This is a genomic window from Streptomyces sp. BV286 (assembly GCF_019090165.1).
Taxonomy (GTDB): Bacteria; Actinomycetota; Actinomycetes; order Streptomycetales; family Streptomycetaceae; genus Streptomyces.
Genome location: NZ_JAHRIB010000023.1, coordinates 1 through 57,671 on the forward strand (window position 1 = coordinate 1; position 57,671 = coordinate 57,671).

Genomic DNA, 57,671 nt, shown 5'->3' on the forward strand with positions numbered 1-57,671 from the left:
CCGTCACCGGCCCCGGACGGCACGTGCGCGTGGTCCTCGTCGACGACCACCGCATGTTCCGTACGGGAGTCCAGGCGGAGATCGGGCAGACCGAGCGGACCGGCGTCGAAGTGGTCGGCGAGGCCGCGGACGTCGACCAGGCGGTCACGGTCATCACCGCGACCCGCCCCGAGGTCGTCCTCCTCGACGTGCACCTCCCGGGCGGCGGCGGGGTCGAAGTCCTGCGCCGCTGCTCGCCGTTGATGGCCGACGCCGAGCAGCCGGTCCGGTTCCTCGCGCTGTCCGTGTCCGACGCCGCGGAGGACGTCATCGGCGTGATCCGCGGCGGCGCCCGTGGCTACGTCACGAAGACGATCACCGGCACCGACCTCGTCGACTCCGTCTTCCGCGTCCAGGACGGCGACGCCGTCTTCTCGCCCCGCCTGGCCGGCTTCGTCCTCGACGCGTTCGCCTCCACCGACGCCCCGCCCGTCGACGAGGACCTCGACCGCCTCACCCAGCGCGAGCGGGAGGTCCTGCGCCTCATCGCCCGCGGCTACGCGTACAAGGAGATCGCCAAGCAGCTGTTCATCTCGGTGAAGACCGTCGAGTCCCACGTGTCGGCGGTGCTGAGGAAGCTGCAGCTGTCGAACCGGCACGAGCTGACGCGCTGGGCGACAGCGCGACGGCTGGTCTGACGTCAGGGCTTCACCGCCACGGTCCGGAAGTCCGCGCGGTCGACGTGCCGTCCTGCTCCGCGTGCCGTCCTGCTCCGCCGTGCGACGCAGGTCGGCCGGACCGCGGTCCCGGTCTGCGGGGACCGCGACGCCCGCGGCGGGGCAGGCTCGCTCACGCCACGCGAGTGGCCCCCGCGAACGGCATCTCGTCGATCGGCGCCACCCGCACCGGCGCCGACGGGTTGGGCGCGTGCACCATCTGCCCGTTGCCCACGTACAGCCCCACATGGCTGATGCCCGAGTAGAAGAACACCAGGTCCCCGGGCCGCAGTTCGGACCGGGACACGCGTTGGCCCGCGTTGATCTGCGCGTACGTCGTCCGGGGCAGCGAGAGGCCCGCGGCGCGGTACGCGGCCTGCATCAGACCCGAGCAGTCGAAGGCGTCGGGGCCCGTCGCGCCCCACACGTACGGGCTGCCGAGCTTCCCGTAGGCGTAGGAGATCGCCGCCGCCGTACGGGAGTTGGGCGCCTGTGCGGAGCTGCCCGCGCCGAGGTCGCGCGGCGCCGGGGCGGAGCGCGAGGCGCGGGCGGTGTCCGCGTCGTCCGCACCGATCCGCGCCCGGTCCTCGTCCGACAGCCCCGACAGGAGCCGGCGCGCCTCACCCAGCTTCCCGGTGACCGTCTTCTTGTGCCGCTTCAGTTCCGCCTGCTGCGCCTTCAGTGACGTGAGCTCGACGTGCGCGGCCCCGCGCAGCTGCTCGATCTCGCGCAGCTGGGTCCGTACACGCGAGACCGTCGAGGCCTGCCTGCTGCCCGCACGCTCGGCGAACGCGGCGCCCTCCAGGTACTGGTCGGGGTCCGAGGAGAGCATCAGCGCCAGAGAGGGATCGACGCCCCCGTCCCGGTACTGGGCGGTGGCCAGCGAACCGAGCGCGTCCCGCTCGGAGTTGAGCCGCTCCGTCTTGCGCGCGGCCTCGTCCTGCAGGGTGCCGAGCCGCCCCGCCGCCTTCCCGGACTTCTCCCTCGCCCCGTTGTACTTCTCAGTGGCGACCTCCGCCTCCTGGTACAACTTGTCGACCTTGGCCTTCACCTGAGCCGGCGTCAGCTCGGGCGAGGCGACCCCGGTCCCGTCGAACCCGGTCGCGCTCGCCGCCCCCGCGAGGGCGATGGTGAAGGCGGTACGGGCCGTACCACCGCCGAGTGAGCGCTGTCTGGGCTTACGGTGCGCTGCCACGTGCGATCCACGTTCCTTCCGTACGGCCGCCGGGACACGGTGTGTCCCGGGCGGCGGTTCTCAGGGGCCGGTTGCACGTCCGGCGGCGGCCCGCACAGGGGGAGGCGGGACGCCGCCGGACCTTTTCTCGGCGGTGGCGCCGGCAGCCGCCCCTGGCCCGGGCGGTTGTGGTGGGGAGCCGGTCGCCTGGGAAAGGACGCTAAACCTGGTGGTGTGCCGGGGGTAACGGCATGTACGGAAGTGGTGTCAGTCGGGCACGAGCTGACCGGATGCGACCGCGATCCGGGCCCGGCGCAACCGACTTGGCGCGGTGGGCTGACCGAAGCGCGGATTGCGGGGGAGCGGCACACGGGACGGTGCTATGGGCTCCGTCAGAGGGTGCCGAGCGCGCTGCCGCGGGGGTGTCCGGACCGGGGCGGTGCGAGGCGGTATCCGGACGTCCGGTTAAGGTCCGGGCTCATGGACGTACTCATTCATGTCTTCGTCGCCCTGCACATCATCGGCATCGCCTCCCTGCTGGGCGGATTCCTCACCCAGATGAAGGCGATGGGCGACGGCACGGCCCGCTTCACCCCCGCGATGCTCCACGGCGCGCTGACCATGCTGGTCACCGGCGTGGTCCTCGTCGGCCTGAACCAGGCCGACGACCAGACCGTCAACAACATCAAGATCGGCGTGAAACTGGCGCTGCTGGTCGTGATCCTCGGCCTCGTCTATGTGAAACGCGACGAGGAGAGGGTGGAGAAGGAACTGTTCGGCCTGGTCGGGGCACTGACCACGGCGAACATCTTCATCGCGGTTCTCTGGACCTGATCTCCGGCCGGGCTGGATCCGGGCCGGACCGGGTCACGCGCGCGTGCCGTGCCCCCAGTCGTGCCTCCCGCCCCGAGGGGCCGCGGGCCCCTGCCCCGAGCGGCGCCTCTACGCCGGCCGCACCACGCTGTGGATCGGCATGTAGTAGACCGACTCCTCGCGGACGTACGAGCCCGGCTTGGGGGCGTGGATCATCATGCCGTCACCGATGTAGACGCCGACGTGGCTGATGTCGTCGTAGAAGAAGACGAGGTCACCGGGCTGAGCGCTGTTCACGGAGACCGTCGTACCGGTCTTGACCTGGTCCCACGTCGTACGCGGGAGGGTGACGCCGGCGGCCTTCCAGGCGGCCTGGGTGAGGCCGGAGCAGTCGTACGAACCGGGGCCGCTCGCGCCCCAGACGTACGGCTTGCCGATCTGGGCACGGGCGAAGGCGAGCGCCTTGTCGGCCTTGGCGGTGGAGGCGGAGTCCGAGCCGGCGCCCGGCACGCCTCCCGTTCCCGTGGAGGTCCCCGTGCCCTGCTGGGTCTGTGCGGCCGCCTCCTGCCGCCGGCGGTCCGCGTCGGCCGCCTGCCGCCGGGCCAGTTCGTCGGCCTTGCGCCGGGCCTCCTCCTGCTTCTCCCGCTCGATCGCGGCGAGCCGGACCTTCTCCTCGGCGGTCAGCTTCGAGAGGAGCGCGCGGGCCTCGGCGAGCTTCCGCTGGACATCGGCCTTGGACGTCTTCAGCGTGCTCTGCGTCGTGGTGAGCGTCTCCAGCCCCTCGGACGCCTCCTGCCGCTTCTTCGTGGTGGCGGCCTGCTGCGTCGCGTAGTCGTCGACGGCCTGCTGCTGGCGGGCCGTCAGCCGGTTCATCAGCTGGGTCTGGTCGAAGTAGTCCTGCGGGTTGTCCGCGAGGAGGAGGGACGCCGAGTCGGGGGCGGAGGCTCCCGTGCGGTACTGCGCGGAGGCGAACGTCCCGAGGTCCTCGCGGGCGGCGTTGAGCTTCTCCGTGCGCTGCGCCACGTCGTCGAGCAGAGTGCCGACGCGCTTGCGCTGCTTGGTGGTCTTCTCCTTGGCCGCGTTGTACTTCTCGGTGGCCGTACCGGCCTGCTGGTAGAGGTCGTCGATCTTCTTCTGGACCTCCTCCGTGCTCGGCGTGGGCTCCGTGGCCGGCGAGGCGTCCGCCGTCTGGGAGAGCAGGGCCACCGAGGTCAGAGCCGCGGTGGCGAGGGCCGGGGTCCGTATGCCCATGGGACCGGGGGGCCGCGACTTGCGGTGTGGCGCCACGAGGGCGTCTCCTTCCGTGATCCGCCTACCGAGTTAGCTGTCGGGTTCGGGCGAGTGCTTCGGAAGGTTTGCCCTACGGTCCTTGTCCCGCGAGGGAGTCGGACCGATTCACCCCAAGATCGGTTGGGTCCCCGGTTCCGGCGGCCGCGAAGGCATGCCGGATTCGGCGGAGTCCGCTCGGCCCGGCGATGTTCGCCGGTGCGGGTCGAGCGGCCTACAGGAAAGTTAGCCAATTCGTGTGGCTCCTGTGAAGTTTGATGTGCGATATGCCCGATACATTTTCGTGACCTCGCATTCTGATCTTGCCCTCCGGTGCCAATTGGCGCTGATCTGCGCCGAGTTGTCCGGAGTAATGGATTCCGATCGGCGAGTGCGTTGGCTTCCAATCAGCCAGAGTTGGGCGGCAGTACCGAACCGTGGGGGCGCGAGCCGGCAGGTGGCTCCAGGTCGACGCGCAGGCCGGCTCGGCCCACTCGGTGACCGGGCGCGACCCGGCGAGTGGGTACGACTCGGCGAGTGGGTACGACTCGGTGACGGAGTGCGACGAGTTCGACGGGGAGAGTGAGGGGCCGGGAGTGCCCGGTACCTGTGGGACTCCGGCGTCCGGGCGGGCGTCGCCGGGTGAGCGCGGCCGCCGCGTCCGGATTCCGCCGAGTTTCCGGGGTGGCGGCGGGGTGTCAGTGCGGGCGCCTAGACTCGGAGAGCGATGAGCAGCCTCTTTGACGACAGCTTCCTGGCGGACCTCAAGCCCTCGCAGGCCCATGAGGAGGAGCCCCCGCCGCCGCCCGAGGACCAGGCGCCGGATCCCGTGCCGGACGACTTGTTCGGCGGTCGCTTCGACGTGCCGCCGAGCAGGGACGGGTACTACCGGGACGGCGCCTCCCGGCCGCTCGTGGACCCGGCCGCCCTCCTGGACGGGCTGAACGAGAACCAGCGCGCGGCGGTGGTCCACCACGGCTCCCCGCTGCTCATCGTGGCCGGCGCGGGCTCCGGCAAGACGCGGGTGCTCACGCACCGGATCGCCCACCTGCTGGGCGAGCGCAGGGTGCACCCGGGCGAGATCCTCGCGATCACCTTCACGAACAAGGCCGCGGGCGAGATGAAGGAGCGCGTCGAGCAGCTCGTCGGCCCGCGGGCCAACGCGATGTGGGTGATGACCTTCCACAGCGCCTGCGTCCGCATCCTGCGCAGGGAGTCGAAGCAGCTCGGCTTCACGTCGTCCTTCTCGATCTACGACGCCGCCGACAGCAAGCGCCTCATGGCCCTGGTCTGCCGCGACCTGGATCTCGACCCCAAGCGCTTCCCGCCGAAGTCCTTCAGCGCCAAGATCTCGAACCTGAAGAACGAGCTGATCGACGAGGAGGACTTCGCCGCCCAGGCCACCGACGGCTTCGAGAAGACCCTCGCCCAGGCCTACGCCATGTACCAGTCGCGGCTGCGCGAGGCGAACGCGCTGGACTTCGACGACCTGATCATGACGACGGTCAACCTCCTGCGTGCCTTCCCCGACGTCGCCGAGCACTACCGCCGCCGCTTCCGCCACGTCCTCGTCGACGAGTACCAGGACACGAACCACGCGCAGTACGCCCTGGTGCGGGAGCTCGTCGGCACCTCCGAGCACCCGGTCGACGTACCGCCCCGCGAGGACGACCTCCAGCCGGCCGAGCTGTGCGTCGTCGGTGACGCCGACCAGTCGATCTACGCCTTCCGCGGTGCGACCATCCGCAACATCCTCCAGTTCGAGGAGGACTACCCGAACGCGACGACGATCCTGCTGGAGCAGAACTACCGCTCCACCCAGACGATCCTCACCGCGGCCAACGCGGTCATCGAGCGCAACGCATCGCGCCGCCCCAAGAACCTGTGGACCAACGCGGGCGCGGGCGCCAGGATCACCGGCTACGTCGCCGACACGGAGCACGACGAGGCCCAGTTCGTCGCCGACGAGATCGACCGTCTCACCGACTCGGGCGACGCGAAGGCGGGCGACGTCGCCGTCTTCTACCGTACGAACGCCCAGTCCCGTGTCTTCGAAGAGGTCTTCATCCGTGTCGGCCTGCCCTACAAGGTCGTCGGCGGCGTCCGCTTCTACGAGCGCAAGGAGGTCCGGGACGTCCTCGCGTACCTGCGTGTGCTCGCGAACCCCGAGGACTCCGTACCGCTGCGCCGCATCCTGAACGTGCCGAAGCGCGGCATCGGCGACCGCGCCGAGGCCATGATCGACGCGCTCTCCCAGCGCGAGAAGATCAGCTTCCCGCAGGCCCTGCGCCGCGTCGACGAGGCGTACGGCATGGCGGCCCGCTCGACCAACGCCGTCAAGCGGTTCAACACGCTGATGGAGGACCTCCGGACGATCGTCGAGTCGGGCGCGGGCCCGGCGACGGTCCTGGAAGCGGTACTCGAACGGACCGGCTACCTCGCCGAGTTGCAGGCCTCGACCGATCCGCAGGACGAGACCCGCATCGAGAACCTCCAGGAACTGGCCGCGGTGGCCCTGGAGTTCGAGCAGGAGGCCGGTGAGGGCGAGACGCCTGCCGGGCTCTCCGCGTTCCTGGAGCGGGTCGCGCTCGTCGCCGACTCCGACCAGATCCCGGACGAGGACGACGACGGGTCCGGAGTGATAACGCTCATGACCCTCCACACCGCCAAGGGCCTCGAATTCCCCGTGGTGTTCCTGACCGGTCTGGAGGACGGCGTCTTCCCGCACATGCGCGCGCTCGGCCAGACCAAGGAACTGGAGGAGGAGCGGCGCCTCGCGTACGTCGGCATCACGCGCGCGCGGGAGCGGCTGTACCTGACGCGGGCGTCCATGCGCAGCGCCTGGGGGCAGCCCTCGTACAACCCGCCGTCCCGCTTCCTGGAGGAGATCCCGGACACGCATCTGGACTGGAAGCGCACCGGCTCCATGGGCGCGGTGCCCTCCGGTCCGGCCGGTGGCGTGGCGGCTTCCCTGTCCTCCTCCCGCTCACGCTCGGCCGCCTCCGGCGCGTCCGGCTTCGCGACGCGGCGGGGTGCCGCGGAGAAGCCGGTGGTGTCGCTGGCCGTCGGGGACCGCGTCACACACGACCAGTTCGGCCTCGGCACGGTGGTCGGAGTGAAGGGCACGGGGGCGAACGCGGAGGCGACGGTCGACTTCGGCGCGGAGAAGCCGAAGCGTCTGCTGCTGCGCTACGCGCCGGTGGAGAAGCTGTAGCCCGCCGGGCCCTCGGAGCGGCCCGCGGGGCTTGGGCTGCCTGACGGTCCGGGGTGCTGCCTGCGGACTTCGACCGCCAGGGCCGCGAGGACTGCCAGGACTGCCAGAAGCGCTGGACCTCCTGCCTGATGGCGGTCCTGCGTCGCCCGGCGGTCAAGGGCTGTTCGCGGGCGGGATCGCGAGCCCGCGGCCCGCCCGGGGTTCGAGGACGAGTTTCGAGTGCGAGGCCGTTCAGACCACTGGGTGGGTTCGACCCGGCCCTGACGGTCGCCTCGGCGGTCCTGCCGGAGGTCGGCTCAGGTCGGGTTGAGTCCGTGGCTGCGCAGCCACGGGAGCGGGTCGATCGCCGAACCGCCGGCGGGGCGCACCTCGAAGTGCAGATGCGGCCCGGTGGAGTTGCCGGAGTTGCCGGAGTACGCGATCGGGTCGCCGGCCTTCACGACGGTCCCCGAGGCAACCTTGTACGTGGAGAGGTGGCAGTACCAGGTCTCCGTACCGTCCTTGGCCGTCACGATGATCATGTTCCCGTACGCGCTGTTCCACTGCGTGCGGACGGTGCCGTCCGTCGCGGCCATCACCGTCGTGCCGTACGAGACGGGGAAGTCGATGCCGGTGTGCACGGACATCCAGTTGATGCCGGCCTGGCCGTAGTAGGCGCTGAGCCCGTGCCGCGCGACCGGCAGCGCGAACTTCGGACGCAGCCGCTCCTTACGGGCCGCCTCCGCCGCCGCCTTCTGCTTCTCGGCGACCTGCTGGGCCTTCAGGTCGATACGTTCCTGCGTCCGACTCGCCCGGTCGGCGAAGTCGTCCGCGTCCGCGGAGAGGTTCTCGAGCTGGGTGTCCAGCTGGTTGTTCGCGGCCGCCGGCTGCACGGCGCTCACATCGGGCGCGGCGGCTGTCGTCTGGACCTCGTCCTCGCCGCCGCCACCGGTCACGGACGCGGCGGCGATCCCGGCGACACCCATCACGCACGCCGACGGCACGGCGATCGTCAGCAGCGCGGAACGCTTGGGCGGGGTGCGGCGGCGCGACCGGGAAGAGGCGGAACGGCCCGCCGCGCGGGACGCGGCACGGGAGCCCGGCGCGGCGGTGGCGGCGGGAGCGGTCTCCTCGACGCCGTCAAGAAGGGGGGACTCGTCATGAGCGTGGCCATCAGGGTCCGCGACGTCGTCGGCCCGGTCGGAGTGACCGAAGTCGTCCTGCGCGGTGGCCTGTTCCTCGTACGGAAGCTGCTCGAACGTGCTGGTGGCCTGCTGGTCGAACGGGACCTGACCGTCGTGCGGGTCCTGGTGGTCGTACGACTCGTGGTCCGTCTGTACCGGCTGGTGGACCTGGGTCCGGGTCTGGTGCTGCTCGCCGCCGTCCGAGTTCCAGGCCGTGGCGTCGTAGGTGCCCGTCTCGAAGGTCGGGGCGGTCCACTGCTGGGTGGGGTCGACCGGGTCGGCCTGCAGCCACGCGTTCGCGTCCCACTGCCCGGTGCCGTCCGGGTTCCCGGCCTGCGTGGGGATCTCGCCGAGCTGCTGGTAGCCGGCGTCCGGCCAGACACCGCTCGTGTCGTAGCTGCCGGTCTCGTAGGCGGCGTGGTGCTGGGCCGCGTACGGGTCGTAGTTCAGGGTCTGGTGGCCGCCGGTGGAATGCGCCCAGTCACCGCCGCCCGGCGAGGCTCCCGTCGCGGCGTCGTACGAACCCGTACCGCCGCTTCCGTCGGTTCCACTCCCGTTGCCGGGAAGGTCGCCGAAGAGGGGGTCGGTGTCGAACGTGGTCGTCGCGTAGGCGCCCGTCGTGTCGTAACCGCCCGTCGTTCCGTACGAGCCGGACGCGGAGGCATCAAAACCGGTGGCGGGGTACCCGTCGTACATGGTGAAGTCGCCGTACGGGACTCCCTGCTGGCCAGGGGACGCGTAATGCGCCGTGGCGGCCTCGGGAGCCGGAGCCGGGGGAGTTACGGTCCCCGACGGGTGACGGTCGTTCACCAACTTCTCTTTCGCCTCGACGACAGGGGCTGGCAGAGCAGTGCGGCGACTGTACCCGGCGGTATGAGGGCGCGACAATCTTCAGCAGGTTTCCTCTTCTCAGGAAAGGGGCATTCGGATGTCTTTCGGCGGAGGCCGGGCACAGCCTTGGCCTTGCGTTCGATGAACGTTCGAAGAAACGCCGTCTCCTGAGCCCGATACGGCTTCCGCTTACGGCACTTGCCCCCACGTACCCTTGCCCTGCTTCGGGGCGAGCTGTGCCCTGATGCCCGCTTCCGGTTACGCCACCGTCAGGCCGCCGGCGTGAGCGGCGGCGCGGGCGGCGGCGCCGGCGGTCGTCTCCTCGACGTCCAGGGCCTGTCGTATGCCGAGCGCGACCGCCGGGTGCACCGGCAGGGCGAGATGTCCGATTCCGGTCACTCGTACGTTCTGTGCGAGGAGGTCCGGGTGCTCGATACATGCCGTCTCCAGCGGGTCCATCAACTGGTCGAGGTCGCTCCAGAAGCTGACGAACCGCGTGCGGCAGTGCGGGGCCGGCTTGCTCAACTCGTCGAGCACGCCGGAGCCCGGGCGCATCTGGCGGACGATCGGGTGGGCGTTCATCAGCGGAACGACCCGCGTGCCCCCGTGCGGCGTGCCCAGCGTGACGAGGGTCCGGACGCGGACGTCACCCCCGAGGCACTGCACGTAGTAGCGCGCGATCAGTCCGCCCAGGCTGTGTCCGACGATGTCCACCTCGTCGCGGCCGGTGCGCTCGCAGATCTCCTCTATGTGCCGGCCGAGCAGCTCGGCCGCGGCCCGTATGTCGCAGGTCAGCGGAGAGTAGTTGAGCGACTCGATCTGCTGCCGGCCGTGCTGGGCCAGCGAGCGGCGCAGCAGCACGAAGACCGAGCGGTTGTCGATGAAACCGTGCAGCAGTACGACCGGGGGCTTCTCCGGGGTGGGGAGTCGGGTGGTGTCCGCTGCGGGGACCGCGCCGAGATCGGTGTCGGGCAGTTCGGGCAGCTCGGACAGGGGGCGGGGCGGGGCCGAGGACGGGCGGCGCTCCGGGGTGATGCCGGAGGGGTAGAGGAGGAGGTGGCCCGCGAGGATCGCGATCTCCAGGGCCGTCGCCTTCAGCAGGGTCAGTGAGAATCCGGCCAGGCTGTCGGGAAGCAGGCGCCGACACAGTGGAAGCAGGGGCAGTACTGCCCTGGTGACCTTCATGGCCGACCTCCCGTCGGCGCACGGCAGGACCCCTCTGTCCCCCGTGTGCCCTCGTGGGAAGCCGGTGGTGAGGACGGCGACAACGCACGTGCGGTGTGGGTGACACCGGTGGAGCGACGGGTGGCCCGTCGTCGTGCGATCACCGAAACGCCGCACCACCCCGTCGCGCGTGTGACGGCGCGGAGGTGCGGAGACCTCTTGGCGACTTCCCTTGCGCTCGTCCCGGGTGCGAACCGTTTGTCGCGGTGTGCGGACCGATGCGCGGCGAACTTGTCCCATCGTGTGATTTCCCCCTCGGTCTCCACCGCGAAACTGCCGGTTACGGGATGGTGGAGATAACGTTCGTTCACTTTCCCGGGCCGGCCGGCGCGGGGCGGCTGTGCCGGCGGGGTACTGACGGGGTACTTCGGAGGCGGCGCGGTGACGGCGAGCCGCCGTCGCGGTCGCCGGGTGCGGTGGTCGGTACGGGCGGCAGGTACGGGTGGCAGGAACGGACGGACAGCCGGTACGTGCGGCCGCGGTACGGGTAGTTTCTGTAGATCGGTGCAGTCGGTTCATGGAGGCAGTGATGGGTGTGGCAGCCGGTCCGATCCGCGTGGTGGTGGCCAAGCCGGGGCTCGACGGGCACGACCGCGGAGCGAAGGTCATCGCGCGGGCGCTGCGCGACGCCGGTATGGAGGTCATCTACACCGGTCTCCACCAGACGCCCGAGCAGATCGTGGACACGGCGATCCAGGAGGACGCCGACGCGATCGGTCTCTCCATCCTTTCCGGTGCGCACAACACCCTGTTCGCCGCGGTCATCGAGCTCCTCGAGGAGCACGAGGCCGAGGACATCAAGGTGTTCGGCGGCGGGATCATCCCCGAGGCGGACATCCCGCCGCTCAAGGAGAAGGGCGTCGCCGAGATCTTCACGCCCGGGGCCACGACGACGTCCATCGTGGACTGGGTGCGCGCCAACGTCCGGCAGCCTGCCGGCACGTAGGGCTCCGCCGGTTCGGCGGGATGTGCGGGGTGGGTCGGATTCGGTGTGCGTGCGGGCGTGCCGGCGTGCGGGCATGCGTGGGCGGGTGCGGGTCGCCTGTGGCTGGTCGCGCAGTTCCCCGCGCCCCTGGGCGGGGGCCGGTGCGGCAGGGGCTCGCCCGCGACGGGCGCGCGGACGCGGTAGGAACGGTCGCGTCCCGGGTCGGGCCCAGCCGCCATCCGCGCCTTGCGCACCCCGTACCCCGTGCCCCGTACCTGCATTCGGACCCCACGCTCACGCCCGCGTGAGTTCGCTCTGCATGGCCGCGCGCAGGCGCAGCGTGGTGACGAGGCGCTGGAAGGATTCGGCCCAGTAGCCTCCGGCGCCCGGAGCCGCGTCCTCCGGCTCGTCGGGGACGGCGGTCAGCGCTTCGAGGCGGACGGCCTCCGCCGGGTCGAGACAGCGCTCGGCCAGGCCCATCACCCCGCTGAAACTCCACGGGTAGCTCCCCGCGTCCCGCGCGATGTTGAGCGCGTCCACCACGGCCCGGCCCAAGGGGCCCGCCCAGGGCACCGTGCACACCCCGAGCAGCTGGAACGCCTCGGACAGCCCGTGCACGGCTATGAACCCCGCCACCCAGTCCGCCCGCTCCTCGGACCCCAGCGTGCCGAGCAGCTTCGCCCGCTCGGCGAGGGACACGGCACCAGGCCCGCCCGCCTCGGGTGCCGCGGGCGTCCCCAGCAGCGCTCTGGACCAGGAGGGGTCACGCTGCCGGACCGCCGCGCGGCACCACGCGGCATGCAGCTCGTCCTGCCAGTCGTCGGCCACGGGCAGCGCCACGATCTCCTCCGGTGTACGGTCCCCGAGCCGCCGTGACCACGCGCCGAGCGGTGCCGCCTCCACCAACTGCCCCAGCCACCAGGACCGTTCACCGCGGCCGGCCGGAGCCTTGGGAAGCACGCCGTCCCGCTCCATGCCGGGATCGCACTCGTGCGGCGCCTCCACCACGATCGCCGGTGTGCCCTGCGTGCGGTCGACCGCGACGCAGGACCCCGCTCGCTCCGCCATCCGGCCGGCGAGCGCCGAACCGGGCAGCGCGGACAACAACTCCGCCGCCGTGGCCCGCACATTGCGGCTCCGGTCGGCCAACGCCCGCTCCAGGAACGGCTCGTCGGCCGCGCCCAGCCCCGTCCGCAACGAGTCGAGGAACATCAACCGGTCCTCGGCCCGCTCCGTCGCCCAGGTGGTGGCGAGCAGGTCCCGGGCCGCCGCCGCGTCCCGCGCCCGTATCGCCGACAGGAGTGCGACCCGCTCGGCGAACAGCCCCTCCTCCCACAACTCGCGCATCCGCTCCGGCTCCTCGGGCCCGGGCAGGGCCGCACCGCCGCCCGGCGTCGACCGCAGCGCGAACCGCCAGTCCGTGTTCAGCCGGGCCAGCCACAGCGCGCGCGGTCCCGCGAACGCAAGCACCGCCGGCCGCAGATCCGTACGCCCCCGGGCCGCGTCCAGCAGCGCGGGCAGCGCCTGGGGAGGAGCCGCGAAGCCCTGACGGTTCGCCGTGGCGAGCCACTGCGGCAGCAGCTCCATGAGATCGGGGGCCGTCCCCCTGCGCCCGCCGCTCCCCGCTCCCGGCCGGTCGGCGAGGAGCATCGTCAGCCTGCGCGCCGCCGCCGGCGGCAGCGCGGGACGGGCATCCTCCGCCGCCGGCTCGACCCGGGCCGCCGCCCGCCCCGGCCGCATCCCGGCCCGTCGCCGCACGGTCTCCACCGCTGCCGCGTCCAGCAACGCCGCCGGTGCGTCGCGCCCGGCCGCCACCCCCGGCGGCGTACGCCGAGCCGTCCCCAGCAGCGCCACGGTAACGAGCTCCTCCCAGTGACTCCCCTCGGGTGCCTCAGGGAGAGCGGGCTTCCTGGTCATGCGCGTCCCTTCCGTAGGGGCCACGGGGGCCACAAGGTCTTCAGGGGGTCGAGAGGGCTGGAGGGCGGTGTCCGTCAGCACAGGGTCACCGCCTCGCCCGGGCCCTCGGGCCAGGCCGTGAGCGGGGAGAAGCCGCGGTGGCCGCACTCTCCGAAGACCGTCACCGGTGCACCGCCGGAGAGGGCGACCAGGCGCCACAGACCGGAGCGGGACCGGGCGGCCGGGGTCAGGGGCAGGGCGAGCTCCCCGTCGGCGTCCGCCAGCTGCCAGCCGTCGCCGTCCGGAATCGGTACGACACGGCCGAGCGTCACCGGGTGGGAGTCCAGCCACGGGTCGTCCCGGAGCGCCTCGCCGTACCGGGCCACGGCCCGCGCCACGTCCACGCCGGGCGGCCGGAACTCCGTGGGCGCCGCAGGAGCGAACCGCTCGCCCAGCGCCGCCCGCGACTGCCCCACGCCCGGATACGCGGACACCTCCGCGTCCAGGGCCAGCCCGACGGGCAACGCCAGCTCCGGCGCGCGCCCGGCCGCCCCGTACGACAGGACCAGCGCGGTGCGGCCCGACCCGGCGCCGTACAACCAGATCCGGCGGGTCGTGAGGTGGCTGTCCGAGGTGTCGTACTGGGCCAGGACCAGCCAGTGGTCGCGCACCGGCGGGCCGTCCGCCGAGCCGGGCAGCCCGATCCGGGAACGGACCGTCGCAGCCAGGCCGTCGGGCAGCCGCTCACGGCGCAGCCATCCCTGGTCGAGGAGGTGGAGCAGCGCACACTCCTCCAGCAGCCGCACCGGCCAGCCGGAGCCGGACGACGGTATCGCCCCCAACTCCCGTACGCGTGCGGCCAGTCCCGGTGCCTGCGCGTCGACCATGCGGGCCGCCGTCTCCTCCCACAGCCCGTACCCCGCCTGTTCCGCCGAGGCCAGGCCGCCCCGCAGCAGATCGGTCAGCCGCTGCTCCAGCTCCGCCGCCCCCGCGGTGATCCACTCGGCCCGGCGCTCCGCCCTGCGCCGCGCCGCCTCCGGATCACCCGAAGGCGGGGAACCGGCCGCGCCCGCCGCCCGCTTGTCGTCCGCGCGCTTCCTCCTGTCCTCGATCCACTCGCCCGCCCACTCCGGCACCTGCCCCCGCGGCACCGTGCCGTCCTCGCCGGCCCAGAGCAGCAGCAGCCCCAGCGCGTGCTTGCACGGGAACTTGCGGCTCGGGCAACTGCACTTGTACGCGGGCCCCGTGGAGTCCGCGATGTCGATCACCGTCCGGTACGGCCTGCTGCCGCTTCCCCTGCACAGCCCCCACACCGTCCCCTCGTCGGAACTGCCCGCCTCCGACCACGGCCCGGCCGCGCCGAGCTTGCTGCCCGCCTTGCGTGACGCGGTGTCAGGCGCCAGTGCCAGCACCTGATCCGCGGTCCAGCGCACCCCCTGCTGAGTCATGTCATCGAAGGTAGATCCCCCCACTGACAATTGACCGCGGTCAGTGTATTTCCGCAGGTCAGAGCCCATTGTCAGTGGCGTGGTGCACGGTGGAACCAGATCCGAACCGGCCGAGCCGCAAGGGGGACCGCTCCATGTCCGTGTCCGTCGATCCGACGTCCGTCGACCCGAGTCCGCACCAGTCCGAGCCCGCACCCACGAGTGGCGGCGCGGCGAGGGCGGCAGGCGTGCGTACGGCCACGGCCACCGCCCCGTCCGCGCCGGACGCGGGCGAGGAGTTGCGGCCGCACGCCGAGGACGCGTTCGCCGCCGAACTCGCCGCGCTGGCCGCACAGGACGACCGCCCGCGGCCGGCCCGCTGGCGGATGTCACCGTGGGCCGTGGCGACGTACCTGCTCGGCGGCACCCTCCCGGACGGCACGGTGATCACGCCGAAATACGTGGGACCGCGCCGCATCGTCGAAGTGGCGGTCACCACGCTCGCCACCGACCGGGCACTGCTCCTGCTCGGCGTGCCCGGCACGGCCAAGACCTGGGTCTCCGAGCACCTGGCCGCAGCGGTCAGCGGCGATTCCACCCTCCTCGTGCAGGGCACCGCCGGCACGCCGGAGGAGGCGATCCGGTACGGCTGGAACTACGCGCAGCTGCTCGCGCACGGCCCGAGCCGTGACGCCCTGGTGCCCAGCCCGGTCATGCGGGCGATGGCGGAGGGCATGACGGCCCGCGTCGAGGAACTGACGCGCATCCCCGCCGACGTACAGGACACGCTCATCACGATCCTGTCGGAGAAGAACCTGCCGATACCGGAGCTGGGTTCGGAGGTGCAGGCAGTGCGGGGCTTCAACCTGATCGCGACGGCCAACGACCGCGACCGCGGGGTGAACGACCTGTCGAGCGCCCTGCGCCGCCGCTTCAACACGGTGGTGCTGCCCCTGCCGGAGAGTGCCGACGCCGAGGTCGAGATCGTCTCGCGCCGGGTCGACCAGATCGGCCGCTCCCTGGACCTGCCCGCCGTGCCCGACGGCATCGACGAGATCCGCCGCGTCGTCACCGTCTTCCGCGAGCTGCGCGACGGCGTCACCGCCGACGGCCGTACGAAGCTCAAGTCGCCCAGCGGCACCCTGTCCACCGCGGAGGCGATCTCCGTCGTCACCAACGGCCTCGCACTGGCCGCCCACTTCGGGGACGGCGTCCTGCGAGCCGGTGACGTCGCCGCGGGCATCCTCGGTGCCGTCGTCCGCGATCCGGCGGCCGACCGCGTCATCTGGCAGGAGTACCTGGAAGCGGTCGTCCGTGAGCGCGACGGGTGGAAGGACTTCTACCGGGCGTGCCGGGAGGTGAGCGCGTGAGCGAGCCGGATACGGGACGCCAGGCGCGGCGGGCGCCCGGTCCCCTGCTGCTCGGGGTGCGCCACCACGGGCCGGGCTCGGCGCGGGCCGTCCGTGCGGCACTCGACGAGGCGAGCCCGCGCGCGGTGCTCCTCGAAGGGCCGCCGGAGGCGGACGCGTTGATCGCGCTCGCCGCCGACGAGGACATGCGGCCGCCCGTCGCCCTCCTCGCGCACGTCGTGGACGAGCCGGGTCGGTCGGCGTTCTGGCCGCTCGCCGAGTTCTCACCGGAGTGGGTGGCGATCCGCTGGGCCCTGGAGCACGAGGTGCCGGCCCGCTTCATCGACCTTCCCGCCACGCACACGCTGGCATGGGGAGGCGAGGAGGAGAAAGAGAAGGAGGCGACGAGGGAAGGAGAGGAGGAGAGCGGCGAGGAGAGCGACGAGGAGGGGCCGCCGGACGGACCTCGTCCGCAAGCCGCGGAAGCCGTGCGGATCGACCCGCTCGCCGTGCTCGCCGAGACCGCCGGGTACGACGACGCCGAGCGGTGGTGGGAGGACGTGATCGAGCACCGGGGGGCGCGGGGAGGCGACGCGTTCGCACCGTTCGAGGTGCTCGCCGAGGCCATGGGGGCGCTGCGGGAGGTCTACGGGGCGGGAGGACACGAGCGGGATCTCGTGCGCGAGGCCCACATGCGCCTTCAGATGCGGGCGGCACAGCGGGAGTTCGGGGACGACGTGGCCGTGGTGTGCGGTGCCTGGCACGTGCCCGCCCTGCGACAGCGGACGAGTGTCGCCGCCGACCGGGCCCTGCTCAGAGGGCTCCCCAAGGTGAAGACCGACATGACGTGGGTGCCCTGGACGCACCGGCGGCTCTCACGGGTGAGCGGTTACGGCGCGGGCATCGACTCGCCCGGCTGGTACGGGCACCTGTTCGCCGCGGCCGACCGCCCCATAGAGCGCTGGATGACGAAGGTGGCGGGGCTGCTGAGGGACGAGGACCGGCTGGTCTCGTCCGCGCACGTCATCGAGGCGGTGCGGCTCGCCGACACGCTCGCCGCGATGAGGGGCCGCCCCCTGCCCGGCCTCACCGAGACCACCGACGCCGTACGGGCCGTGATGTGCGAGGGCTCGGACGTACCGCTCGCACTCGTGCACGACCGGCTCGTGGTCGGCGACGTACTGGGCGAGGTCCCCGCGGCGGCACCCGCGGTCCCGCTGCAGCGCGACCTCGCCCGGCTCCAGCGACGGCTGCGGCTGAAACCGGAGGCGCAGCAGCGGGAGTTGGAGCTCGACCTGCGCAAGGAAACCGACGGCGGGCGCAGCAGGCTGCTGCACCGGCTGCGACTCCTGGGCGTCGGGTGGGGAGAAGCCGTCGCGTCACGCGGCAGCACCGGCACCTTCAGGGAGACCTGGCGACTGCACTGGGAGCCGGAGCTCGCGGTGCGCGTGGCCGAGGCAGGGGTGTGGGGGACGACCGTGGTCGCCGCCGCGACCGCGAAGGCCGAGGCGGACGCCGTCGGCGCCCGTTCCCTGGCCGACGTCACGGGCCTCGCCGAGCGCTGCCTCCTCGCCGAACTCCCGGACGCCCTCCCTGTGGTGATGCGGATCCTCGCCGACCGCGCCGCTCTGGACGCCGACGTGGGCCACCTCGCCCAGGCGCTGCCCGCCCTCGTCCGCTCCCTCCGCTACGGCGACGTACGCGGCACGGGTACGCAGGCCCTGGCCGAGGTCGCCGCAGGGCTGGCGGAGCGCGTCTTCGTCGGGCTGCCTCCCGCATGCGCGGCTCTCGACCCGGAGGCCGCGGAGGAGATGCGGGGGCATGTCGACGCGGTGCACGGCGCGGTGGGGCTGCTGGCCGAGGGCGGCGAGGACGACTCCCGGGCCGGCATCCGCGGCCGATGGCACGCCGTGCTGGGCACGCTGTGCGCGCGGGACACCGTGCCGGGCGTCGTCCGGGGACGGGCCGTCCGGCTGCTGCTCGACGATGGGGAGTTGGGGCAGGAGGAGGCGGCCCGGCTCATGGGTCTGGTCCTGTCGCCGGGGACCGCACCCGCGGACGCGGCGGCATGGATCGAGGGGTTCGTCGGCGGGGGGTCCGGGGGCGGGATGCTGCTCGTGCACGACGAGCGGCTGCTCTCGCTGGTCGACTCCTGGCTGACCGGGGTGCCGGGGGCCGCGTTCACCGACGTGCTGCCACTCCTGCGGCGCACCTTCTCGGCGTACGAGCCCGGAGTGCGCCGCACCCTTGGCGAACTGGTCCGGCGGGGGCCGACACCGCGCGGTGGCCTCGCGGCCACCACCTCCGGGACACCCGGCTTCGCGCCCGCCCTCGACACGGACCGCGCCGACGCCGTACTGCCGGTGCTGCGTCTGCTGCTCGGCCTGGACGAGGCGGACGGCCGCGCCGCCGACGACAACGACCTTGTGGGGGTGGGCCGGTGACCACGGGAACCGAGAGCACGGGAACCGAGAACACGGGAACCGAGAACACGGGAACGGCCGACCGGGTCGGCGCGTCCGGCCCGGCCGATGCCGTCGACGAACGGCTGCGGCGCTGGCGGCTCGTGCTCGGCGGGGACGACGCGGACGGCACCGGCCACACGCTCGCAGGACAGGACGCCGCGATGGATGGGGCGCTCGGCGCGCTGTACGGGAAGAAGGACGGGAAGGGAGGCAGGGCGCGGCCGGGACAGGACCGTTCGGCCGGGCTCGGGGCGTCCGCGCCGTCCGTCGCCCGGTGGCTCGGGGACATCCGGACGTACTTCCCGTCCTCCGTCGTCCAGGTCATGCAGCGGGACGCCATCGACCGCCTCGGCCTGTCCACCCTCCTGCTCGAACCGGAGATGCTGGAGGCCGTGGAGGCCGACGTGCACCTGGTCGGCACCCTGCTGTCGCTCAACAAGGCGATGCCCGAGACGACCAAGGAGACGGCACGGGCCGTCGTGCGCAAGGTGGTTCAGGACCTGGAGAAGCGGCTCGCGACACGCACCCGGGCCACCCTGACGGGCGCACTGGACCGCAGTGCTCGTATCAACCGGCCGCGCCACCACGACATCGACTGGAACCGCACCATCGCGGCCAACCTCAAGCACTACCTGCCCGAGTACCGCACGATCGTGCCCGAGCGGCTCATCGGCTACGGACGGGCCTCGCAGTCCGTGAAGAAGGAAGTCGTCCTGTGCATCGACCAGTCGGGCTCGATGGCGGCGTCGGTCGTGTACGCGTCGGTGTTCGGCGCGGTCCTGGCCTCGATGCGGTCCATCGACACCCGGCTCGTCGTCTTCGACACGGCCGTGGTCGACCTCACCGACCAGCTCGACGATCCGGTGGACGTCCTCTTCGGCACGCAGCTCGGCGGCGGCACGGACATCAACAGGGCGCTGGCCTACTGCCAGTCGCAGATCACCCGCCCCGCCGACACCGTGGTCGTGCTCATCAGCGACCTCTACGAAGGAGGCATCAGGGACGAGATGCTGAAGCGGGTCGCCGCGATGAAGGCGTCGGGGGTGCAGTTCGTGACGCTGCTCGCGCTGTCCGACGAGGGGGCACCCGCCTACGACCGTGAACACGCGGCGGCCCTCGCGGGCCTGGGAGCACCGGCGTTCGCCTGCACGCCCGACCTCTTCCCGGAGGTGATGGCGGCGGCGATCGAGAAGCGCCCGCTGCCGATACCGGACACCGGGAGCCCCGGGCGGTAGAGGCGCGGGCGAGGGAAAAAGCGGACATGCGTATCCATCGGTAACGGGGGACTTGCGCAACCTCGGGAGTCCCGTGCGAGGATCGGCGGGCTTTCGGGGGCGTGCAGCGCGTTCGGCCGCGCCCCCAACTCGCCCCACGCACGCCGTTTCACCTCCGCACCATCACCCGCAGCAGCTCTTGGGAGGCTCTCCCCGCCTTGGCCCTGTCCGCCGCACTTCCCGGTGCCGCTCCGCGCGCGTCGCGTACGGCGGTGGGGCGGCGTGCGCTGCACGTGGCACTGCTGGTGGGCGGGTTGTTCGTGCTGGGGCTTCTCTGCGGGGAGCAGGCACGCGCTGCGGACGGAGGCGTCGCGCAGGGCTCGACGACGGTGGGGCTGCTCCGGTCGGCGGTCCCGGACTCCGAGCCTCCGCCTGTCACGTCCCCGACGGTCACGTCCCCGAACGCCGACGAGGTTCAGCGGGTCGTACGGCCGGTCACCGAGCGGGTCGTACAGCCGGTGGCCGAGCATGTGGTGCGGCCGGTCGAAGACCTCGTGGACCGCATGACCGGAGGCATCGCCGAGCAGCCCGCCCCGCCGCAGTGGTGGCCGCCCGTGCCTCCGCTGCCCACGGTGCCTGGTACTCCAGGAGTTCCGGGAGTTCCGGGAGCACCGGGGTTGCCGGAGTCGCCGGGGCTCCCCGGTCTGCCCGAGGCCCCGGGGCAGAACTCGCCGGCCGATTCGGCGCCGCGACAGCCGGGCGGGGCGGCGGAGAAGCACGAGAGGGTTGAGAGGAAGGCGCGGGGCGTGACGGGGTGGGCGTACGGACCGCGGCTCCTCAGTGGCTCCGTGGCGGCGGTCACCGTCACGGAGGTGCGTCTGGGTGCCGACGCCCGCGAGGTCCACGGCGCCCGCGATGCCTACGACACGCCGGCCCCGCAGACGCCCACGCACGGGCCGCCCGACGGAGACGCCACGCCCACGGACGCGCTGGGGCGCCACTGCGCGGCCGACAAGGGATCGTCGCGGCACGGTGACGCGCAGGTCGTCGGGTCGCACGAGAGGGTCAGGCCGTTGCTGGCGCCCGGTCCCACCGCGGACGTCACCGTGTCCGGGACCCGGGACCGGTTCCGGGACGTCCCGGCGTCTCCCGGCTGAGGGGACCTCCCCGGCTGAGACCTGCCGCGCGGAGACGGAGCGGGCCTGCCCGCCGGGCCCGGACGCCTCCTGGACTCAGGACGCGATCGTCAGGCCCGAGCCCGAGCCCGAGCCCGAGCCCGAGCCCGAGCCCGAGCCCGAGCCCGAGCCCGAGCCGAGCCGAGCCCGGACCGAGCCCGAGCCTTGCCCAAGCCCGAGCCTTGCCCAAGCCCGATCCCGTACAAGCCCGATCCCGGACAAGCCGGGTCCAGGACAAGCCGGGTCCAGGCGCGGGATCCGGCCGAAATCGTCGAGTCCTTCGCGGTGCCACCGACCGGTGACCCCACCGGCGGGGGCTGGGCCGGTACCGACTCCGTCGCCCTCCCGAGCCGCCTGCCGCCCTCCGGCCACCTACTGCCCCTCCGAGCCACTGCCCCCTCCCGTGTCGCCTGTCGACCCCCGAGCCACCTGCCGCCCCTCCCGGGCGGCTCCACCCGCGGCGTCCGACGACGCCCGCCGTGCGACCGAGCCTGACGGCCGGTCGTACGGCACCCTCCGACCCCGCAGGGCGCAGGCCCCGTACGGCCGAAATCCTTCGGTCCGTGCGGCTGAAACCCCGCGGTCAGGGCAGAACGGTCCCCATTGGGGTGGGGACCGTTCGCCCGAGGCCCCTCAGGTCACTGTCAGGGGCTGTTCAAGGGACCTCACCAGGCAAACCCCAGCCTGGTGAGGTCCTTTACACCGGCAATCTGTGACCGTAATCACCGCCCAGGTGTGATCTGCGATTTACGACCCCACGGTGAGCGGGGATAACCTGCGAGGCGGACATGCCGCGTGCCGGCCACCGTGCTCACGCCCTCCTTGTGACCGCGCAGTCACGTTGCCCTCGCGGCACGCCCACGCAGACAACGAACCGCGAATTACCTGATAGGGACGGACGCGCGTGGACCTGTTCGAGTACCAGGCGAGGGACCTCTTCGCCAAGCACGGAGTACCGGTGCTGGCCGGTGAAGTCATCGACACGCCTGAGGCCGCGCGCGCCGCGACCGAGCGCCTCGGCGGCAAGTCCGTCGTCAAGGCCCAGGTGAAGGTCGGTGGCCGCGGCAAGGCCGGCGGCGTGAAGCTGGCGGCGGACGCGGACGAGGCCGTCGCCCGCGCGACGGACATCCTCGGGATGGACATCAAGGGCCACACGGTCCACAAGGTGATGATCGCCGAGCTGTCTCCCGAGATCGAGGCGGAGTACTACGTCTCCTACCTCCTCGACCGCACGAACCGCACCTTCCTCGCCATGGCGTCCGTACAGGGCGGCATGGACATCGAGGAGGTCGCGGAGAAGACCCCCGAGGCCCTCGCGAAGGTCCCGGTCAACGCCGTCGAGGGCGTGAACATCGAGAAGGCCCGCGAGATCGTGGCCCAGGCGAAGTTCCCGGCCGACGTGGCCGAGGGTGTCGCCGAGGCCATGGTGACCCTGTGGGACACCTTCGTCGCCGAGGACGCGCTCCTCGTCGAGGTCAACCCGCTGGTGAAGACCAAGGACGGCCGCATCCTGGCGCTGGACGGCAAGGTCTCCCTGGACGAGAACGCCGAGTTCCGCCAGGCGGACCACGCGGCGCTCGAGGACAAGGACGCGGCCAACCCGCTCGAGGCCGCCGCCAAGGAGAAGAACCTCAACTACGTCAAGCTCGACGGTGAGGTCGGCATCATCGGCAACGGCGCGGGTCTCGTGATGAGCACCCTCGACGTCGTCGCGTACGCCGGCGAGAACCACGGCGGCGTGAAGCCGGCGAACTTCCTCGACATCGGCGGCGGTGCCTCCGCCGCGGTCATGGCGAACGGCCTGGAGATCATCCTCGGCGACCCGGACGTCAAGTCCGTGTTCGTCAACGTCTTCGGTGGCATCACCGCCTGTGACGAGGTCGCCAACGGCATCGTGCAGGCGCTGCAGCTGCTCGCGGACAAGGGCGAGGAAGTCACCAAGCCCCTCGTCGTCCGTCTCGACGGCAACAACGCCGAGCTGGGTCGCAAGATCCTCTCCGACGCCAACCACCCGCTGGTGCAGCGCGTGGACACCATGGACGGCGCGGCCGACAAGGCCGCCGAGCTCGCGGCCGCGAAGTAAGGGACGAGGGAAAACCACAGCCATGGCTATCTTCCTCAACAAGGACAGCAAGGTCATCGTCCAGGGCATGACCGGTGCCACGGGCATGAAGCACACCAAGCTCATGCTCGCCGACGGCACGAACATCGTCGGCGGTGTGAACCCGCGCAAGGCCGGCACGTCGGTCGACTTCGACGGCACCGACATCCCCGTCTTCGGCACGGTCGCCGAGGCCATCGAGAAGACGGGCGCCAACGTGTCCGTCCTCTTCGTGCCGCCGGCCTTCTCCAAGGCCGCGGTCGTCGAGGCCATCGACGCCGAGATCCCCCTCGCGGTCGTCATCACCGAGGGCATCGCCGTCCACGACTCCGCCGCCTTCTGGGCGTACGCGAAGTCGAAGGGCAACAAGACCCGCATCATCGGCCCGAACTGTCCCGGACTCATCACCCCGGGCCAGTCCAACGCCGGCATCATCCCGGGCGACATCACGAAGCCGGGCCGCATCGGCCTGGTCTCGAAGTCCGGCACGCTGACGTACCAGATGATGTACGAGCTCCGTGACATCGGCTTCTCGTCGGCCGTCGGCATCGGTGGCGACCCGGTCATCGGCACGACGCACATCGACGCGCTCGCCGCGTTCGAGGCCGACCCCGACACCGACCTGATCGTCATGATCGGTGAGATCGGCGGCGACGCCGAGGAGCGTGCGGCGGACTACATCGCGAAGAACGTGACCAAGCCGGTCGTCGGCTACGTCGCGGGCTTCACCGCGCCCGAGGGCAAGACCATGGGCCACGCCGGCGCCATCGTGTCCGGCTCCTCCGGCACGGCTGCCGCGAAGAAGGAGGCCCTCGAGGCCGCCGGCGTCAAGGTCGGCAAGACGCCGACCGAGACGGCCAAGCTGGCGCGCGCCATCCTCGCCGGCTGAATCACCGGCTGATTGACCGGCTGAATCACTGGCCGACGTCCGCGGACGGGCCCGCACCCCCACCAGGGGTGCGGGCCCGTCCGCGTGTCCGGCGCCCTCAGCGGAGCTGCGGCAGCAGCCTCTCCGGGCCCTTCCCCCACATCGCGCGGAGCCTGGCGCGCAGTTCGACGTCCTTCCCCGAGAGAGGGCCGGGGCCGGAGCGCGGCGGAACCCCGGGTACCGCCGAGGCCGGCGCCTGCGGGGCCTCGTAGTGGTCCGGGGCCGTACGGAGCGTGAACGCGGTGGAGCCGATGATCAGGACCGTGAAGGCGATGGCCGCGCGGGTCCACCGGCGGGCCCGGCGCTCACTGCCCGAGCGCACGACGACGGGCTTCGCGGCGGCACGCAGCCGCTCCGTGCCGCCGAGCTCCGTGAGCCGCCGCCGCAGTTCCTCCTGCTCCGCCAGTTCCGGGAGGCGCGCGGTGACGGTCGCGCGCGCGTACAGCAGCCGGTTCGCCGCCGCGGGCGTGCTCGCCTCGGTCTCCGCCGCGGTCTCCGGCAGCCCGATCCCGAGCCCGTCGTAGAGGAGAAGGGTGCGCCGGTACGCGGGCGGCAGGCTCAGCAGCACGGACAGCAGCCGGCGGTCGTCCAGGGCGACGGGCGGCGACTCGGGGGCACGGTGGCGAAGCCGTAGCCGGCGCCAGGGGGACATCGCGTACTCGTACGCCGCCGCACGCACCCAGCCGGCCGGATCCCGGTCCACCGCGACCTCGGGCCAGCGCTGCCACGCCAGCTGGAAGGCCCGCTCCACCGACTCCCGCGCCAGCTCACGCCGCCCGGTGAGCAGATACGCCTGCCGTACGAGGTCGGGGGCGGCGAACGCGTACAGGGCATCGAACGCCTGAGCGGGCGTCAGGGCCGGTGCCGTGGTGGAGGTCGGAGCAGGGGCAGCGGTCTTCGTCACCGGGCGCCCCTTCGGACGTAAAAGTACATAAAACGTATATTGAGCGACACATCCGAGCTTCGCCTGTTACGACGGGAAAGCGCGTGTCGTTGGGAGCATGGCGGGCGTGACCCAGATGACCGACCGCAGCCCGGACCGCAGCCCGTCGTTGCCGCCTCCGCTCGCCCGGTTGCGCAAGCGGTCGCCCGCACTGGCCGCCGGCCTGGTGGGCGGCGCGCTCGCGGCGGGGCTGGGACTGGGGGCGTTCGCCGTCCTGGTGACGGTCCTGTGGATCAGTTCGCCCTATCCGGACAGTGGCCCCGACGGGGCGCTGCACGTCGCAGCCGCGCTGTGGCTGCTCGCCCACGGCACCGAACTCGTCCGCGCGGACACGCTGTCCGGAGCACCCGCACCCATCGGTGTGACGCCGCTGCTCCTGGTCACCCTGCCCGCATGGCTCCTGTACCGCGCGGCACGCGACGTGGCCGACGGCGACGAGGAGTCCGCGCCGCCCACGGTCCGTGCCGCATGGGGCGGGGTCGTGGTGGGCTACCTGGCCGTCGGCGCGGCCGCCGCGGTGTACGCCTCGGGCGGTGAGCCCGGCCCCTCGTGGGTGTCCGTCGCGGTGTGGCCGCCCCTGCTCGCGGTGACGGCCGCGGGGGCGGGCGTGTGGACGGCGTACGGGCGACCGCTCGGGCCCCTGCCGCCGTCCCTGCGCGGAGCTCTCGATGCCCTTCCCTTCGCCGAGGGGCTCCGGTTCCCGGCCGCCGCGCGCGCCGCGACCGCCGGCGCCGCGGTGCTCGTGGGCGGCGGCGCGGTACTCGTCGGAGCCTCGCTGGCCTGGCACGGAGGCCCGGCGCGGCAGTCGTTCCTCCAGCTGACGGAGAGCTGGTCGGGCCGGTTCGCGGTGCTGCTGCTGGCGCTGGCCCTCGTCCCGAACGCGGCGGTGTGGGGGGCCGCGTACGCACTCGGCCCCGGCTTCACGCTCGGGGCGGGGCACGCGGCGGGGCCGTTGCTGTCGTCCCCCGGCTCGCAGCTGCCCGCCTTCCCCCTGCTGGCGGCTGTTCCGGACGCCGGACCCGGAACGCCGCTGAACTGGGCGGCCGGTGCCGTGCCCCTGGTGGCCGGGGTGGTGGTCGCCTGGTTCACCGTCAGGGCCGGGGTGCCGGGGCGCAAGAGCGCGGGCGGGGCGGGTACGGGTCCGGCGGCGACCGGGGGAGCGGACGCCGCTCCGGCGGCCGCCCGGCGTGCCGCGGCCTGGTCGCGCGGCCGGACCGCCGGGACCGTCGCACTCGCGGCGGTGCTGTGCGGTCTGGCCCTCGCCCTGCTGGCCATCCTGGCGGGCGGGTCCCTCGGGGTGGCCGCGCTCGCCGACTTCGGCCCCGTCTGGTGGCAGACGGGACCGGCCGCGGCGGGCTGGATCGCGGCGGTGGGACTGCCGACGGCCCTGCTCCTGCGGGCCTGGCGCCTGCGCGAGCCACGGACGAGTGCGCCCCGCGCAGGTGCCTCCGAGGCACGCGCGCTCGGCGCCCCGACTCCCTGGGGCCGGCCGTCCGGACTTCGAGGGCTCGGCGCACGGGGGCTGGGCCTACGCGGACTGGGAGTACGCGGATTTTGGGCTCGGCGTGAACGAGGCGATGCAAGGTCGGCCGAAGGGGTGGTGCCCAAAGGGCCGGCGTCCGAGGGGCCGGAATCCGAGGGGGCAACGCCCCAGGAGCGGTCGGCACGGGAGCAGTCGATCCACGAGTTCCTGGTCCATGAGCCCCCGGCGCCGTGGTCCGCGGCCGCTTCGACCCACGATCCTTCGACCCACGATCCTTCGACCTCGTCGGGCGCGGCAGCTTCGTCGGGCCAGCCGGGCCTGTCGGGCCTGTCGGACCAGCCGGGCCTCTCGGGCCCGTCGGCACCGGTGGGGCCACCGGCCCACGACTCGTCGCTGCCGTCGGCCCCCGTCCCGTCCGCCCCCGTGAGCCCTCCGGAGCATGAGGTCCCGACCCCGGCCCCGGACCTTTCGTTCCCTGAGCCCTCGGCGTACGAGCGCGCGTCCTCGGAGCTTCGGTTTCCTCCGCCCGCGGTCCGTGAGACCCCGGCCCCGCGGCCTTCGTTCCGTGCATCCGAGGTCAGTGGGGCGGCCCCCGCCTCGGCGCCGGTTTCCTCCCGCGGGTCCCTCAAGGCCGGGGGAGCGGTGGCCGGCCCCGTGCCGCCTCTCGCCCCCGCGTCGGGGACGGCTCCTCGGAACTCCTGGTTCGCACGGTTCCGGTCAGGGAGGCGACCGCAGGGGGCACCCGGCGCGCCCGCCGACAGCCGTACGATCCCCGATCCCGACTTCGAGCCGTACGACTTCCTGCCATCAGCCGACTCCTACGGGTCCCTCTGGCACGACGACGTCTCGCGCGAGGCCCGCTGGGCCGCGCTGAAGCGGGCGTCCGCCCCCGTCGACCGGGTCGATCCCCCGGACTGACGGACCGGCCCTGCAGGCGGCCGCCGCTGCCCGGAGCAGTCCGGAGCAGTCCGGAGCAGTCCGGAGCCATTCCGGCGGTCCGAAGCGGTCCGAAGCGGTCCGGAGCCGGCCGTGGAGGGGCGGGCGGCTCCGCCCGCCCGTCAGTCGCGCAGGCCCAAGAACCCCTGGAGTGCGTCCGGGAGCAGCTTGTCGCAGGACTTCTCCGCCGTGTGGGTGAGCGAGTCGTTCACGCACGTGTAGTAGTCGCGGTACACGAGCTGTGCCGTGAACGTCGCCGCGACCAGGGCGAGCGCCAGGGACGCGGTGACGAGACCGCTGATCGCCGCGGTGGTCTGGGGTTTCGTCCCCTTGGCCGAGGCGGCCGGGGTGTCCGGGTCCGACGAGCGCGGCTTGGCGCGCAGGGCGCTGATCGCCCAGTACAGGGCCAGCGCGCCGAGCAGCAGGGCCATGTACGTCCAGCTGAAGAGGGCGAAGAAGAACGCCCACATGCCGGACAGTAGCGCGAACCTGGCACGCCGCTGCGCGGGGTCGGTCGGGTCCCAGCGGGTACCGCCTCCCGGGCCGCCGGACCCTTCCGGACCGCCCTGGCCGCCGCCGGAGCCGCCCGGGGAGCCGGGACCGGGCCGGTCACCGAAACGGCCGCCCTGAGCGGGCCCCGGCTGCCGGTCGCTCCACTGGCTGCCCCAGGGGGAGTTGTCGTCGCCCTGGCCGTCCTGGCCCTGGCCGCCGGCGGGCCGCCGGGGCTGCCACGGCCGGTCGGGGGTGCCCTCCGGAGGTGGGGCGAAGGGGTTGTCGTCCACGGGGGTTTCCGGCGTCCGGGACGGCTCGGGCCGCTGCCCGGAGGCCGGCGCGCCGGAGTCCTGGCCACCTGGGGAGCCCTGGCCGCCTGTCGAGTCCTGGCCGCCCTCGGGCACGTCGTCGCTCTCCCGCGGCGGAGTGGGAGAGGGGCGCCGCTCGCGCAGCAGGATCACAGGGCGTCGGAGACTTCGGTCCGGCATCAGGTGTGCGTCTTCCCCTTGGTGGTGTTCGGCGGGCAACGTGTCCACAGAGCTGGCTACGCGTCCGGGCTCGCGCCCGGGCGTTCGTACCCGTCCCTGGTCAACGTCCCGTACGCATAAGGCGTTCCCCTGCGCGGACTGTCTTCCCCGGGCGGATCCTTCCCAGACGCTACCTTCCGGCCGCGCCCCCGTCCCGTGGGGGCCGCCCGGTGTGCCGGTATCGTTGCTGACGGTCGGCCGCTTCGTAGACTTCCCCGTATCCGGGGGCACGAAGCATTCGTACGACCATACAAAGGCACTCCCCGAGAAAGGGCCCCGTCGTGGCCAAGGCCAAGCGCCTCGTCGTGCTGGTCTCCGGATCAGGTACGAATCTGCAGGCACTCCTCGACGCGATCGCGTCGCAGGGGGCGGCCGCCTACGGAGCCGAGATCGTCGCCGTCGGCGCGGACCGCGACGGCATCGCGGGCCTGGAGCGCGCCGAGCGTGCCGGACTGCCGACCTTCGTCCACCGGGTGAAGGACTACGCGAGCCGTGACGAGTGGGACGCGGCACTGGCCGAGGCCACCGCCGCCCACGCACCGGATCTCGTCGTCTCCGCCGGGTTCATGAAGATCGTCGGCAAGGAGTTCCTGGCCCGCTTCGGCGGCCGGTTCGTCAACACGCACCCCGCGCTGCTGCCCAGTTTCCCGGGGGCGCACGGCGTCCGTGACGCCCTCGCCTACGGCGCGAAGGTCACCGGGTGCACCGTCCACTTCGTCGACGACGGTGTCGACACCGGCCCGATCATCGCCCAGGGCGTGGTCGAGGTCCGGAACGAGGACTACGAAGACGATGGTTCCGCTCTCCATGAGCGCATCAAGGAAGTCGAGCGAAGGCTGCTCGTCGATGTCGTGGGGCGGCTCGCCCGCAACGGCTATCGCATTGAGGGACGAAAGGTAGTTATCCAGTGACCGCCGAGAGCACAGGCACGGCCGAGAGCACCAAGCGGGTCATCCGGCGCGCGCTCGTCAGCGTCTACGACAAGACCGGGCTCGAAGAGCTCGCCCGCGGCCTGCACGCGGCGGGTGTCGAGCTGGTCTCCACCGGCTCCACCGCCGCGCGGATCGCCGCCGCCGGGGTCCCGGTCACCAAGGTCGAGGAGCTCACCGGCTTCCCCGAGTGCCTGGACGGCCGGGTCAAGACCCTGCACCCGCGCGTGCACGCCGGCATCCTCGCCGACCTGCGGCTGGAGTCCCACCGGGAGCAGCTCGGTGAGCTGGGCGTCGAGCCGTTCCAGCTGGTCGTCGTGAACCTCTACCCGTTCCGGGAGACCGTCGCCTCGGGCGCCAGCCCCGACGAGTGCGTCGAGCAGATCGACATCGGCGGCCCCTCGATGGTCCGCGCCGCCGCCAAGAACCACCCGTCCGTCTCCGTGGTCACCAGCCCCGAGCGGTACGCCGACGTGCTGGCCGCCGTCCGTGACGGCGGTTTCGACCTGCACGCCCGCAAGCGCCTGGCGGCCGAGGCGTTCCAGCACACCGCCGCGTACGACGTGGCCGTGGCCTCCTGGTTCGCGAGCTCGTACGCGCCCGCCGACGAGTCGGGCTTCCCCGACTTCGTCGGTGCGACCTTCGAGAAGCGCAACACCCTGCGCTACGGCGAGAACCCGCACCAGGGCGCCGCCCTGTACGTGGACGGGACGGGCGGTCTGGCCGACGCCGAGCAGCTGCACGGCAAGGAGATGTCGTACAACAACTTCACGGACACGGACGCCGCGCGCCGTGCCGCGTACGACCACGACGACCCGTGCGTCGCGATCATCAAGCACGCGAACCCGTGCGGCATCGCGATCGGCGCGAACGTCGCCGAGGCGCACCGCAAGGCGCACGCCTGCGACCCGCTCTCCGCGTTCGGCGGTGTGATCGCCGTGAACCGGCCCGTGTCGAAGGAGATGGCGGAGCAGGTCGCCGAGATCTTCACCGAGGTCATCGTCGCGCCCGAGTACGAGGACGGCGCGCTGGAGGCCCTCACCAAGAAGAAGAACATCCGCGTCCTGCGCGCCCACCAGGGTCCGGCCGCGCAGGTCGAGGTCAGGCAGATCGACGGCGGCCGGCTCCTCCAGGCAGCCGACCGGCTCCAGGCCGACGGCGACAACCCGTCCTCCTGGACCCTGGCGACCGGCGATCCCCTCTCCCAGGGCGAACTGGACGAGCTGGCCTTCGCGTGGCGGGCCTGCCGGGCCGTCAAGTCCAACGCGATCCTCCTCGCCAAGGACGGCGCGTCCGTCGGCGTCGGCATGGGCCAGGTCAACCGCGTCGACTCCGCCAAGCTCGCGGTCGAGCGCGCGGGCGCCGAGCGGGCCCGGGGCTCCTTCGCCGCCTCGGACGCCTTCTTCCCGTTCCCCGACGGCCTGGAGATCCTGACCGCGGCCGGCGTCAAGGCCGTGGTCCAGCCCGGCGGTTCGGTCCGCGACGAACTGGTGGTCGAGGCGGCCAAGAAGGCCGGCGTCACCATGTACTTCACGGGGACGCGGCACTTCTTCCACTGAGACCCGTCCGCCCGACCGCTCAACTGCCCGCCTGAGGAAGCCCGGCCGGTGCGTTTCCGCGCACGGTCGGGCTCTCTCGTGCCGCCGTCATGTCGAACTGCGCAACGCCGTCCAGGTGTCGGGGCCGACCTTGCCGTCGGGGGCCAGTCCCTTGTCGCGCTGGAACGCCTTGACCGCGCTCGCCGTGTCCTTGCCGTACCGGCCGTCCACCCCGGCGGCCCCGGTGCTGTAGCCGCGCCGGGTGAGCATGCACTGCACCTGCGTCACCCGTTCGTTCTCGTCACCGCGGCGCGTGAGCTCGCTGCCGGAGTAGTACGTGCACTCGGAGATCCAGGCCGGTGTGGCCGGCCCGGCGGTGGTGTCGGCCGGGGAAGGGCTCGCGGTGGTGCCGCCGCTGCCGCCGGACTCCGTGGTCGCCGCGTCCGTGCCCGTCTCCCCGGCGTCACCCGTGCCACCGGCGGCCCCGGACACGGACCCGCCGGAACCTTTCGCCTCGGTCCCCTGCTCCCCCTCCTTCTTCTCGGTCCCGTTCTTCCCGCCGCGCGGAGAGGCGGAGGTTCCGTCGGCCGAGCCGGGCAGCGGAACCCGTTCCCCTTCATCGGCGGCGGTGGTCCCGGTGGCCGTCGGCGGCGAGGACGCTGTCCGGTCGGAGGGTGGACGGGTGAGCAGAAAGGCGCTCACGGCGACGGCGCACACGGCGAGACCCGCGACGACGGCGAAGTACGCCTTCTTTCTGTCGCGTCCGGCGGCCGGGATGCCGGGTCCGGCCGCCGGTGGACGACCGTCCGCGAGCGCGGGCGGGTCGTGCGGTACGGCGACCGCCGGCGGGGCGTACCGGCCCGGTGGCATCGGTGCATCGTGCGTGCCCGGTGCGGGCGGCCCGAGGGCCGGGCCCGCGGCGGGCGGGTCCACCCGCCGTGCGGGCGTGCGGAGGTGGGCGCTCTGCCCGGTGGAGGCGTCCCGCAGTACTTCGCAGGCCTGGCGCCGCGCGAGCAGCCGGGACTCCAGCGGTTCCTGCCACGACGGTGTACGAAGGTGTGCCGCGGCCGCCTCGACCAGTTGGTGCGGGGTGGGCCGCCCGGCGGGGTTCTTGGCCAGGCACGCGGAGAGCAACTCGGCCACCGGGGCGTCCGCCGCGGCGAGCTTCTCCATGAGTTCGGGCCTGGGTTCCTCGAACGCGACGCGGTGCATGACGTCCACGCCTGTGCCGTTGCCGAACGGCGCGGTGCCCGTGGCGGCGTAGATCAGCGTGCCCGCGAGGGAGAAGACGTCCGAGGCGCTGTCGCACCGGCCCTCCCTCAGGTACTCGGGGGCCATGAAGGCGGGAGTACCGACACGGTTGCCGGTCGTGGTGATCGAACTGCTGTCCAGGGCCTGCGAGATGCCGAAGTCGATCACGTGTGCGCCCTGTCCGGACAGGACCACGTTGGACGGCTTGAGGTCCCGGTGCACGATCCCGGTCGCGTCCAGCACGGACAGAGCCCGGCCGAGCTCCGCCACGAGGCGCCACAGTCCGGCCGGTTCGAGTACGCCGCACTCGCGCACCGCGTCCGTGAGGCTGAGCCCGGGTAAGTACTCGGTGGCCATCCACAGCAGCTCTTCCTGGAACCCCGCGTCCAGCAGTTCCGGCGCGTACGGGGTGCCGACCCGGGTGTGCATGGTGGCCTCGCGCTCGAACCGCCGCCGGAAGTCGGGGTCCTCCGCGTACTCGGGTCTGATCACCTTGACCGCGGCGAGCCCGGAGCCGCCGTCGACGGGACGTGCCAGATAGACCCGGCCCATCCCGCCGCTGCCGAGCCGTCCCAGCGGTGTGTACGGACCGATGACTGCCGGGTCCGCCGATCCCAGCGGGATGGCGCCGAGCTGCTTCAGCGGGGTGTCACCGGGCACGGGAGCCTCCGGTGGCGTGCGCTGCTCGTCCGACACGGATCCCCCGATGCGCTCTTCGTTCGCAGCCGTGTTTCCCAAACTGCTGTTCGGCCACCCCAGTTGGCATGAGGCTATCGCGGCCTCATGCGTCCCGCAGGTGTCTCGGACGTACGGCAACGGCGGTTGGCGCATGGGGACTTGCCGGGTGCATGTCGCGGCGGCGCGACGGGGCAGGCCCGGGCCGGCCGACGTACCCGGTCACGGGGTCGGGGCTACAGAAACGCGGCAGGGCCGTGTCCCCCTTGACGGGGTGAAACACGGCCCATGGCGTGAGCGGCGTGGACGCGCCGTCGCCCGAGGTCAGTACCGGGGGCGGTTGAACCAGGCGGTGGCGGCGCTGTTCACCATCGAGGCGAGGATGATGCCGGCGATGGCGAGGGAGATGAGCCCGCCGAAGGTGCCGGAACCGCCGCCGCCCTGAACGGTGTTGGCGAGACCGCCGAGGATCATCAGCGCCGCGTACACGATCGTCGTGATGCGGATGCCGCTGCCGCCGGTCTTGAACTTGACGCCCAGGAAGATCGACAGGGCGCCCAGGCCGACCAGGAACGCGGCGAGCACGAAGCCCAGGCCCGCGAGGGTGTCGGTGCTGTCACCACTGCCGATGCCGTTCGAGACGTCCTGCGCCGCGCCGACGGCGATGCCCGCGATGATGCCGAACAGGATCTGGAAGCCCGACAGGACGAACAGCAGGACGCGCGCGGTCTTCATCAGACCCGGCATCTCCACCGGCATGTGGTTCCCGCCCGGGTAGCCGGGATACGCCGGCTGCTGCGGGTAGCCGTAGCCGGGCTGCTGGGGCGGGGGGCCCTGCGGGTAGCCGTAGCCGGGCTGGCCCTGGGGAGGCTGGGGCGGATAGCCGGGCTGCTGCCCCTGCGGCGGCGGACCGTAGGGGTTGTTCGGATCGCCGAAACTCATGGCGTCTTTCCTCCGTCGTTGCGTAAGTGCGGGGACGACGCGGCACATTTCGGAGGAAAGTTCAACAGATGCGGTTCGTCCCCCCGGTACTGTCCGCGGCACTGTGTGTTCATCGTCCTTAACGCGCCACTTATTTGTCCAGCCGGATACCGCGTGTGTTGTGCAAGTGCAACATCGCCGATCAGGGCCGAAGCGGGACGGAGGGTCGCGGCGGGGCGTCGGGAGAAGGCCGCGGGGGGCCGGATTGGAACCGGGACCCCGTCATCCGCGAGGATGGGCACATGACCGCCCAGATTCTCGATGGCAAGGCCACCGCAGCCGCGATCAAGTCCGATCTGACCGTCCGCGTGGCGGCCCTGAGGGAGAAGGGCATCACGCCCGGCCTCGGCACCGTCCTCGTGGGCGACGATCCCGGCAGCCAGAAGTACGTCGCGGGCAAGCACCGCGACTGCGCGCAGGTGGGCATCGCCTCCATCCAGCGCGAACTGCCCGCGACCGCCACGCAGGAGGAGATCGAGGCGGTCGTCCGTGAACTCAACGAGGACCCGTCCTGCACCGGGTACATCGTCCAGCTGCCGCTCCCCAAGGGCATCGACGAGAACCGCATCCTCGAACTGATGGACCCGGACAAGGACGCGGACGGGCTCCACCCGATGAACCTCGGCCGCCTCGTCCTGAACGAGCCGGCCCCGCTGCCCTGCACTCCGAACGGCGTCCTCACCCTCCTGCGTCAGTACGGCGTGGAGATCAAGGGCGCGGAGGTCGTGGTCGTCGGCCGCGGTGTCACGATCGGCCGGCCGATGCCGCTGCTGCTCACGCGGCGCTCGGAGAACGCGACGGTGACGCAGTGCCACACCGGTACGCGTGACCTGGCCTCGCACCTGCGCCGGGCCGACATCATCGTCGCGGCGGCGGGCTCCGCGCACCTGATCCGCCCGGAGGACGTGAAGCCGGGGGCGGCCGTCCTCGACGTCGGTGTCTCCCGCAGCGCCGAGGGCAAGATCGTCGGCGACGTGCACCCCGGCGTGGCCGAGGTCGCCGCGTGGATCTCGCCGAACCCCGGCGGAGTGGGCCCGATGACCCGCGCCCAGCTCCTCGTCAACGTGGTCGAGGCGGCGGAACGCAGTGCCGGCTGAGCACGGGCCGGAGACCCCGGCACACCGGGCGGCCTCGGCCTCGGGCTCGACTTCGGTCTCGACCTCGACCGAGGGCGAGGCTTCGGACGAGGGCACGGCTTCCGGCGGGAGCGAGGCTTCCCGTGAAGGCGCTGCTTCCGGCGCGAGCGGGACGTCCGTGGCGAGTGAGGTCCGGGGCGAGGAAGGCACCGCACGTACGAGTGACTCGGAGCCCGGCGCCGTACAGCCGGAGAAGGAGCCGGAGCCGGAGCCGGACCCGGAGTCGGACCCGGAGCCGGAGGCCGGAGCCGAAGACCCTGCCGAGCCCCTCGTGCAGGACGGGGAGCTCACCGTCCGCGACGCCGTCAGCGCACCCGGCCCCGACGGGGAGCCCCGGCGTGTCACGCGGCGCTTCCCGCTGTTCACGCGGGACACCGCGCGGCCCGAGGGCGGCGGCAGGGCGGCCCCCCGTGACGCACCCGCGCCCGCACGTCAGTGGCCGATCCTGGCGGTGACCGGCCTGGTCGGACTCGGTCTGCTGCTGACCGCGCTCGACCAGTTCAAGGTCGGCACCCTGCTGATCGGTGTCGCCCTGCTCGTGGGCGCCGCGATGCGCTGGATGCTGCCCGACGTGGGCATGCTCGCCGTCCGCTCACGGTTCACGGACCTCGTCACGTACGGCGTCCTCGGTGTCACGATCGCGCTGCTCGCGATGATGGCGCAGCCCAACCCCTGGCTGGAGCTGCCGTTCCTGGACGACACGCTCCACTTCACGATCAGGACATAGCGGCGGGCGCACGGCCGGCTCCCGGCAGCGGCCCGGTCCATGAGAGCGGCGCCCGTCCTCTCCCCCGAGCGAGGGCGGGCGCCGCCTGGAACCCAGGTTCACGGACGTGCCGACAGCGGTTCAATACCTGTCAGTTCCCTGTGGCACGGAGGTGACGGTTCCGGTGCGTCCCGCACGAACCGGCGCGCGCCGTGGGGCGTGCGTCATGTCGCACGCGCCCCTGGGGACCAGGAGGCCGTGAGGGGCACGTGAGGTGGTACATGTGTTCCCTGCGCGTCGATGTGTTGACAAGTTCGGGGATGTACGGTGATCACCCCCGACACCACGGATAACGTGGGCAAACGGGACTCTCCGGGACGTCCCGTGCGTGGGCCGGGAGATCTCGTCGGCCGAGCGGGCAAGTCGGTGGGACACTGGACCGCAGACCGAGGGGCATGCGACGGTGCATGCCCACAGGCCCGAATGCTCCCGTGCGCCCCCATCCCGGGAACTGAGATCCTGCCTGGTCGCATCCCTGTGGGTAGCCAGAACGGGGACTCGGCAGAGGGCTTCACGCGCGGGAACAGCCAGCACGTACGGGGGAAAGAGGGGGGTAGCAATGCCTCGTTGGAGGGCCTTGCCGGATGAACTCGATCCGCAGGTCAGGGAGTTCGCCAGTCAGCTGCGCCGACTGGTCGACCGCAGCGGACTGAGTATCGCCGCCGTGGCCGACCGCACCGGATACAGCAAGACGTCCTGGGAGCGGTATCTGAACGGCCGGCTGCTCGCGCCCAAGGGCGCGATCGTGGCGTTGGCCGAGGTGACCGGTACCAATCCCGTCCATCTGACGACGATGTGGGAGCTGGCCGAGCGGGCCTGGAGCCGCTCGGAGATGCGCCACGACATGACCATGGAGGCGATCCGGATCTCCCAGGCGCGCGCCGCGCTCGGAGAGTTCGGGCCGACTCCCGCCAAGGGGGGACGGAACGGCAAGCAGGCGCGCGCCGGGGGGAGCACGACGGCCGCGCCCACGCCGGGTGTCGCGGGCCCCGCGGGCGTGGCGCCCACGGTGCCGCCGCAGAGCCCGGTGCAGGGGGACGAGCGCAGGTCGCCGTACGGGGCCGGGGCCGGCGGCGACGCGGGCTCGGGTGCCGGTACGGGTGTGCGCAGTGGCGGGTGGGGAGTCGTCGCCTCGCCTCCGGGATCGTCCGGGACCGCAGGGTCCTCGGGCGCCGGTGCCTCCGGCCGCGGACCGTCGGGAGCCTTCGGGCCGTCCGGTTCCGCGAGCCCTTCCGGTCCGGCCGGGGGTCCGCCTCAGGACGCGCGGCCGCGGTCGGGCGGTTCGCCCGACGGGCAGCGGCGCAAGCGCCGGCTCACCATGTTCCTCGCGGGGGTCGTGGGCGCACTCGTGGTGATAGCCGCGGCCGTGTTCCTCACGAACTCCGGCGGTGACGGCAAGGACGAGAACGAGGCCAGGCCGACGCCGAGCCCGACGGTGAGCAAGGAACTGCCGGCCGGCGTGGAGTGCAACGGGGCGGACTGCGCGGGCAAGGACCCGGAGGAGATGGGCTGCGGCGGGACGCTGGCGCAGACCGTCGAGAAGGCTGTCGTCGGCACCGCCCAGGTCGAGGTCCGCTACAGCGAGACGTGCGGCGCCGCCTGGGCCCGCATCACGGCGGCCGGCCCCGGTGACTCGGTCCGGATCTCGGCGGGCTCGGCTGCCGCCCAGACCGCCGAGGTCGACACGGACACCGACGCCTACACCCCGATGGTCGCGGTGAAGAACGCCACCCAGGCCAAGGCCTGCGGCACGCTCCAGGGCGGCCAGGAGGGGTGCACGAAGTAACCACGGGTCTCCGCGGCTGATCGCGGCTCCTGTGTCGGGCGCCCGGCTCCTCCGAGCCGGGCGCCTGCTTCATTGCCCCGACCCGTCGGCCCCGACCCGCTGGGGCGGGGCCGAACCTGCCGTCGGGCGCCCGCCCGCACGAATTCGGCCGTAACAGGAATGGCCGGCTCCTGCCGGGGCAGGCGGACCGTACCCCCACGGGAGTCCGGCGTTGACCGGCAGGGCGCACAGCCTGCCGACCGGCACCCCCACCTGGCGGCCGTCGGCCCTCTCTCCCGGATCGACGGCCGCCATTTCGTGCCCCGACGAGGCGGGATCGTGACCGGGGCCCGGCCTTGTGGGGTGGGCCACATCGGACCCGGCCGTCCGGGATCCCGGATGCGCGATAGCCTGACCGCTGGATCTCTCTTGACGCCAAGAGATCGATCATCGGTACCGGTGATCGATCATCGCGGCGACGGGCGGGAATCCCGTACCCCGGGGCAGGGACGCCCCACCGACAGCTGTCATACGGAGAACGCCATGACCCGCACTCCCGTGAACGTCACCGTCACCGGCGCGGCCGGCCAGATCGGTTACGCCCTGCTCTTCCGCATCGCCTCCGGCCAGCTGCTCGGCGCGGACGTGCCGGTCAAGCTGCGTCTCCTGGAGATCACGCCGGCGCTGAAGGCCGCCGAGGGCACCGCCATGGAGCTCGACGACTGCGCCTTCCCGCTCCTCCAGGGCATCGACATCACCGACGACCCGAACGTCGCCTTCGACGGCACGAACGTCGGTCTGCTCGTCGGCGCCCGCCCCCGTACCAAGGGCATGGAGCGCGGTGACCTTCTCGAGGCCAACGGCGGCATCTTCAAGCCCCAGGGCAAGGCCATCAACGACAACGCCGCGGACGACGTCAAGATCCTCGTCGTCGGCAACCCGGCCAACACCAACGCCCTCATCGCCCAGGCCGCCGCCCCGGACGTACCGGCGGAGCGCTTCACGGCGATGACGCGCCTGGACCACAACCGCGCGCTCACGCAGCTCGCGAAGAAGACGGGTTCGACGGTCGCGGACATCCAGCGCCTCACCATCTGGGGCAACCACTCCGCCACCCAGTACCCCGACATCTTCCACGCCACGGTCGCCGGCAAGAACGCCGCCGAGACCGTGAACGACGAGAAGTGGCTGGCCGAGGAGTTCATCCCCACCGTCGCCAAGCGCGGCGCGGCCATCATCGAGGCCCGTGGCGCCTCCTCCGCCGCCTCGGCCGCGAACGCCGCCATCGACCACGTCTTCACCTGGGTCAACGGCACGGCGGACGGCAACTGGACCTCCATGGGCATCCCGTCCGACGGCTCGTACGGTGTCCCGGAGGGCCTCATCTCCTCCTTCCCCGTCACCACGAAGGACGGGTCGTACGAGATCGTCCAGGGCCTGGACATCAACGAGTTCTCCCGCGCCCGCATCGACGCGTCGGTGAAGGAGCTGGAGGAGGAGCGCGAGGCGGTCCGCGCCCTCGGCCTCATCTGAGCACCGTTCGCCATCCGAACACCGTTCTGCCACTGATCCCCGGGCGCCTGCCCGGGGATCAGTGCGTTGCGTCCCCGACGACGAGGGCGGCCAGGTCGAGGAACGCGCGGGTGGTCGTCGCCCGCAGTCTGCCGAGATCCCGGAAGCCCGGGCTGCGCAGCGACAGGTCGAACGGGATCCGGACCACCTGGGCGGCGTCGACGCCCAGCCGCCGGGCGAAGCCGGCCGGCGGTGTCCACCCCGAGGGGCCCTCGATCTCACCGACCACCACGACCGCGTCGTCGGCGAGCTGCCGGTGGCCTGCGTCACGTACGCCGGCGAGCGCGTGCACCGTCGCGTCGAGGAACCAGTCGGAGCTGCCGCAGCACAGGATCAGCCGGTCGGTGAGCCCGAGCACGACCTCGGCCGTCCGGTCCAGACTCCGCGGCGACCAGTCGCTGAGTACGAAGGAGTAGTGCGGGGCGGTCCGGGCCAGTGTCCGTGTGTACTCCTGGGCGTGCGCGGGGTTGGGGCTGCGATGGCCCCTGCGGTGCGCGGCCACCTCCAGCCCCGACGGCAGCCGGGTCGTCAGGGCGCGGATGTCGGAGTACGGCGCGTCGGGCGGGAGGGCCGCGAGGGCTTGCACGGTCGCCGGGTTGCGGGCGGTCAGGAAGGCGTCGAGCGCGCCGTCGGCCGCCGCCCCGTCGAGTGCGAGGACGGGTTCCCCGCGGACGGTGGCGAGCAGCGAGCCGAGGACCATCGTCGTCGTGGCCCGGCCGCTGTAGTGGTACGCGCCGACGAGGGTGAGGCGCCGGCTCTGGCGCAGCGGCACGCGCAGCCGTTCCAGGCGGGCCTCGTCCTCCCGGCGGGCGGAACCGAACCGGGACAGCCGCAGCGGGCGGTCGGCCGGGCGGGGCCGTTCCTCCTCGGCAGGCAGGGCGAGCGGTACCCGCGTCGTGTCGGCCGTGCCCCCAGCCGGAGGGAGCGGCTCGGTGCCGTCCTGCGAGGCCCGGGTCAGGGCGATGTACTGCGCGAGGACGTCCGCGACCTTCCCCGCCGACGGCCGCTCGGCCGGGTCGGGGTCGAGGCAGCGCATGACGAGCAGCCGCAGCCGCTCCCAGGTGTCGCCCTGCCAGTAGTGCATGCCCTCCGGCAGACCCGGCATCACCGCACCGGCCCTGGTGCTGATCATCTGGAGGAGTTCGCCCAGGGCATGCAGGTTGTCCTCGACGGTCGGGACGGGGCCCGAGCCGAGGTACCGCCCGTCGACCACGCAGTCCGACAGGTCCGCCAGGACCACGGTGCGCCGCAGCACGAACACGCTGTCGGCGGTGAAGTCCCCGAGCACCAGGCCGCTGAGATGGCAGACGTTGAGGGCGCTCGCCAGATGCCAGGCGGCGAGCAGGCCGGCGAGTTTGTCGAAGGGGGTGGTGTTGTCCTGGTAGGCCCGGCCGGCGAGGTCGGAGAGGCGCGGCGGCTGTGCGTCGGGGGCGTCTGCGTCGGCGATCGGGGCCATCGCGAGCCAGGGCGGGCTGTCCTCGAGTCCGGCGCCGAGCAGGGCGGGCGCGTACCGTCCGTTCAGTCGGGAGAGGACCTCGGCCTCCACGCCGAGCAGCCGGGCGTTGACGGTGGGGAGATCGGGTCGCGGCACCCGCAGGACCGCGGTGCCTCCGCGGCCGGGGCTCAGGTCGACGGCCCGGTACACCACGGTCCGCCGTCCTCTGCGTCTGCCCAGCAGTTCGTAGGGGCCCAGCCGCCGGGGATCCTCGGCCGTCAGCGGTGCCCAGTCGTCGGTCTCCGAGGCCGGCCGTGCCCGCTCGACCCGCTCCGCGCCGCGCGTCGCCTCGACGGAGACCCCGAAACGCGTCAGCAGACGTCGTTCCACACTGGTGAACGGGCGGTGTGTGCCGGGCAGTTGGGCCAGACCGTCCGGATGGGCGAGCCAGGCGGGGAAGTCGGGTGAGTTGCCCGCCAGCTGTTCGAGGCGTCGCCCGATGTTGCGGCCCGTCCGCAGGAGTTCGGACTGCGGGACGGCGTCGAGGAGCACTGACTTGGTGGCGTCGGGGAAGTCGAACACCAGGTGCTTGGCGGGCAGCGGCCCCGGCACCGGGGCCGGATACGGCTGGATGAGGCCTCCGAGGAACACCTCTGCCAGATGCGAGGTGTGCGCCGTCCACGGCACCGCCGACTGCACGAGCCGCATCACCGGCACCGACAGCGGCGACACGGCCGCCAGATGCGCCGCGAGCCGGTACGCCTCAGGGGTGGCCGCGTCCCGGAAGTGCTGGGCGCTGTGCAGGTCGCGGGAGGAGGTGACGGCGGCGTACCGGCTGGGCAGGGCCAGGAGCGGCAGTTCCACGGTGGTGCCCGGGGAGGCGAGCAGACGGGACCAGTCCCGCAGCGCGGCGGCGGTGGGTTCCAGGACCGGCACCGGGATGCCGTCGAAGTCGGCGAGGCCGGGCGGCAGCACCCGGTCGGTGATCACCCACGAGGTGTTCGCCCCGCCGATGCGCCGGGTCGTGGCCTGCCAGCGCTCCGCGTGGACGCCGGACGCCTCCCACATCTGCGACGGCAGGGTGTGCAGCAGTGCCACGGGCCCGCGGGCGGCCCAGGTGGACAGCAACTCGTGCATCGTCCCGCGCCGCCACGCGGCGCCCATGCCGTCGCTGACGACCAGGACGAGGGTGCGGCCCGAGGGGTCGTTGACCGTGCTGGTCGGCAGCGGGGTGCTGTCCTGCTGGAACGGCCGCGCCCGCAGGCGCGGTTCCTGTGCGGTGCGGGTGTCGAGGCCGAGCACGCGGGTGGTCGCGAAGGCGCCGAGGCGTTCGAGCAGGGTGCGCAGTTCCGCGCCGAGCCGGTGCCAGAGCAGCATCGACAGACCGTCGTCGACGAGCAGTACGAGATGCAGCCAGCGTTCCTGGACGGGCCGCTGCACCACGTCCGGCAGTCTGCTCTCGGCGAGCTGGGCGGCCGTGCGGTCCTCGTCGATCTCCAGGTGGTGCCTGCTGGCGCGGCGCCGGCGCAACGGCCTGAGCGCGCGCCCCAGTTCGAGCTCGTCCCCGAGCGCCTTGTCCTCGGGGACACGGACGGGCAGGGCGGGCCGCGGTTCCGGGGCGGGCCGCCGCAGCAGCAGGTCGGGGGCCGGTGCCTGGCGGGCCGCCGCATACAGGGAGGGCGCGGTGAGGTCGGGCAGATCCTGGTCGCCCGGTTCCGGCGCGGGCCGTTGCGCGGATCCCCCGTCCGGTTCGGGATGGGCCGGCCGGGCCGGTTGGGGCTCGGTGGTGCGCAGGCCCTGGTGCAGCGGCGCGGTCGCCGAGGCGGGCAGCCGGCGGGCGAGCCAGAGCACGTCGAGCACCTGGTCCGCGTCCAGGTGCCGGCCGGACGCCCCCAGGATCCGTAACGCCTCGGCGAGCCGTTCACCGCCGCGCGTCGTGCTCACATCGCACCGGTGAGCTGGTGCATCACGGCGTCCAGGAGCCCCTCCGCGTCGAGGTCGACCCCGCCGGTGCGCAGGAAGACCGCGTTGAGCAGCTGGTCGGTGGCGAGTTCGCCCGGAGCGCGGCGGCGCAGGAACGCCTCCAGGAGGTCGTCCGCCTCTCGCAGCGCGTCCTCGCCGAGGTGCGCGGCGACGATCGCGCGCAGCCGGCCCTCGTCGGGCACGTCGAGGCCGAGGCGGACGCAGCGGCGCAGGAAGGCGGGCGGGAAGTCGCGTTCGCCGTTGCTGGTGATGACGACGACGGGGAACTCCGCGCACTGAACCCTTCCGTGGCGCACCCGGACGGCCCCGCGGTGGTCGGCGGTCTGCACCTCGACCTCGGCGAACTCCTCGGGCAGACGGCTGAGTTCGGGTATCTCGAAGACACCCTCCTCGAAGACGGTGAGCAGGTCGTTGGGGAGGTCGACGTCGCCCTTGTCCATCTCGTCGATGAGCAGCGCGCGGGGCACCACGGACGGCACGAGTGCCGTGCCGAGCGGGCCGAGCCGCACGAACGTGCCGATGGACGGCTCGCGTTCACCGCGGTCCCGGCTGAGGGTCGTCTCGCGGAGCCTGCCGATCGCGTCGTACTGGTAGAGGGCCTCGCGGACGGCGGAGCGGCTGTTGACGGGCCAGCGCAACAACTCGCCCAGGTTCAGCTCGTGCGCGACGGCCTTTGCGAGGGACGACTTGCCAGTACCGGCCGGCCCGGTGACGAGCAGCGGGCGGCGCAGATGGAGCGCGGCGTTGACCACGTCGGCGTGCTGTCGCTCGATCAGATACGGGAGTTCGGGACGCATGTCCCGGGCGGGGGTGAAGCGGCGCCACGGCGGAGCCGACGGAAGGGTGACGGCCCGTGGTGTGCCGTCACCGCGGAAGAGGCGCCAGTCGGCCTCGGGAGCGGGGTTCATGCGCTCTCCTGTGGTTCGGTCAGGTGCAGTCGGGGCACCGTGCGGTCGGCGTCGGCCCAGGCCAGGACGGGACGGCCGGGATAGTCCAGCGGATGCAGCATGGTGTTGGCACGGTAGGAACGCACCCCGTCCGGCAGTTCACGGGTGGCGACCTCGGCCATCTGCTTGACGACGTGCGAGTCCGTGTCCCGTCCGCGGTCCCACACCACCACCGGCACACCGACGGCCAGACACACCTGTACGACGGCGTCCCGGAGGCCCGCGGGCACGTCGACGGAGACGCGCACCGCGTCGAGCTTCCTCATGAGTTCGGCGTAGATCTCGTTCGTGCTGAGAGACGCGTCGGAGAACACCAGCGTTGCTCCGGAGTCCAGACGGCTCCAGCGGCGGCGCCAGTCGGGCAGGAAACGCTCGTGCCGGCGCAGGAGTTCGGGGCAGTGCACGACCAGCGGGAACTCCACGCCCAGGACGCCCGGGACGATCTCGTCCGGGGCGCTGCCCTCCCACTCGTCGACGGGCAGGTTGAGGCTGGTGCGGTCCACGAGGACCTCCACGAGCGGCCGCTGCTCGTCGACGGCGGCCGGGTCGAGGGTCTCCAGGACCCGCAGCAGCTCGCGTGCCGCCGCGGAGCCCGAGTACGAGACCGAGGTGTCGGTGGACACCTGCCGGGGGCCGGCGCCCTCGTCGCACCAGACACGCAGCCGGTGGAGTCCCGGTTCCGCCCGGGTGACCTGCACCAGGACTCTGACGCGGGTGGCCCGGGTGCGCATCACCCGGGCCCACTCCTGCGCGTCCGAACGTCGTTCCGCCAGCGCCGAGCGGGGAATGCCGAGCCGTACGGCGACCCCGTCGGACCACATCCGCAGCCCCGCGCGCTGCGGTCCGGGGCACAGCACACCCACGTACTCCATGACCCGCAGGAGCGCGGGGACCCTGGGCCCGCCGTCGTCCGAGCGGCCGTCCCCCGGGAGCGTCTCCAGGTGGTCGATCAGGGCGTCGAGCGTCTCGCCGCCGGGGAAGGCCGCGGCGAGCGGCAGAGCGGCGCGCACCGCCTCGGCGAACCGGCCGAGCACGGTCCGGTCGATGCCGCGCAGGAGCTGGTGGAGCCGTCCGTACTCCCTGGGGGAGAGCAGCCGGGGCACCCGGGAGAGCCGTCCCGCGGCCAGGACCCGGTCCGCCTCGTCCGGGTTCCCGCGCCGCAGGAGCTCGACGAGGGCCGCCAGAGCGCGCGGGTGGGTGAGGAGGAAGGCGGCGAACTCCTCGACCGTCGGCGGCAGGACCTCGCCGCCGTGGCCGACACCGCAGGCGCGGGCGAGTTTGCGGGCGCAGTCGCCGCGCCCGACCGCCGCGGGCAGCGCGTCCTCGATCGCCTCCGTGAGCAGCACGCAGGCCGGGTCCTCCGGATCGACGGGCCCGGACTCCTCGGCGCCGAGGACACCCAGGGCCCGCAGCTCCGCCTCAACGCGCTGCCAGGGAATGCCCCAGCTGCGACGGACCATGTGCTGGGGGCTGTGGGGCAGCGGCTTTCCCGTGTCCGGGTCGAGCGGCGGCATGAAGTGGGCGGCCATCAGGCCCACGACGGCGTTGTCCCGCCGGCACCAGAGGGGCCCGCCGCTGTATCCGGGGCCGACCGCCATGCCGGTGGCCGCCCCGTCGAGATAACCGACCTGTCCCTCCAGGGACTTGACCGTCAGGTCGGCGAAGGTGGCGCCGTTGCCGCTGCCGTGCCGGACGGTCACCTGCTGGTCGGCCGACATCGCGGTACGGCGGGGCGGCGGGAACGAGTTGCCGGGCGGTGCGTCGACCCGCAGGACCGCGAGATCGCCGAGCCACTCGCTGTCGCCCTCGCGTACCGCGCCGCCCGTCCTCGCCCGGGGTGCGATCCAGTGCGCCACGCGCGCGGGGTGGCGCTCGGTGCCGTGCGGGCCCCTGAGGACCACGAAGAGTTCCTCGGGACCCGGCGCCCGGCTCTCGAACAGAGCCCTGCCCAGGGCGTCGTTGACGACGTGCGCGCAGGTCAGAACGGTGTCGTCGTCGAGTACGAGGCCGCCGCCGGCCGTCCTGCCGTCCCGTGCGCGGGGTATGGACGCGGCGAACGGGCCCTGGTTCCCGTCCTTGCCGGGCTCCGGCCCCAAGGGCCTGAACCAGCCCACGGATCAGCCCGTGCCCGGCGCCGCACCGCCGTCGGCGCCCGCCACGGGCTGCCAGCTGGCGGTGACGGTGAGGTGGGCCTGCCCGTTCCCGCCGACGATCCCGAGCCGGAGGTCCTGCCCGACCTGGACGCCGAACGTCACGCTGATGTCGGACGGCGGTCGCGGCGCGGCCACCACCGCGTCGTGCACCTCCTGCAGCAGGGGGCCGAGCGGCCGCAGGGCCCGGCGCAGCGCCCCGACGGCGACGTCGGCGGCGAACCCGCCGCCGCGGCCCACGGGCACCGCCCTTCCCATGCCTTCGGGGAGGTCGTCGTCCGGGCCGGCCGGCCCCTGGTCCGGGGCGGCGGTGAGCAGGAACCTGACGGGCGTACCGTCCTCGAACTCCAGGTCTGCCGCGGTTGAGGTGGACACAGCGACATTGTGGCCCAGAGTGGGCCATGACAGGGGCATGTGTGCACAACTCGGTTGCGAGAGAGGTGCGTTCGGCACCGAAAGCGTACGATTCCGCCGAGGCCGGTCGGCCGGCCGCCGGCTCAGAAAGTGCTCAACTGCCTTGCTCCGCAGGGAGACGCCCGTCGAACATGGCTCCATGTTCGGACGATCCAGGGAACAAGACCTCCACGTCCTCGTCCTGCGGGACGCCGACGTCATCGCCGCGGCCGTTCGCCGTGCGCTCGAGGAAGCCCCACCGGAGGAGCGGCCCGGGCTGGAACGGGCGGTGGCGCTCGTCGAGCGGGCCGCCGCGACCGAGGACGGCGAACTGCGGGCCCGCTGGGTGCGGGAGCGAATGGAGGCGGCCGGGATCACGGACTCGTACGACTCCGTCCACGCGATCAAGGCGCTGCGCCGGGAGGCACCCGGGCTCTCGCTCCTCCAGGCCGTGCAGATGGCGAAGGAGGCGGAGGCGGTGCGCTCGGCCGAGTAAGCCGCCGGGCCGACGGCCTGACCGCCCGCCCGACCGGCTGCCCGACCGACCGCCCGGCGGGCGGCCCGGGTCAGCCGCGCAGTGGCTTCTCGAACCAGTACCCGGCGTGCGGGTTGTCGTCGTACGCGGGAATCTCGGTGTACCCGCTCGTGCGGTACATCGCCGCGGCCTCCGTGAGGACCTCGTGCGTGTCGAGGCGTACGACGTGATGCCCGCGCCCCGCGGCCGTGCGCTCCAGGTCGGTCAGGAGCCGGCGCCCGAGGCCGAGCCCCCGGGCGTCCGGATGGATCCAGAGGTGCCGGATCTCGGCCGTCCCGGCGTCGAGCGCGCACAGCGCCCCGCAGCCGACGGCACGCTCCTCCTCGTACGCGACGAGGAGGACGGCGATCTCCTCGGGCGGTACGAGGTCCGCCGTGTCGTATCCCTCCGGGAACCGCTCGTCGAGTTCGGCGGCGAACCCGGCCAGGCAGGCGCGGGCGTCCGCCGACCCTGCGTCCACGGCCCTGACCTCGACGGCGGCCAGCCGCAGCAGCCGCTCGGCCACCGCGACCGCCTCGGTCAGCCGCCCGCGCTGCTCCGTGCTCAGTCCGCGGAGCAGGCCCTCGGCCAGCCCGTCGGCCCGCCTGTTCTGCTCCGCGAGCTCCGCCCGCCCGGTCTCGGTGAGCTCCGCGAGCCGCAGTCTGCTGTCCGCCGGGTGCACGGTGACCCGTACGAGTTCCTGCCTCTGGAGCGCGCGCACCATCCGGCTCAGATAGCCGGCGTCCAGCCCGAGCCGGGTTCTGAGCTCCCTGAGCGACGCCCCTGCCCCGATCTCGAAGAGCAGCCGGGCCTCACCGAGTGGCCGGTCCTGCCCGAGGTAGTGATCGTCGAGCACGCCGATCCGGCGGGTGAAGTACCGGTTGAAGCGCCGCAGGGTCCTCACCTGCGCCGCGGACACCGACGCTGACTTTGGCCTCATGGTTCTTTGACTTTAGTCAAAGGAAAGTTCGGTGTCCATGGGACCGATTCGGAGCGGTCATCTGTCAGTTTTTAGTTGTGTTTCGACTGATTTTTCAGTGATCCCGCGCACTTCTCGTCACGGGGTGGGCATGCATTCCGGACTTGGGGGCATGTGCACACGGCCCCGGGAGTGACACGCGTGTGACGCAGGGGCACCGCTCAGGAACGGAAGGCAACACCGATCATGTCGGGACACCAGGCGCAGCAGACGATTCATGTGGGCGGAGAGTGGCGTGCGGCCGCCTCAGGAGCCACACGGGACATCCTCGACCCGGCGGACGCGAAGCCGTTCGCCACGGTCTCCGAAGGCGGAGTGCCGGACACCGACGCAGCCGTCGAGGCCGCCCGGCACGCCTTCGATCACGGAACGTGGCCACGGACGCCCGTCACGGAGCGGGCCGCCCTGCTGCGCCGTGTCGCCGACCTCCTCGTCCGTGACCGCGAGCGGCTCGGGCTCCTCGAGAGCCGGGACGCCGGCAAGACGCTGGAGGAGGGGCGCGTCGACATCGACTGCGTCGCCGACGCCTTCCGGTACTTCGCCGACCTCGTCGTCGGAGAGGGCGGCGGGCGGGTCGTCGACGCCGGTTCGGACGACATCCACAGCGTCGTCGTGCACGAGCCCCTCGGCGTCTGCGCGATGATCACCCCCTGGAACTACCCGCTGCTGCAGGCCAGTTGGAAGATCGCACCGGCGCTCGCAGCCGGGGACACCTTCGTCGTCAAGCCCAGCGAGATCACTCCGCTGACCACGGTCGCCCTGATCGAGCTGCTCGTCGAGGCCGGGCTGCCCGCCGGAGCCGCCAACATCGTCACCGGCCCCGGGCACAGCGTCGGCGCCCGCCTCGCCGAGCACCCGGACGTCGACCTCGTCTCCTTCACCGGCGGTCTCATCAGCGGCACGAAGGTCGCGCAGGCCGCCGCCCTCACCGTCAAGAAGGTCGCCCTCGAACTCGGCGGCAAGAACCCCAACGTCGTCTTCGCCGACTCCTGCGCCACGGAGGAGGGCTTCGACACCGCCGTCGACCAGGCCCTCAACGCCGCGTTCATCCACAGCGGCCAGGTCTGCTCGGCGGGCGCCCGCCTCATCATCGAGGAGTCGGTGCGCGACCGCTTCGTCACCGAACTGGTGCGGCGGGCCGAGCTCATCCGCCTCGGACGCGGCACCGAGGAGGGCGTCGAGTGCGGGCCGCTCGTCTCCGCCGAACAGCGCGAGAAGACCGAGGCCTACGTCGCCGCCGCCCTCGCGGAGGGAGCGGTCCTGCGGACCGGCGGCGCCCGTCCCGAGCCGTCCGCCGTCCGTCCCGCCACCGGCTACTTCTACGAGCCGACCGTCCTCGACCAGTGCCACCGCGACATGCGCGTCGTACGCGAAGAGGTGTTCGGGCCCGTCCTGACCGTGGAGACGTTCCGCACCGAGGACGAGGCCGTCGCGCTCGCCAACGACACGGAGTACGGACTCGCCGGAGGCGTCTGGACCGCCGACGCGGGCCGCGCCCGGCGCGTCGCCGGACGGCTGCGGCACGGCACCGTCTGGATCAACGACTTCCACCCCTACCTTCCGCAGGCGGAGTGGGGCGGTTTCGGCAAGAGCGGCGTCGGGCGCGAGCTCGGACCCGCCGGGCTTGCCGAGTACCGCGAGACGAAGCACGTGTACCAGAACCTCGCACCGAAGCCGGTCCGGTGGTTCGCGGGCTGACCCCCGGCCCCGCCCCCCTCCAACCCCCCACCGCACAAGGCACCTTGGAGCGCCACGCCATGCCCGAAAATGAGAACACGTACGACTACGTCGTCATCGGTGGCGGCACCGCCGGATCCGTCATAGCCTCCCGACTCACCGAGGACCCGGACGTCACCGTCGCCGTCATCGAGGGCGGGCCGAGCGACGTCGACCGCGACGACGTCCTGACCCTGCGCCGCTGGATGGGCCTCCTCGGCGGAGAACTGGACTACGACTACCCGACGACCGAGCAGCCACGCGGCAACTCGCACATCCGGCACAGCCGTGCCCGTGTCCTCGGCGGATGCTCCTCGCACAACACCCTCATCGCGTTCAAGCCGCTGCCGTCCGACTGGGACGAGTGGGAGGCGGCGGGCGCCGAGGGATGGGGCGCGGCCCCCATGGAGACCTACTTCCCGCGCCTGCTCAACAACATCGTCCCGGTCGACGAGAAGGACCGGAACGCCATCGCCCGCGACTTCGTGGACGCGGCGCAGGCGGCGCTCGGCGTACCGCGCGTGGAGGGGTTCAACAAGAAGCCGTTCACCGAGGGCGTCGGCTTCTTCGACCTCGCCTACCACCCCGAGAACAACAAGCGGTCGAGCGCGTCCGTCGCGTACCTGCACCCCGTCATGGACCGGCGGCCCAACCTCCACCTCCTCCTGGAGACCTGGGCCCACAAGCTGGAACTGGACGGGACCCGGGCCCGCGGTGTGCACGTCCGCACGAAGGACGGCGAGGAACTGCTCGTACGCGCCCGCAACGAGGTCCTGCTGTGCGCCGGCGCCGTCGACTCGCCCCGGCTGCTCATGCACTCCGGCATCGGACCGCGCGAGGACCTCGAAAAGCTCGGCATCCCCGTCGTCCACGACCTGCCGGGCGTCGGCGAGAACCTCCTCGACCACCCCGAGTCGGTCATCGTCTGGGAGACCGACGGACCGATCCCCGAGAACTCCGCGATGGACTCCGACGCGGGCCTCTTCGTGCGGCGGGACCCCGAACAGGCGGGCCCCGACCTGATGTTCCACTTCTACCAGATCCCGTTCACGGACAACCCGGAGCGCCTCGGCTACGAACGGCCCGCGCACGGCGTCTCGATGACCCCGAACATCCCCAAGCCGCGCAGCCGCGGCCGGCTGTACCTGACGAGCGCCGACCCGGCCGAGAAGCCCGCCCTCGACTTCCGCTACTTCACGGACGAGGACGACTACGACGGCCGCACTCTCGTCGACGGCATCAGGATCGCGCGCGAGATCGCGAAGTCCGAGCCCCTCGCGCACTGGCTCAAGCGCGAGGTGTGCCCCGGACCCGACGTCACCGGGGACGAGGAACTCGGCGAGTACGCGCGGAAGGTAGCCCACACCGTCTACCACCCGGCGGGCACCTGCCGCATGGGCGCACCGGACGACGAACTCGCCGTCGTCGACCCCGAGCTGCGCATCCGCGGGCTGGAGAACATCCGGATCGCCGACGCCTCCGTCTTCCCGACGATGCCCGCCGTGAACCCGATGATCGGGGTGCTCATGGTCGGCGAGAAGTGCGCGGACCTGCTGGGAGGTGGTGCGTGATGAGTACGTCCACCGCCCCCGCGCCCACCGCCGCCGAACGCACGGGCGACGAGCCCGTCTTCTCCGTCGACGGCCTGTGGAAGGTCTTCGGCCCCAAGGCCGACCGGATCCCCGGCGCCCCCGAGCTCGCCTCCCTCACCGCCGCCGAACTCCGCTCCCGTACCGGCTGCACCGCCGCCGTCCGGGACGTCAGCTTCGACGTGCGCAAGGGTGAGGTCTTCGTCGTCATGGGCCTGTCCGGCTCGGGCAAGTCCACCCTCGTACGCTGTCTGACCCGGCTCATCGAGCCGACCGCCGGCACGATCGTCATCGACGGCGAGGACGTGCGCGCCATGGACAAGGCCCGGCTGCGCGAACTGCGCCGCCACCGCGCCGCCATGGTCTTCCAGCACTTCGGCCTGCTGCCGCACCGCACCGTGCTCGACAACGTCGCGTACGGCCTGGAGGTCCAGGGCGTGCCGAGGCGCGAGCGCCGGGAGAAGGCTCAGGAAGTCGTCACGAAGGTCGGCCTGGAGGGCATGGAACAGCGGCGGCCCGGCCAGCTGTCCGGCGGCCAGCAGCAGCGCGTCGGACTCGCCCGGGCCCTGGCCGTGGACCCCGAGGTCCTGCTGTTCGACGAGCCGTTCAGCGCGCTCGACCCGCTCATCCGGCGCGACATGCAGGAGGAGGTGATCCGGCTGCACAGTGAGGAGGGCCGCACGATGGTCTTCATCACCCACGACCTGAACGAGGCCCTGCGCCTCGGCGACCGGATCGCCCTCATGCGCGACGGCCGCGTCGTCCAGCTCGGCACGCCCGAGGAGATCGTGGGCTCGCCCGCCGACGACTACGTACGCGAGTTCGTCCGGGACGTGCCGCGCGAGCAGGTCATGACGGTACGCAGGGCCATGCGGGCCGCGTCCGCGCAGGAGGCCGGCGAAGGCCCGGCCCTGTCGCCGGAGGCCACGGTCTCGCAGGCCATCGAGGCGGTCGCCCGCTCGGGCCAGACGGCCCGCGTGGTGGATCAGGGCCGCTGCCTCGGAGTCGTGGACTCCGACGCGCTCCTGGAGGTGGTGGCGGGCACGGACGGGCAGTCCACCCAACCGGCCGCCGAGCAGGACACCGAGCCGGTCTCCGCCACCGCCGGACCGGTCGGCCCCGCCCACCGCGGACCGGTCGGCCCCGCCCAGGACGGATCGGCCGGACCGGCCCGCGAGGGGGTGGCCTGATGGCCACCGTCACCGCACCCGCTCCCCGGACCCTCCTGCCCGGCCTCCTCAAGCACCCGGCCGCCGGCAAGCTCCTCCTGCTCGCCGTCGCGGCAGCCGTCCTCGTCCCGCTGGCCGACGCCCGCTGGGCGAGCGGCGCCTGGCCGAACGCCCTCACCGTCGACCTCTCCGAACCCCTCGGCCGGGCCAGCGACTGGATCATCGACAACCGCGACAGCCACCCGCTGTTCCTCTACTTCTTCGGACACGTCTCCAACGCGGTCGTCCTCTCCGTACGGGCCGTCTACCTCGTCCTGCTCGCCGCGGGCTGGGCGGGCGTCACGGCCGTGGCCGCGCTCGTGGCCTGGCGGGTGGCCGGAGTGCGACTGGCGCTCGGCACCGCCGTCGCGTTCCTGACCTGCGGACTGCTCGGCATGTGGGTCCCCACCATGCAGACGCTCGCACTCATGGTCGTCGCGGTCCTCGTGTCCGTCGCCCTCGGCGCGCTGCTCGGCCTCGCCGCCGGCCTCTCCGACCGCACGTACCGCGCGCTGCGCCCCGTGCTGGACACCATGCAGGTGCTCCCGGCCTTCGCGTACCTCCTGCCGGTCGTCCTCGTCTTCGGCATCGGCGTCCCGGCCGCGGTGCTCGCCACCGTCGTGTACGCCGCCCCGCCCATGGCCCGCCTCACGGCGCTCGGCCTGCGCGGCGCGGACGCCGGAGTGATGGAGGCCGTCGAGTCCCTGGGCACCACCGCCCGCCAGCGGCTCCTCACGGCCAGGCTCCCGCTCGCCCGCAAGGAACTCCTGCTCGGCCTCAACCAGACGATCATGATGGCCCTCTCGATGGCCGTCATCGCGTCCGTCATCGGCGCGGGCGGCCTCGGAGACCGCGTCTACCAGGCACTCGCCTCGGTCGACGTGGGCGCCGCCCTCGCCGCGGGCATCCCGATCGTGCTGCTCGCCGTGGTCCTCGACCGGGTGACGTGCGCGGCGGGGGAAGGGCTCGGCCAAGGCGGCTCCCGCTGGACCGGCTGGGCCTACGCGGCCGTCGCGGCACTGGCCGTCGCGGTCGCCGGACGCCTTGCCGGCCGGCTCGACTGGCCCGAGACCTGGGTCGTGGGCATCGCCGAGCCGGTGAACCGGGCCGTCGACTGGATGACCGACCACCTCTACTCCGGCGTCCCCTACGTGGGCGGCACCGCCGACTGGGCGGGCCACTTCACCACCTGGGTCCTGGACCCGCTGCGCGACGGTCTGCAGTGGCTGCCCTGGTGGTCGGTCCTGCTGATCGTCGCAGCGCTCGCCTGGCTGATCGGCACCTGGCGCACCGCCCTGACCGCGGTCCTCGCGATGGCCGCGATCGGCGTGCTCGGCGTGTGGGAACCCTCCCTCGACACCCTGTCGCAGGTCCTCGCGGCGGTCGCCGTCACGCTCGTCCTCGGCTTCGGCACCGCCGTCGCCGCGGCCAGGAGCGAACGCTGCGAGCGGCTCCTGCGTCCCGTCCTGGACGTCTTCCAGACGATGCCTCAGTTCGTGTACCTCATCCCCGTCGTGGCCCTCTTCGGCGTCGGCCGCGCCCCCGCGGTCGCCGCGGCCGTCGTCTACGCGCTGCCCGCCGTCGTCCGCATCACCACGCAGGGCCTGCGCCAGGTGGACCCGGCGGCCATGGAGTCCTCACGCTCCCTGGGCGCGACGAGCTGGCAGCAACTGCGCCAGGTCCAGCTGCCGTTGGCCCGCCCCGCCCTGCTGCTCGCCGTGAACCAGGGCGTCGTCCTGGTCCTCGCCGTCGTCATCATCGGCGGCCTGGTCGGCGGTGGCGCGCTCGGCTACGACGTCGTGTTCGGGCTCGCCCAGGGCGACCTGGCCACCGGCCTGGTGGCCGGCGCGGCGATCGTCTGCCTCGGCCTGATGCTCGACCGGGTGACCCAGCCGACGGACCGCCGTACGAAGAAGGGAGCCTGAGATGCGTACACGCACGACCGTTGGCACCCGCACGACCCGTGGTACGCGCCTGACGGGCGCTCTGGCCGTCGGCTGCTCCCTGCTGGTGCTGACCGGCTGCGGCGCCGCCGACATGACCAAGCAGGCCTCGCCCTTCGCCAACGCGCAGGGTTCGAAGACCGTGACCCTGTCGGTGCAGTCCTGGGTCGGCGCGCAGGCCAACGTGGCCGTCGCCCAGTACCTGCTGGAGCACGAACTCGGCTACCGCGTCGACACCGTCCAGGTCGACGAGGTTCCCGCGTGGGACGCGCTCAGCCAGGGCCGGGTCGACGCGATCCTGGAGGACTGGGGCCACCCCGAGCAGGAACAGCGGTACATCAAGGACAAGAAGACGATCGAGGACGGCGGCGGCCTCGGCGTCACCGGACACATCGGCTGGTTCGTCCCGACGTACTTCGCCAAGCAGCACCCCGACGTGACGAACTGGAAGAACCTCAACAAGTACGCCGACCAGTTGCGCACCGCCGAGAGCGGCGGCAAGGGGCAGCTGCTCGACGGCTCGCCCTCCTACGTCACGAACGACAAGGCCCTGGTGAAGAACCTGGACCTCGACTACCAGGTGGTGTTCGCCGGTTCGGAGGCGGCGCAGATCACCCAGATGCGGCAGTTCGCCAAGGAGAAGAAGCCCTTCCTCACCTACTGGTACTCGCCGCAGTGGCTGTTCAAGAAGGTGCCCATGACGGAGGTGAAGCTGCCCGCCTACAAGGAGGGCTGCGACGCGGATCCGGACGCGGTCGCCTGCGCCTATCCGCACACCCCGCTGCGCAAGTACCTCAACTCGGACTTCGCGAAGTCCGGTGGCGAGGCCGCCGCCTTCCTGAAGAAGTTCAAGTGGACGACCGAGGACCAGAACGAGGTCTCCCTCATGATCGCGGACCAGAAGCTGTCGCCGGAGGACGCGGCGAAGAAGTGGGTACGGGGCCATGAGTCGACGTGGAAGTCCTGGCTGGCCGGATAGCAGCCGCGACGGCCGCGCCCCACGTGCTGACCGGTGGGGGCGTGGGGACGCACCGGCCGCGCCGCTTCAGGGGCCCGAGGGACTGCGCGACAAGCCCCCACCGGCCGGCGGCCGACACCGTACGAGCAGGCCCGCCGCTCATGTCCGGGCCCTCACCGAGGGCCCGGACATCGGTGCGGTCACAGCCGTCCGGCGATCTCCTGGAGTGCCGCGGCCGCCGCGCGCTGGAGGCCGGGCCCGTAGGTGATGCGGCTTGCCCCCAGCTCGCCCCACTCGCGGGCGGAGAGCCCGTCCGGCGTCGCCGACGCGTTGACCGGGCCCTCGACGCCCGCCCGCAGCAACGGGAGCACGTCCGCCGGCACACCGATCGGGTACACGCAGTCGGCGCCGGCCGCGACGTACAGCCTGGCCCGCTCCACCGCCGGTCCCGGATCCGTGATCCCGCACGCGAACGTGTCGACGCGCGCGTTGACGAAGAGCCCGTCGCCCGCGGCCGCCCGCACCTCGGCGAGCCATTCAGCGTGCCGGGCGGGGTCCCGCAGGACACCGGCGCGGGAGTCCTCCAGGTTGCAGCCGACCGCGCCCGCCTCGAGGAGCCGTTCCACCAGCTCCTTCGGAGCGAGCCCGTAGCCGTCCTCGACGTCCGCGGACACCGGCACCTCTACGGCCCGTGCGATCCGCGCGACCGCCGCGAACATCTCGTCGGCGGGCGTGGCCCCGTCCTCGTACCCGAGCGACGCCGCGACCCCGGCACTGGGCGTGGCGAGCGCCGGGAAACCGGCGTCCACGAACACGCGGGCGCTGGCCGCGTCCCAGGGGCCGGGGAGGATCAGCGGGTCCCCGGGGAGGCGGTCGAGGTGCAGCGCGCGGAAGACCGCGGCCCTGCCCGCCGGCGCCGCTGTCACTTGTACTGCCCGGCCGTGTAGTGGCCCGGCGTGAGACGGCAGGTCACACCGAAGCGGTTCCAGGCGTTGATCACCGTGATCGCGGCGATCAGCTGGGACAGCTCGGCCTCGTCGAAGTGCCGGGCCGCCGTCTCGAACACCCCGTCCGGGACGAAGCCGTCCGTCAGGACCGTCACGGCCTCGGTCAGCGCGAGCGCCGCGAGCTCCTTCTCCGTGTAGAAGTGCCGGGACTCCTCCCACGCGCCGAGCTGGACGATCCGCTCGACGCTCTCGCCCGCCGCCAGCGCGTCCTTCGTGTGCATGTCGAGGCAGAACGCGCAGTGGTTGAGCTGCGAGGCACGGATCTTCACCAGCTCCAGCAGGACCGGGTCGAGCCCCGCCCGGGCCGCCGCGTCGAGCCGGACCATGGCCTTGTAGACCTCCGGCGCGAACTTGGCCCATTCGAGCCGGGGGGCCTCCTCGGAGGCATAGGGGGCGTCCTTGCGGGGGCCGTCGTGCGCGGTCCCGGCGGTTGTCTGCGTGGTCGTCTGCGGGGTCGTCATGAGATCGACCCTACGAGCGGAGTAGCCCAGGAGTATGGTCCATTTCCATGGCTGGATCTTGGGCCACTTTCGGTGTGGACCTGCATGTCGACCTGTCGCGTACCGGCTCCGGCCTGCGCAGAGGCCTCACGGACGCCTTGCGGGAGGCGGTGCGCGGCGGGCGGCTCGCGCCGGGCACCCGGCTGCCGTCGTCGCGCTCCCTCGCCGCCGACCTCGGCATCGCCCGCAACACGGTCGCCGACGCGTACGCCGACCTCGTCGCCGAGGGCTGGCTCACCGCGCGGCAGGGCTCGGGCACCCGCGTGGCGGAACGGCCGGTGCCGGTCCCGGCCTCCGCCGCCCGGCGGCCCCGCCGGTCCTGGGGGCCCGCGTACGACCTCGTCCCCGGCACCCCGGACCTCGCCTCGTTCCCACGCACCGAGTGGCTCAGGGCGTCCCGCCGGGCACTAACGGCGGCACCGAACGAGGCCCTCGGCTACGGGGATCCACGCGGCCGCGTCGAACTGCGCACCGCCCTCGCGGGCTATCTCGCCCGGGCCCGCGGCGTACGCGCCGACCCCGAACACATCCTCGTCTGCTCCGGGTTCGCCCACGGACTGATGCTGCTCGGAGCGGTGCTGCGGCAGCGGGGCGCGCGGGCGCTGGCGGTGGAGTCGTACGGGCTCGACGTGCACTGGGGCCTGATCGAACGGGCGGGGCTGGGTTCGGTGCCGCTGCCCTTCGACGAACTGGGCACGCGGACCGCCGAGTTGTCCGAGCTCGGCGCGAACGGCGGCGGCCCGGGCGGCACGGGAGGGGCGGGAGGGGCGGTGCTGCTGACACCCGCCCACCAGTTCCCCATGGGCGTCCCGCTGCACCCGGACCGCCGTGCCGCGGCGGTCGACTGGGCGCGCCGCACGGGCGGGCTGATCCTGGAGGACGACTACGACGGCGAGTTCCGCTACGACCGGCAGCCCGTCGGCGCACTCCAGGGCCTCGACCCGGACCACGTGGTGTACTTCGGCACCGCCAGCAAGTCCCTCGCCCCCGGTCTGCGCCTCGGCTGGCTGGTCCTGCCGCCGGGCCTGGCTTCCGAGGTCACGGCTGCGAAGGGCGGGGCCGACTGGTCGTGCGGCGTCCTGGACCAGCTGACGCTCGCGGAGTTCATCACGTCGGGCGCGTACGACCGTCATGTACGGGCCTCCCGCCTCCGCTACCGCCGTCGCCGCGACCAGCTCGTCGCGGCCCTGGCGGCCCGCGCCCCGTCGGTCACGGCCACCGGCATCGCGGCCGGATTCCACGCCGTGCTCCGGCTCCCGCCCGGCACCGAGCGGTCGGTGGTCCGCGCGGCCGCCTGGCACGGCCTGGCCGTCCACGGCCTCACCAGCTACCGCCACCCCACGGCCACGCCCCCACCACTGGACGCCCTGGTCGTCGGCTACGGCACCCCCTCGGACAGCAGCTGGCCAGGAGCCCTGGAGGCACTGTGCGGGGCACTGCCGTGACGGGGCGGGGTGCGGGTCGGCGCGTGCATGTGGACGGTCGGACCAGCCTG

39 protein-coding genes, 2 pseudogenes and 1 riboswitch are annotated in these 57,671 nt (G+C 72.7%); of the genes and pseudogenes, 24 read left to right on the forward strand and 17 right to left on the reverse strand.

Annotation, left to right across the window (positions count from 1 at the left end):
- Positions 1–23 precede the first annotated feature (23 nt).
- Positions 24–677, forward strand: a complete 654-nt coding sequence (locus KUF83_RS02035) for a response regulator transcription factor (RefSeq protein ID WP_143639346.1) — start codon at positions 24–26, stop codon at positions 675–677.
- 151 nt (positions 678–828) lie between these two features.
- On the opposite strand, the gene KUF83_RS02040 is transcribed toward KUF83_RS02035, so the two are convergent.
- On the reverse strand, positions 829–1,890 hold the full coding sequence (locus KUF83_RS02040; protein WP_217452752.1) for a C40 family peptidase: 1,062 nt from the start codon (positions 1,888–1,890) through the stop codon (positions 829–831).
- 459 nt (positions 1,891–2,349) lie between these two features.
- Here KUF83_RS02040 and KUF83_RS02045 point away from each other — a divergent pair, with 459 nt between their 5' ends.
- The gene (locus KUF83_RS02045; protein ID WP_217452753.1) at positions 2,350–2,703 is read left to right on the forward strand and encodes a hypothetical protein; all 354 of its coding nucleotides are present in this window, start codon (positions 2,350–2,352) and stop codon (positions 2,701–2,703) included.
- 108 nt (positions 2,704–2,811) lie between these two features.
- Here KUF83_RS02045 and KUF83_RS02050 read toward each other — a convergent pair whose 3' ends face one another.
- Positions 2,812–3,969: a C40 family peptidase gene (locus KUF83_RS02050; protein WP_217452754.1), complete on the reverse strand. Its 1,158-nt coding sequence runs from the start codon at positions 3,967–3,969 to the stop codon at positions 2,812–2,814.
- 6 nt (positions 3,970–3,975) lie between these two features.
- Positions 3,976–4,148: riboswitch (cyclic di-AMP (ydaO/yuaA leader) on the reverse strand.
- Between the two features lie 527 nt (positions 4,149–4,675).
- On the opposite strand from KUF83_RS02050, the gene pcrA reads away from it, so the two are divergent.
- On the forward strand, positions 4,676–7,162 hold the full coding sequence (gene pcrA, locus KUF83_RS02055) for a DNA helicase PcrA (RefSeq protein WP_217452755.1): 2,487 nt from the start codon (positions 4,676–4,678) through the stop codon (positions 7,160–7,162).
- Positions 7,163–7,458: 296 nt separating this feature from the next.
- On the opposite strand, the gene KUF83_RS02060 is transcribed toward pcrA, so the two are convergent.
- Together KUF83_RS02060 and KUF83_RS02065 are read right to left on the reverse strand one after the other, a co-directional pair.
- Positions 7,459–9,135, reverse strand: a complete 1,677-nt coding sequence (locus KUF83_RS02060; protein WP_217452756.1) for a M23 family metallopeptidase — start codon at positions 9,133–9,135, stop codon at positions 7,459–7,461.
- Positions 9,136–9,414: 279 nt separating this feature from the next.
- Positions 9,415–10,341 (reverse strand): triacylglycerol lipase, encoded by a 927-nt coding sequence (locus KUF83_RS02065; protein WP_217452757.1) that lies wholly within the window; start codon positions 10,339–10,341, stop codon positions 9,415–9,417.
- A 568-nt stretch (positions 10,342–10,909) separates the two neighbouring features.
- On the opposite strand from KUF83_RS02065, the gene KUF83_RS02070 reads away from it, so the two are divergent.
- Positions 10,910–11,326 carry a cobalamin B12-binding domain-containing protein gene (locus tag KUF83_RS02070; RefSeq protein WP_217452758.1) on the forward strand — a complete coding sequence of 139 codons (417 nt, stop codon included), beginning with the start codon at positions 10,910–10,912 and terminating at the stop codon, positions 11,324–11,326.
- Positions 11,327–11,599: 273 nt separating this feature from the next.
- Here KUF83_RS02070 and KUF83_RS02075 read toward each other — a convergent pair whose 3' ends face one another.
- Complete coding sequence (locus tag KUF83_RS02075; protein WP_217452759.1) at positions 11,600–13,222, reverse strand: DUF5691 domain-containing protein; 1,623 nt, start codon at positions 13,220–13,222, stop codon at positions 11,600–11,602.
- Positions 13,223–13,296: 74 nt separating this feature from the next.
- Complete coding sequence (locus tag KUF83_RS02080) at positions 13,297–14,649, reverse strand: SWIM zinc finger family protein (protein ID WP_217452760.1); 1,353 nt, start codon at positions 14,647–14,649, stop codon at positions 13,297–13,299.
- A gap of 134 nt (positions 14,650–14,783) precedes the next feature.
- Here KUF83_RS02080 and KUF83_RS02085 point away from each other — a divergent pair, with 134 nt between their 5' ends.
- From KUF83_RS02085 to sucD, 6 genes are all read left to right on the forward strand, one after another.
- Positions 14,784–15,998, forward strand: coding sequence for an AAA family ATPase (locus tag KUF83_RS02085; protein WP_217452761.1), 1,215 nt, complete (start codon positions 14,784–14,786; stop codon positions 15,996–15,998).
- Positions 15,995–18,421: a DUF5682 family protein gene (locus tag KUF83_RS02090; protein ID WP_217452762.1), complete on the forward strand. Its 2,427-nt coding sequence runs from the start codon at positions 15,995–15,997 to the stop codon at positions 18,419–18,421. Before KUF83_RS02085 ends, KUF83_RS02090 begins: the two co-directional genes overlap by 4 nt.
- A gap of 104 nt (positions 18,422–18,525) precedes the next feature.
- Entirely contained in the window at positions 18,526–19,677 is a 1,152-nt protein-coding gene (locus KUF83_RS02095) for a VWA domain-containing protein (RefSeq protein ID WP_217452866.1), read from the forward strand.
- Between the two features lie 197 nt (positions 19,678–19,874).
- The gene (locus KUF83_RS42510; RefSeq protein ID WP_217452763.1) at positions 19,875–20,813 is read left to right on the forward strand and encodes a hypothetical protein; all 939 of its coding nucleotides are present in this window, start codon (positions 19,875–19,877) and stop codon (positions 20,811–20,813) included.
- 922 nt (positions 20,814–21,735) lie between these two features.
- Positions 21,736–22,914: an ADP-forming succinate--CoA ligase subunit beta gene (sucC, locus tag KUF83_RS02105; protein ID WP_217452764.1), complete on the forward strand. Its 1,179-nt coding sequence runs from the start codon at positions 21,736–21,738 to the stop codon at positions 22,912–22,914.
- 22 nt (positions 22,915–22,936) lie between these two features.
- Positions 22,937–23,821 (forward strand): succinate--CoA ligase subunit alpha, encoded by an 885-nt coding sequence (gene sucD / locus KUF83_RS02110; RefSeq protein WP_107015729.1) that lies wholly within the window; start codon positions 22,937–22,939, stop codon positions 23,819–23,821.
- Positions 23,822–23,918: 97 nt separating this feature from the next.
- Here sucD and KUF83_RS02115 read toward each other — a convergent pair.
- A pseudogene (locus KUF83_RS02115) lies at positions 23,919–24,779 on the reverse strand (RNA polymerase subunit sigma-24); the annotation flags it as partial.
- A gap of 82 nt (positions 24,780–24,861) precedes the next feature.
- Here KUF83_RS02115 and KUF83_RS41745 point away from each other — a divergent pair.
- A pseudogene (locus KUF83_RS41745) lies at positions 24,862–26,295 on the forward strand (DUF6350 family protein); the annotation flags it as partial.
- 1,049 nt (positions 26,296–27,344) lie between these two features.
- Here KUF83_RS41745 and KUF83_RS02125 read toward each other — a convergent pair.
- Entirely contained in the window at positions 27,345–28,202 is an 858-nt protein-coding gene (locus KUF83_RS02125) for a hypothetical protein (protein ID WP_217452767.1), read from the reverse strand.
- A gap of 320 nt (positions 28,203–28,522) precedes the next feature.
- Between KUF83_RS02125 and purN the strand changes: the two genes are divergently transcribed.
- Positions 28,523–29,152, forward strand: coding sequence for a phosphoribosylglycinamide formyltransferase (gene purN, locus KUF83_RS02130; RefSeq protein ID WP_308402885.1), 630 nt, complete (start codon positions 28,523–28,525; stop codon positions 29,150–29,152).
- Positions 29,149–30,729 carry a bifunctional phosphoribosylaminoimidazolecarboxamide formyltransferase/IMP cyclohydrolase gene (gene purH / locus KUF83_RS02135; protein WP_217452768.1) on the forward strand — a complete coding sequence of 527 codons (1,581 nt, stop codon included), beginning with the start codon at positions 29,149–29,151 and terminating at the stop codon, positions 30,727–30,729. Before purN ends, purH begins: the two co-directional genes overlap by 4 nt.
- Before the next feature lie 87 nt (positions 30,730–30,816).
- On the opposite strand, the gene KUF83_RS02140 is transcribed toward purH, so the two are convergent.
- Positions 30,817–32,655 carry a protein kinase gene (locus tag KUF83_RS02140; protein WP_308402886.1) on the reverse strand — a complete coding sequence of 613 codons (1,839 nt, stop codon included), beginning with the start codon at positions 32,653–32,655 and terminating at the stop codon, positions 30,817–30,819.
- A 303-nt stretch (positions 32,656–32,958) separates the two neighbouring features.
- Positions 32,959–33,576 (reverse strand): hypothetical protein, encoded by a 618-nt coding sequence (locus tag KUF83_RS02145; RefSeq protein WP_217452770.1) that lies wholly within the window; start codon positions 33,574–33,576, stop codon positions 32,959–32,961.
- Between the two features lie 281 nt (positions 33,577–33,857).
- Between KUF83_RS02145 and KUF83_RS02150 the strand changes: the two genes are divergently transcribed.
- The 4 genes from KUF83_RS02150 to KUF83_RS02165 all read left to right on the forward strand — a co-directional run bounded on the left by KUF83_RS02150 (position 33,858) and on the right by KUF83_RS02165 (position 38,815).
- Positions 33,858–34,712, forward strand: coding sequence for a bifunctional methylenetetrahydrofolate dehydrogenase/methenyltetrahydrofolate cyclohydrolase (locus KUF83_RS02150; protein WP_217452771.1), 855 nt, complete (start codon positions 33,858–33,860; stop codon positions 34,710–34,712).
- Positions 34,713–34,869: 157 nt separating this feature from the next.
- Complete coding sequence (locus tag KUF83_RS02155) at positions 34,870–35,478, forward strand: DUF3017 domain-containing protein (protein WP_217452772.1); 609 nt, start codon at positions 34,870–34,872, stop codon at positions 35,476–35,478.
- Between the two features lie 598 nt (positions 35,479–36,076).
- Positions 36,077–37,303 carry an XRE family transcriptional regulator gene (locus KUF83_RS02160; RefSeq protein WP_217452773.1) on the forward strand — a complete coding sequence of 409 codons (1,227 nt, stop codon included), beginning with the start codon at positions 36,077–36,079 and terminating at the stop codon, positions 37,301–37,303.
- A 522-nt stretch (positions 37,304–37,825) separates the two neighbouring features.
- A complete protein-coding gene (locus KUF83_RS02165) occupies positions 37,826–38,815 on the forward strand; it encodes a malate dehydrogenase (RefSeq protein WP_217452774.1) in 990 nt (329 codons plus the stop codon).
- A gap of 58 nt (positions 38,816–38,873) precedes the next feature.
- On the opposite strand, the gene KUF83_RS02170 is transcribed toward KUF83_RS02165, so the two are convergent.
- The 4 genes from KUF83_RS02170 to KUF83_RS02185 are packed head-to-tail and all read right to left on the reverse strand — an operon-like array spanning position 38,874 to position 45,744.
- A complete protein-coding gene (locus tag KUF83_RS02170) occupies positions 38,874–42,233 on the reverse strand; it encodes an SAV_2336 N-terminal domain-related protein (protein ID WP_217452775.1) in 3,360 nt (1,119 codons plus the stop codon).
- Positions 42,230–43,180, reverse strand: a complete 951-nt coding sequence (locus tag KUF83_RS02175; RefSeq protein ID WP_217452776.1) for a MoxR family ATPase — start codon at positions 43,178–43,180, stop codon at positions 42,230–42,232. The genes KUF83_RS02170 and KUF83_RS02175 overlap by 4 nt, the downstream gene beginning before the upstream one ends.
- Positions 43,177–45,315, reverse strand: a complete 2,139-nt coding sequence (locus KUF83_RS02180; RefSeq protein WP_217452777.1) for a trypsin-like peptidase domain-containing protein — start codon at positions 45,313–45,315, stop codon at positions 43,177–43,179. Before KUF83_RS02180 ends, KUF83_RS02175 begins: the two co-directional genes overlap by 4 nt.
- Before the next feature lie 21 nt (positions 45,316–45,336).
- Positions 45,337–45,744, reverse strand: coding sequence for a CU044_2847 family protein (locus tag KUF83_RS02185; RefSeq protein ID WP_308402887.1), 408 nt, complete (start codon positions 45,742–45,744; stop codon positions 45,337–45,339).
- 178 nt (positions 45,745–45,922) lie between these two features.
- On the opposite strand from KUF83_RS02185, the gene KUF83_RS02190 reads away from it, so the two are divergent.
- Positions 45,923–46,258: a hypothetical protein gene (locus tag KUF83_RS02190; protein ID WP_217452779.1), complete on the forward strand. Its 336-nt coding sequence runs from the start codon at positions 45,923–45,925 to the stop codon at positions 46,256–46,258.
- A gap of 70 nt (positions 46,259–46,328) precedes the next feature.
- On the opposite strand, the gene KUF83_RS02195 is transcribed toward KUF83_RS02190, so the two are convergent.
- Complete coding sequence (locus KUF83_RS02195) at positions 46,329–47,216, reverse strand: GNAT family N-acetyltransferase (RefSeq protein WP_217452780.1); 888 nt, start codon at positions 47,214–47,216, stop codon at positions 46,329–46,331.
- Positions 47,217–47,441: 225 nt separating this feature from the next.
- Here KUF83_RS02195 and KUF83_RS02200 point away from each other — a divergent pair, with 225 nt between their 5' ends.
- Genes KUF83_RS02200 through KUF83_RS02220 form a run of 5 tightly spaced genes read left to right on the forward strand, consistent with a single transcriptional unit; the run spans position 47,442 to position 54,690 of the window.
- Positions 47,442–48,953, forward strand: coding sequence for an aldehyde dehydrogenase family protein (locus KUF83_RS02200; protein WP_217452781.1), 1,512 nt, complete (start codon positions 47,442–47,444; stop codon positions 48,951–48,953).
- Between the two features lie 59 nt (positions 48,954–49,012).
- Positions 49,013–50,542, forward strand: a complete 1,530-nt coding sequence (locus KUF83_RS02205) for a GMC family oxidoreductase (protein ID WP_217452782.1) — start codon at positions 49,013–49,015, stop codon at positions 50,540–50,542.
- Positions 50,542–51,750 (forward strand): glycine betaine/L-proline ABC transporter ATP-binding protein, encoded by a 1,209-nt coding sequence (locus KUF83_RS02210; protein WP_217452783.1) that lies wholly within the window; start codon positions 50,542–50,544, stop codon positions 51,748–51,750. The genes KUF83_RS02205 and KUF83_RS02210 overlap by 1 nt, the downstream gene beginning before the upstream one ends.
- The gene (locus KUF83_RS02215) at positions 51,750–53,693 is read left to right on the forward strand and encodes a proline/glycine betaine ABC transporter permease (RefSeq protein ID WP_217452784.1); all 1,944 of its coding nucleotides are present in this window, start codon (positions 51,750–51,752) and stop codon (positions 53,691–53,693) included. Before KUF83_RS02210 ends, KUF83_RS02215 begins: the two co-directional genes overlap by 1 nt.
- A 1-nt stretch (position 53,694) precedes the next feature.
- Positions 53,695–54,690 (forward strand): ABC transporter substrate-binding protein, encoded by a 996-nt coding sequence (locus KUF83_RS02220; RefSeq protein ID WP_374105954.1) that lies wholly within the window; start codon positions 53,695–53,697, stop codon positions 54,688–54,690.
- Between the two features lie 179 nt (positions 54,691–54,869).
- On the opposite strand, the gene KUF83_RS02225 is transcribed toward KUF83_RS02220, so the two are convergent.
- Positions 54,870–55,595, reverse strand: coding sequence for an isocitrate lyase/phosphoenolpyruvate mutase family protein (locus KUF83_RS02225; RefSeq protein ID WP_217452785.1), 726 nt, complete (start codon positions 55,593–55,595; stop codon positions 54,870–54,872).
- Positions 55,592–56,137: a carboxymuconolactone decarboxylase family protein gene (locus KUF83_RS02230; RefSeq protein ID WP_217452786.1), complete on the reverse strand. Its 546-nt coding sequence runs from the start codon at positions 56,135–56,137 to the stop codon at positions 55,592–55,594. Before KUF83_RS02230 ends, KUF83_RS02225 begins: the two co-directional genes overlap by 4 nt.
- Before the next feature lie 47 nt (positions 56,138–56,184).
- On the opposite strand from KUF83_RS02230, the gene KUF83_RS02235 reads away from it, so the two are divergent.
- Positions 56,185–57,621: a PLP-dependent aminotransferase family protein gene (locus tag KUF83_RS02235; protein ID WP_217452787.1), complete on the forward strand. Its 1,437-nt coding sequence runs from the start codon at positions 56,185–56,187 to the stop codon at positions 57,619–57,621.
- Positions 57,622–57,671: the final 50 nt, after the last annotated feature.

Excerpts from the sequence above, each read along its gene's own strand:
- KUF83_RS02045 (WP_217452753.1), top strand. The coding sequence starts at position 2,350 with ATGGACGTACTCATTCATGTCTTCGTCGCCCTGCACATCATCGGCATC.
- pcrA (WP_217452755.1), top strand. The coding sequence starts at position 4,676 with ATGAGCAGCCTCTTTGACGACAGCTTCCTGGCGGACCTCAAGCCCTCG.
- KUF83_RS02065 (WP_217452757.1), bottom strand. The coding sequence starts at position 10,341 with ATGAAGGTCACCAGGGCAGTACTGCCCCTGCTTCCACTGTGTCGGCGC.
- KUF83_RS02070 (WP_217452758.1), top strand. The coding sequence starts at position 10,910 with ATGGGTGTGGCAGCCGGTCCGATCCGCGTGGTGGTGGCCAAGCCGGGG.
- KUF83_RS02075 (WP_217452759.1), bottom strand. The coding sequence starts at position 13,222 with ATGACCAGGAAGCCCGCTCTCCCTGAGGCACCCGAGGGGAGTCACTGG.
- KUF83_RS02080 (WP_217452760.1), bottom strand. The coding sequence starts at position 14,649 with ATGACTCAGCAGGGGGTGCGCTGGACCGCGGATCAGGTGCTGGCACTG.
- KUF83_RS02085 (WP_217452761.1), top strand. The coding sequence starts at position 14,784 with ATGTCCGTGTCCGTCGATCCGACGTCCGTCGACCCGAGTCCGCACCAG.
- sucD (WP_107015729.1), top strand. The coding sequence starts at position 22,937 with ATGGCTATCTTCCTCAACAAGGACAGCAAGGTCATCGTCCAGGGCATG.
- KUF83_RS02125 (WP_217452767.1), bottom strand. The coding sequence starts at position 28,202 with ATGCCGGACCGAAGTCTCCGACGCCCTGTGATCCTGCTGCGCGAGCGG.
- KUF83_RS02145 (WP_217452770.1), bottom strand. The coding sequence starts at position 33,576 with ATGAGTTTCGGCGATCCGAACAACCCCTACGGTCCGCCGCCGCAGGGG.
- KUF83_RS02150 (WP_217452771.1), top strand. The coding sequence starts at position 33,858 with ATGACCGCCCAGATTCTCGATGGCAAGGCCACCGCAGCCGCGATCAAG.
- KUF83_RS02160 (WP_217452773.1), top strand. The coding sequence starts at position 36,077 with ATGCCTCGTTGGAGGGCCTTGCCGGATGAACTCGATCCGCAGGTCAGG.
- KUF83_RS02165 (WP_217452774.1), top strand. The coding sequence starts at position 37,826 with ATGACCCGCACTCCCGTGAACGTCACCGTCACCGGCGCGGCCGGCCAG.
- KUF83_RS02175 (WP_217452776.1), bottom strand. The coding sequence starts at position 43,180 with ATGAACCCCGCTCCCGAGGCCGACTGGCGCCTCTTCCGCGGTGACGGC.
- KUF83_RS02190 (WP_217452779.1), top strand. The coding sequence starts at position 45,923 with ATGTTCGGACGATCCAGGGAACAAGACCTCCACGTCCTCGTCCTGCGG.
- KUF83_RS02195 (WP_217452780.1), bottom strand. The coding sequence starts at position 47,216 with ATGAGGCCAAAGTCAGCGTCGGTGTCCGCGGCGCAGGTGAGGACCCTG.
- KUF83_RS02200 (WP_217452781.1), top strand. The coding sequence starts at position 47,442 with ATGTCGGGACACCAGGCGCAGCAGACGATTCATGTGGGCGGAGAGTGG.
- KUF83_RS02205 (WP_217452782.1), top strand. The coding sequence starts at position 49,013 with ATGCCCGAAAATGAGAACACGTACGACTACGTCGTCATCGGTGGCGGC.
- KUF83_RS02210 (WP_217452783.1), top strand. The coding sequence starts at position 50,542 with ATGAGTACGTCCACCGCCCCCGCGCCCACCGCCGCCGAACGCACGGGC.
- KUF83_RS02215 (WP_217452784.1), top strand. The coding sequence starts at position 51,750 with ATGGCCACCGTCACCGCACCCGCTCCCCGGACCCTCCTGCCCGGCCTC.
- KUF83_RS02220 (WP_374105954.1), top strand. The coding sequence starts at position 53,695 with ATGCGTACACGCACGACCGTTGGCACCCGCACGACCCGTGGTACGCGC.
- KUF83_RS02230 (WP_217452786.1), bottom strand. The coding sequence starts at position 56,137 with ATGACGACCCCGCAGACGACCACGCAGACAACCGCCGGGACCGCGCAC.
- KUF83_RS02235 (WP_217452787.1), top strand. The coding sequence starts at position 56,185 with ATGGCTGGATCTTGGGCCACTTTCGGTGTGGACCTGCATGTCGACCTG.